The organism is Methylobacterium sp. Leaf99 (assembly GCF_001422375.1).
In the GTDB taxonomy this organism is placed as follows: Bacteria; Pseudomonadota; Alphaproteobacteria; order Rhizobiales; family Beijerinckiaceae; genus Methylobacterium.
Window position 1 is genome coordinate 530,074 of the sequence record NZ_LMMU01000007.1, and the last position, 56,720, is coordinate 586,793.

Sequence of the window (56,720 nt, forward strand, 5' to 3'; positions counted from 1 at the left end):
GAGCGCCTGAGCCCACCCCCCTCGCCAACACTCACGTCCGACCGCAAGCATACCGAAGAGATCCTTGCGCGGCACGTGGCGCCATCAGCAATCGAAATCGGCCGCTATGTTGTGTCTGATCTCCTACGCGCAATACGGCCGCTACGCAGCGCCCTGCTACGTCTCGAGTTTATCGACGATAGAGCCCTCATCATCACGGAGACGACGGCGGAGCACAGCACGGACTACGTCATGACGTCCAAGACGCAAGAAGACACTTACGGAATGCCGCAACGCCGATCCAAACGCTGGGACGCCCCGTCGCGGCTCCGCGCCTAAACGAACTCGCACCGCGGGACGGCGACGCCAAGACGACGTTGCCGTCCCGCCAGTCCCGGCCCGATCTAGTTCCAAAGCTTCTACCGACCCTATCACCACGTCGTCAACGTGCATTACAAATACCTTTATCTAATGCACGGCCAAGGGCTTCATTACGCACGCTCAGCAGCAGCAAGGATAACCGGGATACATCCCTATATCATTGGAATCATACGACAATTATAATAAAAAACCAGTCGGTGTCAGCTGGCAAACATGGTTTCGGGCCTGTGCCCGACAGGACGGCCGACCCGCCAAGCGGTGGCACCTCACCGCCCAATCGGTCCTCCAGAACCCATGAATATACTGACTACTTTTCAGCGGCGACGTCCGCCCGGAAGGGGTACGAACGGCGTAGGACCTTCAACTTATACAATGAAAAACTCGCTCAACGGTACGGCCAGCGCCTCGGCGACCTTGGCGAAAAGATCGACCGTCGGGTTCTCCGCGTGACGCTCCAAACCGCCAAGATATGCCCGATCAACGCCTGCGTCCGCAGCCAGCCACTCCTTGGAGAAGCGAGGCGTGTCAGGCGAGGCCTGGCTGGTGTTCCCTGTGGCTAAGCTCGCCGCGAACCTGGGACTTCGTTCCAGGACCACCTCGGTGATCGTCACGCAGGTCGCCCGCTACTGGAAGAGCCTGACCGAGCAGGCGCCGCGGCTGGCAACGGGCTACCCTTGAGCTATGCCGCGACCTCATCGGCCTCGACGCGCTACGCAACGCAGTGCGCGCCACTCGCGGTCTCGACGCTGCGCCACCGCGAGACCCACTCTTGGCCGAGACCGCATCTGGCGCGCGTACGCTGCGGGTCGACTCCGAACCGCGCCTCTTGGTGTTCGGCTTCGACGCCGATCAGCGCGGGGGTGCGATACGGGCTGTGACCGCCGAACTGCGCGGCCGGCACCCGCTACGTGTCTGCGCTGTCAGGAGGCTCGGCGGGCGGACAATGGATGCCTTCCGCCGCTCGACAGACTCGATCACCGACCCCAAGCCCGATGCAGCCTGACGTCCTACTTCGGACAGAGTGCGACCGCTTGGCGCGGCAGGAGTCTGCGTCAGGCGGTAAATTTTGGGGTCGGCAACGGGAATACCAATCTTAGGCTCCGCCGGAGCGTCCGCGAGACCCCTTCGTCATGTCCAGCCTATCCCGTCACGCCGACCCCATCCGCCGCACACCGCACCTACGCGGGCATTCCCAACCCGGCACGAACGCACTGCAGTTTGGCGTGCTACTTACGTTCGCCCTCGTCGCGGCATCCGCCCACGCCGAATCGACGTTCGAGGGGCGCTACCAGGGCCGCGGCGACGGTCGGCTCAACCTGCAGGTGTTCGACCTTGGCGACGGTCGCGGCGCGTACTTCGTCGTCGCCGACACCGCCATCCCTAACGAATGCACCGGCGAACTGCGTGGCCTGGCCATTACCAACGGCGTGGGAGCGCTGGTGCTGACCCGGAAGAAGAAGGGGTCGGAGGAAGCCTGCATTCTCACCCTGCGCTTTGGCCCGGTCCGCAAGCGCGTGCGGATCGAAGAGCATGGCTGCGACGGATTCCACGGAACGTCCTGCGCCTTTATCGGCGCGCTGACCCGCCGCTGACCGCAAGCCCATTGCCGGGCGCACCCAGTGTGCCCGGACAACGCGCCGCCCTTCCTCTGCGATCTCCCTGACGGATCACCCCCATAATGCGCGCGATGCTGCCACTTGCCCTGTTGCTGCTAGCCGCCTTCTCGGCCGGGGCGAACCCGCCGGTCAACGAGACCAAGTCCGGCGGCTGCCTCGAACTCAAGCTTGACGGCCAGTCCGCCCCCTTCAACCACGATTTCCGCTTGGTCGACAACGGCAAGCGCGAGATCAGCTTCGTCACTGGCTACTGCGACGGCAGGACTACCCCGAAGACAGTGCTGGCGCTGTTCACCGTCCAGACGCCCGACATGGATAATGCTTACGGCTACGCGTTGAGCTTAACGAACGTGACGCTGATGACCTATGACAGGCCAACCCACCAGCGAATGTGGATAGCTGCGGGCCTATACTTCCTAGTCAAGCCAGGCCCGGTAAGAGCCGGCGCGAAGGTGGTGCGGCAGGACATCGTCGCGATGTGCTCGGCGACTCTCGGCGACGCGGGCGCTCCCGTGCGGCGGATCGACTGGAAGTTCGTGTTCTGACCGGGACAGATATCATGAGCGCGATCAGCACCGGCATGGACATCACCGCTCCGTGTCCCGACACCCCTTCCCGCGAGCCGCCCGCCCCGTGCGTCGGCATCTTCTGGGGCGTGCTGGACAGCGGGCGCACGGTGCTGGTCACTGACCGCACGACCTTGGTGGAGGCGGAACCCTACGGCGACTGCCTCACCCACCCGCGCGGACACCACGAGGTCTGGGAAGCGTGGCGCAGGCTCGGCGCCACGGCGCTGCGCCGTCGCGGGTTGCCACCTGCCATCGCAGGCCACGAGTATGAGGCGTTCCCGCGCGGGCGGGTGGTCTACATGCGTGGGCCGGTGCTGTTCACCCTCTACGCTGACCGCCGCCTGCAGCGGCCAGACACGATCGCCCTCCTCGTCCGGCTGTTTGGACTGACAGGCGAGCACCATGCAGTGCGCTCGGACGCGCACTACCGCACGCTGGCCTGACCCGGAGGGAGCGCACCATGGGCGGAAGCTCGGCCGACCTCGAGGAGCTACTGGTCGACGTCATTGACCCAGGTAACCCGACCCCAAGTATGCTGCCGGCGATCTTCCGCAACATTGTCGGGCGGCTCGACGAAGCCGGGCTCGCCTACGCCATAGTCGACCGCATCGCCCTGACGCTGCACGAGCAGGCCCGCTTCGTCGGCGCGATCGAGATCGTCGCCGACTTCGGCGCGGACGAGGACGAGCGCGCCGCGGAGATCGTGCGGGCGACGCAGGCTGCGTTCGCCTCGTACATGGACCCGCACCTGTCTCGGCTGGCAATCAGCATAACACTGCGGTCCTGCTCCTGCGCGACCGAGACTCAACTGTTGGGCGAGGGGCTTACACTCCCGTGGTTCGGCGTGCCGGCGCGGCTGGCGAGCGCGGAGCACCTGCTCTGGCTGTGGTGCCATACCGAGGGCCCCGACCATGCCATGAATGCTGCCGCGCTGATCGCGGGCGGCACGGTCGACCTCCACCGTGTGCAGCGCCTGCTACGCGAGACGGACGACATTGAGGAGAGTAGCCAGCGGCGGCTGCGACTTGCGATCGGCAATGCGGTTTTGTCGACGGTGTCTTCGTTCAGCCAATTCATGGACGAACGGCGCGCCCGGCTTGACCCAAACTGCGTGCCGGTCTGACGCATGCTGCAGGGTGGCTCCTCAGAGGTGTGAGCCCGGTCCGACCGAGCGGGAACACGACGATCGGTACGAAGGTTATTCGGCTCCGCAACTCCGCACCATGCGGCCCGGCAGCTACATCCTTCGGAAACACATCCCCCCGGGGGCGGGTACGACGAAGAGGCCCTGCTCCCAGCGGCATGATAGCAGCCAAACGCAGTCCCCGGCGCCACCCGCATCCCACTGTCGCAGACTTAGCCCAACCCTACTGCTCTGCCTCCCGCGATAACCGAACCTGGTCACACCACCCGACCAAGCGCATCGACCTTTCGACGCCGATCCGCCACAGGCCAAGTGTTTGAAACTTGATGCCTCTCGCTGGCCCGGTGACAGCGACATGCCGGCTTTTGCGACGCCTACGACCTGTAGCTCGCTCCCACGAGAAAGCCGTACGATGTTCCCTGGAGTTGGGCGACGATGATGCGAACTCCTGACCCTTAGCTGAAGTCCGGAAGGTCCGCTTCGCGGGGCGATCAGAGCGGAGCAATGCAGCGGCTGCGAGGGCCTGGTCGTGTCCCAGGCGGTGGTGTAGCTGAGGGGTGGTCATCGGCGGTTGCCGGGTAGGGTTGGGTTGCGACAGTCAACCCCGAACCTGAGAGACCCCCGATGACCGACGAGATCATGGCCCTGCGCGGGCTGATGGAGAAGAGCGCCGACGCCGATTTGCTGCGCGAGATGATCGGCTTTGCGGCCGAGCGATTGATGGAACTGGAGGTCGGCGGCCTGACCGGCGCGGCTCATGGCGAGAAGAGCGCCGAGCGGCTGGTCCAGCGCAACGGCTACCGTGACCGAGACTGGCAGACGCGGGCCGGCACGGTCGAGTTGCGCATCCCGAAGCTACGCAAGGGCAGCTACTTCCCGGGCTTCCTGGAGCCACGCCGCATGGCCGAGAAGGCGCTCACGGCAGTGATCCAGGAGGCCTACATCCAGGGTATCTCGACCCGCTCGGTCGATAACCTCGTGCAAGCCATGGGCGGCACGGGCGTGTCGAAGAGCCAAGTCTCGCGGCTCTGCCAGGAAATCGACGAGCGAGTCGGCGCGTTCCTCGACCGTCCCATCGAGGGCGAGTGGCCGTATCTTTGGATCGACGCGACCTACGTGAAGATCAGGAGCGAGGGCCGCATCGTCTCGGTCGCCGTCATTGTGGCGGTCGGCGTCAACAGCGACGGCCGGCGCGAGGTGTTGGGCATGGACGTCGGGCCCTCCGAGGCCGAGACGTTCTGGACGGCGTTCCTGCGCAAGCTCGCCCGGCGTGGTTTGCGAGGGGTCAAGCTCGTGATCTCGGATGCGCACGCGGGCATCAAGGCCTCCGTGGCCAAGGTCATGAACGCGACCTGGCAACGCTGCCGCGTCCACTTCATGAGGAACGTGCTCGCCCATGCCGGCCGCAGCGGGCGGCGCGTCGTCTCCGCCTTCATCGCCACCGCTTTCGCCCAGGATGATGCCGAGGCGGCCCGTCAGCAGTGGCGGCGGGTGGCCGACCAACTCCGCCCCAGAGTGCCCAAGCTCGCCGCTCTGATGGACGCCGCCGAGCCCGACGTGCTGGCCTACATGGGCTTTCCGGCAGCACACCGGGTCAAGCTGCACTCGACCAATCCGCTGGAGCGCCTCAATGGCGAGATCAAGCGCCGGACCGAGGTGGTCGGCATCTTCCCCAACGAGGCTGCCGTCACCCGTCTCGTCGGTGCGATCCTGCTCGAACAGAATGACGAATGGGCCGTCCAGCGCTCCCGCTACATGACGCTGGAAAGCATCGCCCCAATCGGCGATGATCCCCTCGTCAGCCTGCCCACCTTGGCAGCCTGATCCGCCCGGCCCAAGCCGGCGATCGTGGTGGCTCTCAGCGAGCTACACCACGCCTAGGGACGCGACCCGAGGGCCTCATAGGCGATCGTCGCAACCTCCCTTGCAAGGCCGATGCGCAGCAGGTCTTGAGCCCCGTAGGGCTAGTGGAAGCGTCTGGTGCAAGGATCTGTGTAACTTTTCAGGGTCCTTTCTCGCCGCCCGCGAAAACGCCTGGCACGCCCTCTTGATCGGCAAAGGCCTGCAACTTCATAAGGCGAGTCACAGCTCGCCTAAATCATCGGACCCGCCGAATGTTGCGGGGGCTTTTTTCCTGGCGTGACGCGCCTCGACCACGGTACGGGAGTGGCCATCGTCGGGGTCCAGCTCGTCATGCTGGTCCCATTGAATGGGAGGTGCACGCGAAAGCGCCAACTCGACTCGCCGGCCGCTTTCGCGGATGACGATGGGCGGTCCACTTGCCGCAACGGGGACAATCACTCGATTGAATTCGCGGGCGCGCAAGCGAATCATGGGTCAGCGAATGCAGCCGAACTGAAGCGCTTCAGCATTCGAGGCCTTATGCCCGAAATAATCCAGCAAAAATGAGTCCTTCGCCGATAGGAACTCATTGTTCCCCGATTTGTACTTTTGTCCAAATAGCTCGAAGCAACCATGTTTCCCGGGGCCGATTGACCTGCTTGAATGGTGCAAGGGAAAGTTGATCCGCAGCCGTGAGTAGAGACGAGTTCTCCGAAAAGACCAAGCTCCAGGTCGCAAAGGCGACTGGCTTTCTTTGTTCATTTCCGGGGTGCCGGGTCATCACCGTAGGCGCGACCGAAGACGGTCAAGGTATCATCAATATCGGCACGGCTGCTCACATCTGCGCTGCCGCCAGCGGAGGTCCTCGTTACGACGTTAAAATGTCGCCGGACGAGCGCTCAGCTGCCAGCAATGCGATCTGGCTTTGCCGTGACCACGGCAAGGCGATCGACTCCGACGTGAAGGCTTTCCCCACCGGCCTGTTGCGGGAATGGAAGCGGCAAGCGGAACAGGAAGCCTGGCGTCAGGTCACCCGCTCTGGGGCTGCGCAATCGCCGAGGCCGCCAGCAGCACCCTTGTTTTCGCGGATAAGAACCGCTGCCGCAGAGAACCTCAAGAACTATTGCGCGACCGACAAATGGCCCGCTACTCGGGTTGCTCTGATGGTCAAGGTGGAGGGCCTCCCTGAGCCGCTAACGACAACGGCGCTCGCAGATGCCGGTACCGCTCTTCAGGACTTGGTTCTCGTCGCTCCGCCCGGCATGGGCAAGACAACAACGATCTTTCAAATTGCCGAAGGGGTGCTTGCAAACGGGAACGGCATTCCGCTGATTGTCCACCTCGGCGACTGGGCTACCGGGAATGCAACGGTGCTGGGGTCGATCCTCCGGCGAGCTGCATTTCGCGGCATTTCCGAGGATGAGATTCGGGAGGTCGCTCGTCAGCCCGGCGTTGTCCTTCTTCTCGACGGTTGGAACGAGTTGGACCTTGGGGCTTCAGCACGCGTACGCGTTGAGATTGAAAACCTTAAAGCCGAATTGCCCCAGCTTGGCCTCATTGTTTCGACCCGCAGGCAGGCCCTCGACGTTCCCTTTCGAGGGGCCCACCTCGAATTACAGCCACTCAATGAAGAACAGCAAATGCAGATCGCCACGGATATGCGCGGCGAGGCAGGTGCCGAGCTTGTGGACCATGCGTGGCGCACTCCGGGGGTGCGCGAGCTTGTTTCTATACCCCTCTATCTGACTGCCCTTCTCTCTCTCCCTGAGGGTGTGCCATTCCCGACGACGAAGGAGGAAGTGCTACGCCATTTCGTGGGAGCCCATGAAAAAGTTCCCAGAAACGCTGAGGCCTTGCGAGGCGTCGCAGACGGGTTGCAACGCAAGTACCTCGACGGACTCGCCGTATTCGCTATAAGAACAGCCAATACGACCATAACCGAGGGCAACGCTCAGGTTTCCGTTTCGGGTACGGCCACCCTGCTTGTGGAGAACGGCCTCATCACGATCAGGCCTAAACCGAACGCCATTCTGGATGTTCTTGTGGGCAACCACCTGCTCACGCGGGAGCGGGACGCCGGGTTCTCGTTCCAGCACCAGCAGTTGCAGGAGTGGTACGCCTCCCACAGCGTGGAGGGCCGGGTCTTGGCTGAGCTTGACGACCCGAAAGCGCGCGAGACGCTCAAGGCCGAAATCTTCGACATGCCTGTTTGGGAAGAATCCATCCTATTCGCGGTGGAGCGTCTTGCACGCGGAAGCGCCCTCCAGAACGTGGCCTGCGGCAAGGCTATTCTGGCCGCCTTCGAGGCCGATCCTATGCTCGCCGCGGAGATGATTGCCCACGCGACGGACGAGGTATGGGTGCAGATCGGTCCGACCATTCAAGTCCTGGTGGGCCAATGGCACGCGACCGGAAAGGTCGACCGGGCTTTTCGGTTCATGCTGACCTCGGGCCGTTCCGAATTCCTGCCATGGATCTGGCCGCTCGTTACGGACCGCAACCACCAGGTCAGCCTGAAGGCCCTGCGCAGTTGCGAGAGGTTCCGACCCTCGATCCTCGGCAACGACGTCGAAGCAAAAATCAGGGCGCTCGACCACGATCCCCGCAAGGTGCTGCTGCACGAGATGGCGTCGCACGGGGGTTTGGACGGGCTCGATCTTGCTTCCGCCATCGCGAAGGGCGATCCCGACCCCGATGTGCAGGCTACCGTCATCGAAGCGATGGCATTCCGCCGCGCTGATCGCCATGTCGCGGAGGTCCTGAGTGACGCGAGCGAGGCTACATTCGACTTGGTGGCCGGTAGGGGACTGATCGACGAGGTTCAGGATCTCGCGGTTCGTCAAGGTGTCGCAGCTGCGCGCCAGCGCATTGCCCCTAACGAGTCGCCCTATGATTGCCTTAGCCGCTTCGCTCACGGGCCGGTTGATGCCGCCCGAGCGAATGAGCTGACCCGAATCATTAGCACCATCGAGATCGACGGTCGGCACAACTCGGCGGTTTCGCTGATCTACAAGGCGCGCGAGCGATATCCGGACGCCGTTGCGGCTGGCCTGCTCGCCAGGACTCGCGCCGGGCTTCCAATCTTCTTCGGTACGGACGACCTGCTCGCCGCATCCGGCCTCGTTCTCGACGACGACGCGCTCGTCGAGATTGTGCTCATGAATCCCGAAGGTCGCGATGGTCGCTCGGAGGCGGCCGCTTCCGTACTTGGTCCGGTTTCTGCTGGGCGGCTGATCGAGGACTTCCTCGCGCTTGCGCCTCGGGAGCGCACCGACCGCACGGCCAGCGAAGCCTGCAGCAAGTTGCGCAGCCTTATTGCGCATGTTCCCGGCGCAAGCCTGGCCGCTGCTGCCGCGGCCCGTTCTTCAACCTTGAACAACAAGCAGATCGCGTTGGTGGCGGATGTTCTAGGTCGGGGCCGCGACGACGAAGACTCGGATCGGGGGCGGCCTTTCGACCCACAGGCCATTGCAACGGTTCAGGGCCTCGTGGAGGATTGGGGTAATCGCCTGCTCGCCGCAAGTGACGTTCGCCGGTGGGATAGGGCCGAGGTCGTCAGATTGGCGGGGCTCGTGCCCTCTCCTGCAATGCTGCCGCTGCTCGGCCGCATGCTTGACGACGAACTAGCGCAGTATCGAGAGTTCTGGAGGCAGGCCGAAGCTGAAGGGTGGCTGGGCAATGCTGCGGACGAAGCCCGCACGCTCTACACCCACCAGTTTCAGCGCGCTTTCATGGCGATCAGGTCGCCCGAGACCACCGCCATGATGCGAGAGTATCTCGCAGACGAGCATTTTGGCGAGTTCGCTGCAGGGGTGCTCGCGGGGCAGTGGCGCCAAGTGAACGAGCCGCAGCCGAAAAAGGCTACCTTCGGCAGGGACGAGTTTGCAGATGTGGCAGCGAAGCGGGCAACCAGGGCAGGCAATCCTAAGGGGACCTGTGACGCGGCGGAGACGATCTTCGTCGTTATCGATCAATTGCTGGCTGACGACGCTACCGAAGAACAAAGGAAACTAGCCCTTTTGCTCGGATCGGTGGCGTGCCGCCTTCCTCATGGGCGGCGGGACGGAACCATCTCAAAGCTCGTTGCTGTAGCACCGAGGCGCGCGCGGGCGGGGCTGCTGGCGGCCCTCGCGTCGTCGGGTGTGACATTGGACGCCAGGGTCGTCGCTGCAGGAATTAGGGAAACCATTGAGGCGGCACAACAGGAGCGATGGATACTCGATAACGACGCCTACGAACTCCGCGCCTGGACCCGGATCCTGCCCTTCATAAACCGTCTGTCCGAAGTGCCTGGCATCATACGTGAGCTGGCTCCTGTGCAGCGTAACCGCCAACTCTTGGAAGAGATCATCCGGGGGCTCGGCCTTGTCGGCTCGCGCGATGCCGAGGAGCTCCTTTTCGAACTCGCCGTGGAAGATCCCCACCTTTATGAGGACTATAACTGGCGTTCGACCGTAATGCGGTTTGGAACCCCTACATCGGCGCGGCGCCTGTTCGACCTTGCGGCAGGGGGGCTTTTGAGCGGCAGGTCCTCGGACAGTTGGCAGCTTTCGCGTGGTCTGAGCGAGCTGATGGCGGGCGATGCTGACATGCGTCGCCACGTCTACAACTGCCTCTTGAAAGGTGGCCCGGCCATGCCAGGATTTCTCGTTCTCACCGGTGCGGTGGCGGAGGACCCGGACGAGGAGGGTCTCCTGCTGCTCGTCCGCTTCGAGCAGGAAACGGACGGGTCGCTGGTCGGTTGGCGAACGATCGAGAGCGTCGTGACTGACCGGGTGCCTGCTAACGGCTACGGGCAGAATGTCTACAATATCGTTCCAAAACCCGTCGCCGAACTGCGCAGCAAGCTGCTCGCAATGACGACGGATGGTGGGCCGTCGGACCACGCAGCACGCCACCTGAACTACATCGACTCAGCTCGAGATGAGCACGGCAGACCCGAAACGGAGCCGCGGCATCCGGACCTTGCGTCGGTAAAGCCTTGGCCCATCATGAGGCCTGACCCGAATGCCAGAGCGGATTAAGCTATGCACGCCTCGCTATGAGGCGGCGTCCGCGTTGCGTCACAATCGGCGTCCTGAGTAGCCCGCCGATAGGGCTTCTCCGCTAGCTGATCGAGCGCCGCATCACGCCGAACCGTGTGTCCGCTTTGGAGCAGCGCGTAGGTACTGCCGAAAGGCCGAAGTGGGACGCTAATTGGAGCGTCCGCTTCCGGGCGCGGCCCCAATGTCGGCTGTTGGCGCATTTCGGAAGAAGAGTTCGAACGACGGCTCTTTGACGCACCAAATGGAGTGCACCCAAGCTGTCAGCCCCGCTATCTTCACGAAAACACCAGCCAGACTAGAGAAGACGCCGGCCAGCTGGCGGTGGTGGTGGACTACCTGTACCTGCTCCTTCTGCGCCAACACCCCCGCCAGGCAGCGAGGCGTAGGCAGCCAGCCCGGCGGTAGGCAGCGGTGCCGACCACTACCTGGACGTACGCCCCAGACAGCCACAGCGACGACGGCTACGATTGCGGCGACCAGCGACGTGACCCTTTAGTCCCACCCTGCGGATATCCCCAATGAGCTCACTCAACGAGCACGCCTACACCGACCTTCGTTGCTCCCACAAAGCTCCTTGCCATCGACCTATTCGGTTCAGTTGTGAAGCCTATCCGAGAACCCTGACCTGACCGCAACACCGCGGCCGCAAGTCAGGACCCTCCTCATGGCCGACAACGCCTTCGTCCCACTGCCAGCCGCCAGCGGCCCCAACCCTTCCTCCTCCAATCTCGACGTCTTCGATCCGAGCGGCCTCGGCCCGCTCCCCATCCTGCCGATCATTCCCGATGCCCAGCGCCGGGGCCACCACGTCTTCACTCCTGCAGATCACCGTTTCAAGGCCGCGGCCCGCTTCCTCCAGGCACTCTGGCGCGAGGATCACGACCTGCCGATCGGCCATCTTTCGACCAGCACCACGGGCAAGCGCCGCCGCCTTGGATCGCGAATCAATGCCGCAGCTGGTGACCACGGGGCCAACTTCCTTCATCCCGACATCGTGCCTGTCGTGGCCCGGGCTCTGGCTTACCGCGAACTCGGAGCCGTCTATGATGTGGAGCGCCTCAAAACCAACCTGCTCTCCTCGCAGCCACTGACGTTCAACCTTTTTGGCCTGCTGCAACGCGACTCAGCGCTCGCGGCACGCTTCATCGCGGACCTCCTCCCAGGCGTCATTGCGGAGGTCGAGGAAATCATCTTCGAGCACAGCCCCGGCCGTGGCGACCACCGCTTCACCGCCGACGGCACGGCCTTCGACCTAGCCATTCGCGGGCGCTCCAAAGCGGGCGAGCGGGTCTTCATTGGGATCGAGGTCAAATACAGCGAGAGCGGCTACGAGCCAGCGCCGCGGCTTGAAGACCGATATGCAACCATTGCCCCTGCCGCCGACCTCTTCATCGACGCCGCCGCCCCCAGCCTGACAACCAACCCCTGCCAGCAACTCTTCCGCCAGCACTGCCTCGCGGCAACGATCCTCGATCAAGGCCTCGCCGAATACGCTGTGCTCGCGTTCATTGCCCCCCAGCACAACCACTTGGCCCAGGCCGCAGCCACAACCTACGCCCGCCACCTTCACTCGGCTCTCACAGGACGCATCCCATTCGTCCCACTGACCCTCGAACGTGTCATCGCCGCCATTGCCACGGCCGGGCTGCCCGAACATGCCCAGGCTCTCCACCGACGCTACACCGACTTCTGGCGAGTAGACGGCGAACTCCAGTTGGACGCTGTGCCCGAATCAACGCTGTTCACTGCCGGCACCAGTTCATCCAGGCGTCAGCGCCGTACGGCGACAGCCGCCTGACGCCAGTCGCCGACAACCATTTACTGCATCCAAGCACCCTGCAGTGGACCCGGCCCTGGCACTCAACCGCCAGGGTCTCGGCCGCCTGCTGCCATCCCAACAAGTGAGCACGCACATGCCCACCTTTCGCCTACTCGACAGCGATCGCACCCAGCTGCTCGCCAACGGCCGTTCATCGCAAAACGACCCGGACTTCGACCCGGCGCCAGTCGTGAAGCTATTCATGCCGGATGGCCCCGGTACATGGCTTCTCACTGAGCTGGACCCGAACGAGCCAGACCGTGCCTTCGGCCTCTGCGACCTCGGCCATGGCTACCCGGAGCTCGGCTACGTCCTCATCAGCGACCTCGCGGTCATCCGCGGTCACCTTCGTTTGCCGATCGAGCGCGACGCCCATTTCGAGCACGACAAGCCCCTGTCCCACTACACACGGGAGGCTGCCGCCGTGGGCCGAATCACGGCTTAACCCTCAACCCTTCATGGCCAATGCGCATCCGGCCGATATCGTGCTCCGGCCCGCTTATTGCGCAGCGAAGCCGCCACCACCCAAACTCCAGTATCTCAAGATTCTCGCGAAATCGCTCATGTTTAAGTCTTTGAAAATATGAGGCCCTCGACCCAATCCTTCTGCCCACATCCGCCCTTCATCGCCACCAGCGAGCTGTAGCTCAGCCCCACCGATATGCCGGCGTCATGATGCCAATTCGGCGGTTAAACTCTCTGGTTGCATTGCTTGGATGACGGAAATTAAAAGTTGGGCGTCAGTCAAAAGCGGACGTTCCGACTCCGACCCATAGCAGACGAGCAGCCCGTTTGCCGGTAGGACAGTCTGCATGACCGAGCATACAACCTTCCAGGTGCAGCGTGCCGACCACGTCGGCTTCGTGGTCGCCTCCCTCGATGAGGCGCTTCGGTTCTGGGTTGATGGGCTTGGCGCGCGGCTCGTGCGCACGGGCGAGATGGGAGGCGAGTTCCTCGGCCAAGTGACGGGCGCGCATGGGGCGCAGGTGCACATGGCGATCGTGTCGCTTGCAGATCAGACGATCGAACTCCTTGAGTATCAGGGCGTGGATCGGCCGAGCGCACCGGCCAAGCCGTTCGACCCGGGCTTCGCGCATCTCGCCCTCGTGGTCGATGACATCGACGAGCTTTTGGCGCGGATCGCCGCCTACGGCTGGAAGGCACAAGGCACGCCGCAGCCGATCGCGGGTGGCGCGCGGGCCGGAACGCGGGTGATCTACGTCGTGGGCCCGGACGGCGCGACGATCGAGTTCATGCAGCCGCCAACCGCTGTTCGCGACCGCTGATCCTTCTGATCGAGTGTCCGCTTTCCACCTGACCTGGTCGTTGAGCGGACGGGCGGGTCACGACCCAACCCGGTCTCTACTCCTTCGTCGGGACTAGTCGGAAAGCGGTCGGTCGTTGTGCTGTGCGTTCTGGTTTGTAGCCGAGCTGCTTGGGGAGCGCGAAAGTAGGGTTCGATGATTGCCGGAGGCAAACCTCCGGCAATCCGTCACTCATTATCGAACACCGCGCGTCATATCGATGTTCGAGGGCAAGCTCATCGTTTCATCGGCCGCACGCGGAGACGTGGCTCTTGGCCTGCCGCGGAAGGCAGAGGCAATCAGCACGTAGAACAGCGGGGTGACGAACACGGCCAGCACCGTCGCCGTGATCATGCCGCCAAGCACGCCGGTGCCGATGGCCCGCTGGCTGTTCATGCTCGCGCCCGTGGCGACGGCCAGCGGTACCACGCCGAGGATGAAAGCGAACGACGTCATGACGATGGGCCGGAAACGCAGCTCACAGGCTTCGAGGGCCGCCTCGCGCACGGGCCGCCCCTGTGCCACGAGTTCCTTGGCCACCTCGATGATCAGAATCGCGTTCTTCGCCGTCAGGCCGATCACCGTGATCAAGCCGACCTTGAAGTAGACGTCGTTCGGCATGTCACGAAGCAGCATTGCGAAGACCGCACCGACCACGCCGGTCGGCACCACAAGCAAGACGGCGAGCGGGATCGACCAGCTCTCGTAGAGCGCGGCGAGGCAGAGGAAGACACAGAATAACGCCAGGGCGAGCAGGTACACGGCCTGAGAGCCAGAGAGCTTCTCCTGCAGGGATTGCCCGGTCCAGGCATAGTCGAAGCCCGCGGGCAGTTGCCCGGCAAGGCGCTCCATCTCGGCCATGGCGTCGCCGCTGGCGAAGCCGGGGGCGGCGCTGCCCGAGATCTTGATACTCGGATAGCCGTTGAACCCGACCACCTGTGCGGGACCCATGGTCCACGCGATGCTGGCAAAGGATTGCAGCGGCACCATCTGGCCCTTCGCATTGCGGACATGCAGGTCGAGCAGATCCTCGGCCTTCATCCGGCGCCCGGCTTCCGCCTGCACTATCACCCGCTGCATGCGGGCCTGATTCGGGAAGTCGTTGACGTAGGCCGAGCCGAGGCTCGTCGAAAGCGCGTCGTTGATGTCGGCGAAGGTGACGCCAAGCGCGCTCGCCTTCTGCCGGTCGAGGGAGAGCTCGATCTGCGGCGCCGTGGGTAGGCCCTCGACGTAGACGCCCGCAAGGACCGGGCTCTGGCTCGCCGCCTTCAGCAGCTGGTCGCGTGCAGCCGCTAGCGCGGCATAGCCCTGCTGCGCCTTGTCCTGCAGGCGGAAGGCGAAGCCGCTCGAATTGCCGAGTGCCTCGATAGCCGGCGGTGACAGCGCCATGGCGATGGCGTCGGGCAGGCCGCCGAGCACCGCGTTGGCGCGGGCGCTGATCGCCCCGGCCCCGTCCTTCGGTCCACGCTCCTTCCAGTCCTTCAACGTGACAAAGGTGATGGCCGCGTTCTGGCCCTGGCCCGAAAAGCCAAAACCCAGCAGCGTGACGCGCGCCGCTACGGCCGGTTCGGCTTCGAAGTGTTCCTCGATGCGCTCAGCCACGTCGAGCGTGCGGCCGGTGGCCGATTCCGGCGGGGTCTGCGCGTCGACGATGACGTAGCCTTGGTCCTCGATGGGTAGGAAGCTCGACGGCATGCGCACGTATCCCCAGCCGAGCGCCGCGACGAGTGCGGCGTAGACGAGGAGCGAGCGCACCGGCCGCCGCAGCATCCCGGCGACGCCCGCCCGGTAGGCCAGCGTGCCGGAGTGGAAGCGGCGATTGAACCAGCCGAAGAACCCACCCTTATTAGCATGGCCATGGCCGGCCTCGACGGGCTTCAACAGGGTCGCGCAGAGGGCGGGCGTGAGCGACAGGGCCAGGAAAGCCGAGAAGGCAATGGAGGTTGCCATGCTGACCGCGAACTGCCGATAGATCACCCCGACCGAGCCGGGAAAGAAGGCGAGCGGCACGAACACGGCAATCAGCACGGAGGTGATGCCGATGATCGCGCCGGTGATCTGCCCCATGGCCTTGCGGGTGGCCTCCCTCGGGGAGAGGCCTTCCTCGCTCATGATGCGCTCGACATTCTCGACAACCACGATGGCGTCGTCGACCAGGATGCCGATGGCCAGGACCATGCCGAACATCGTCAGGACGTTGATGGAGAAGCCGGCCGCCAGCAGCGCGCCGCAGGTGCCCAAGAGTGCCACCGGAACCACGATGGTCGGGATGACGGTGTAGCGCACGTTCTGCAGGAACAGGAACATCACCGCGAAGACGAGCGCCATCGCTTCAGCAAGGGTCATCAGCACCTTCCTGATCGACACTTCGACGAAGGGCGTGGTGTCGTAGGGTACCGTGACGCTGACATTCGCGGGCAGCGTGCGCTGGAGCTGGGCGATCTTGTCTTTTACCCCGGTCGCGGCGGCGAGCGCGTTGCCGCCGGGTGCGAGCTGGATGCCGATGCCGGCGGCCGGGCGACCGTCGAGGCGGGTCTGCATCGTGTAGGACTGGCCCGCGAGCTCGACCTCGGCCACGTCGCGCAGGCGCACCAGCGAGCCATCCGGGTTGGCGCGCAGGACGATCTCCTCGAACTCGGCGACCGTCGTCAGCTGCCCCTTCACCAGCACGCTGGCGGCGATGCGCTGACCTTGTTTGGCAGGCTGGGCGCCGACGAGACCGGAGGCCACCTGGGCGTTCTGTGCGCCCACCGCCGTCGTCACATCGCCGGGCGTCATGTTGAAGCCGACGAGCTTCATCGGGTCGATCCAGATGCGCAGCGCCTTCTCGGACGAGAACAGGATGGCGCGGCCGACGCCCGGCACGCGACGCAATTCGCCCAGGATGCGCCGGGCGGCGAGGTCGCCGAGATCACTCTCGCTCAGGGAACCGTCGCGCGAGCTCACGACGACGAACTGGAGGAAGCTAGTGCTGGCCTCCTCGACGATGACGCCCTGCTGCGTCACGGCCCGCGGCAGGCGCGCCTCGATCCGCTTGATCCGGTTCTGGACCGCGACCGTGGACTTCGAGGGATCGGAGCCCGGCGCGAAGGAAGCCATGATCTGCGCCTGGCCCGAGGTGTCGCTGGTAGACTCAAAATACATCAGCCCCGGGATGCCGTTGAGCTCCTCCTCAATGATGCGGGTCACGCCGTCGTAGAGACGCTCGGGCGGGGCACCCGGGTAGACGGCGGTCACCTGGATCGTAACGGGGGCCACGTCCGGGTACTGCGAGACGGGCAGGAAGGCGATGGAGATCGCGCCCACCAGCATGATGAAGATGGAGATCGCCCAGGCGAAGATCGGGCGTTCGATGAAGAAGCGGGTCATGGGAATGCGCCTGCGCGAGCGGAATACCGGGACGGCACCGCGGCTGTTGGGACGGGGATCAGGACTTGCGGGATGCCTCGGTTGACCAGGCACCCTTCCAGGGGACCGGGTTCACCGGCATCCCGGGCTGGATCTTCTGGAAGCCCTCGACGACGACGACCTCGTCGGCCTTCAGCCCCTCCTCCACGATCCATCCCGCACCCGTCAGGGCGCCGGTGCGGAGCGGCCGCAGCGCGGTCTTTCCGTCCACGACGACATAGGCCTGCGCCCCCCCGGCGCTGCTGCGCTGGATGGCCTGGGCGGGGACGACGACCGCGCCGGGAATCGTTCCCTGCCGAACCTGGATGCGGACATAGGTGCCCGGCAACAGGGCGACACGGGCGTTCGGGAAGGTGGCACGCAGACTGACCTGACCGGTGCCCGGGTCGACGCTGACGTCGGTGAACAGGAGCTGGCCGGCATCGGGGTGCAGGGACCCGTTGGGAAGAACGAGCCGCACCTCCGCCGCTTCCTTCCCGGCTGCCTGTTCAACGAGCAGGCTCGGGTCCGAGGCGGCCGCGTTGAAGTCGGCGTAGATGGGATCGACCTGTTGGATGAGCGCGAGCTTGGTCGCTTCCGCCTGGCCCACCAGTGCCCCCTCGGTCACCAGGGCCCGCCCGATGCGGCCGCCGATGGGGGCACGCACGGTGGCGTAGTCCAGGTCGATCCTGGCGCGCGCAAGCTGGGCCTTCGCGCTCGCGACGTCCGCCTCGGCTTGGCGCAAGGTTGCGATGGCGATGTCGTGTTGGGCGGTGCTGGCGGCCTGCTTCTCCAGAAGGGTCTCGGTGCGCTCCGACTGGCGCAACGCCTGGGTCCGCGTCGCCTCCGCGCGCGCCACGCCTGCCGTCCTGGCATCGACCTCGGCCTTGTAGACGGCCGGGTCGATGCGGAAGAGGACATCCCCCTTCCTGACAAGGCTGCCTTCCTCGAAGGCGCGCTCCTGGATAATCCCGGAGACCTGGGCCCTCACCTCGGCCACCCGCGTCGATGCTAAGCGCCCCGGCAGGTCGAGGGTGCGCGGCACCGTGGCCGCCGCCGCCACGACGGTCGAGACATCCATGGGCGACATCTCGGCGGCAGGTGCGGCCGGATTGCTCGCCTCCGGCTTGCAGCCGGTTAGGGTCATCGCCATGAGGAAAGGCAAGACGAGCCGGACGATGACCGGACGCCGATGATCAGGCCGTCTCATATTGTGGCATACCTCAGGTAGGAACGGGTCGTGGATGGCGTCGGATCGCGCTCGGACTGGTCTTGCGGTTCCGCGACTTCCTGGTTGGCATCGCACACCGCCGCGTTTAAATCCATACGTATGGAATGAAAAAGGGAATGGCTGAATGGGTCGCGCAAGGACCATCGACCGCGACCGGGTATTGGATGTCGCGGAGCAGATCGTCAGCCGGGACGGGGCCACGGCCTTGACCTTCGACGCCGTGGCGAAAGCCTCGGGCATCACCAAGGGGGGGGTACAGTACTGCTTCGGCACCAAGGACGATCTGATCGCCGCTATGGTGGAGCGCTGGTTGGCAAGATTTGACGCCGAGGTCGCACGGAGCACCCCGCCGGATGCTGACAACGTCGCGCGCGCGCGCGGTTACGTCGTGGCATCCAAGCGGATCGATGAAGCTACCCAGACCAAGATGGCCGGGATGCTCGTGACGCTGCTGCAGTCGCCCGGGTACCTGCACCGCGCCCGCACTTGGTACGCGGAATGGATTGGTATGTTCGACCCTGGCTCGGCGTCCGAGAGCCGCGCGAGGACGGCCTTTCTCGCTGCAGAGGGCGCCTTCTACCTACGCAGCCTCAACCTCATCGAATTGGACCAAGCTGGGTGGGATGACGTCTTCGACGACATACTCAAGCTCGTCTGAGCGGCATTTTCGAAGCTCGACGCGCCAGACTTTCCTTGCCGAACACACCTTCGCGACGGTCCAGCTCAAATTGCGAACGGAAAGGGGGCTGGAATGCGGAGTCCTGTCGTACCGTATGGTCTACTTCGATCGGAGCATCGCCCAAGAACGGACAGACAAAAATCGACCCAACTGCGCCCAAAAAGCCATCTCGTCGGGTGCTTTGAAGCAGACCTAACCCGTGCCTTCGTCGCGGTCTGCTTGCCCAAGCAATATCCGCTGCAACTGGCCGACCGCTGTCTCGATCTGCGTTTCGTTGAGCGATGAGTATCCAAAGACCAACATGTCATCTCGTGCCCCGGGGTCAAAATAATAGGCGGCTCCGCTTGAAAGGGCATAGACCCCGATGCCCTGCTCGCGTGCGAGGTGCTGAATCTGCCGTGCGGGCGGATAACCGGACGGGAGGCGCCAGACCAGATGCAAGCCACTCTCGCCGCCGAGTACGACGGCCCCGTCGAACGTCCTGCGCAGTGCTCCAATCAGAGAGTCACGGCGCGCCTTGTAGACCTGCCTCAGGCGGCGCAGGTGCCGGTCGAAGTGCCCCTCATCGATGAAGGCGGCGAGCGCGGCCTGTTCCAGCCAGGCCTGACCGTTGCTCATACGTGCCTTCAGCATCCGCGCCTCGTCCCAGAACATGCGCGGAACCGTGGCGAAGCCGATGCGAAGGCCTGCGCCAACGGACTTCGAGAACGTCCCGACGTAGAAGACGCGCCGGCCTCCGTCGAGACCGGCCAGGGCCGTCAGCGGCGGCCCGTCGTACCGGAAGTCGCTGTCGTAATCGTCCTCGACGATGTAGCTGTCGGTCTCCTCCGCCCATCGCAGCAGGGCCAGGCGCCGCGCCAGCGGCATAGTGGCCCCGGTGGGGAACTGGTGCGAGGGCGTGACGTAGAGCAGGCTGCCCTTGGCCGGCGGCAGGAGGTCGGTTCGCAGACCCTCGCCGTCGACCGGCACCGGATGGATCTCCATGTCGGCGTTCCTGAAGATCAGCGAGGCTCCGAGGTAGCAGGGGTTCTCGATGCAGAGCTGCCGGGTATGTCCCTTAAGCAGGTTGAACACGAGGTTGAGGGCATCCTGCCCGCCCGTGGTCACGATGACCTGATCCTCGGTCACCGCCACCGCTCTGGCCCGACGTAGGTGCGTGCTGATCGCCGTGCGCAACTCCGGGAGGCCGGCCGGATCGCAGTAATCGGTTAGGTATGTCGTCTCCCGCGCCAGGAGCCGCATCACGATCCGGCGCCAGATGGCCAGCGGGAACCCGGCCGGATCGGACCGCCCGACCCAGAAGTCGAGTTCGGGCCGGTCGCCGCCACCGCCCGGCGAGCCGGCGAAGCAAAGCAGCGGCTCGCTCGACGCGTCCAGCACCGGGCCGTTCGTGAGCGACCGACTGCCCTGTTGTATCAACAAAAGGCTGTCAGGGGGGATCGGCTCGACGAACAATCCGGCCGTGCCGCGGGCCCTGACGTAACCCTCAGCGGCAAGGCGTTCGTAGGCCAGCATCACGGTGTTGCGGGACACTCGAAGCCGCTCGGCCAGCAGGCGGCTCGGAGGCAGAGCCATGCCGGCCTTGATCTGCCCATCGAGGATGATCTCCCGAACCTGGTCGAACACCTGCGCCTGAAGAGGTTTATCGGACCGGGCGTCCAGTGTGAGCGTCAGTTCCACACGTTCCCTCCTGCTGGGCGTCGGCCCTTCGACGCGGCGTACCCCATCCAAGCGGCGTCGTGCTCGGTTTCAGGAACTCCCGGAAACCCGCGACAAAACGGTTGGTACCATGACGAGGCATTCTTTTGGCCCTTCCACCGGACCAAAATTTGGAATTGTTAGCACTAGAGTGCATTCTGATGACGCACCGGGCCGGCCCGCCAGAAAAATAAGGCGAGACGCTCGGCCGTGGAGGAAACATGAACGAGATCGTCAAGCCGGACTCCCTGCTCGTCGCCCAGGCCGAGAGCCTGACCGAGACCTTCTTCGGCGGGTGTCCGCACGATTGCCCCGACACCTGCTCGATGATCTTCGAGGTCAAGGACGGGGAGCTGCTCGGCGTGCGCGGCAACCCGGATCACCCGATGACCCGGGGCGGCCTCTGCGTGAAGCTGAAGGACTACGAGAAGCGCCACTACCACCCTGACCGCCTGCTCTACCCGATGAAGCGGGTCGGGCCGAAGGGCTCCAAACAGTTCGAGCGCATCACCTGGGACGAGGCGCTGGACACCATCGTCACCCGCTGGAAGGCGATCATCGACAGTCACGGCCCGCAGGCCATCGCGCCCTACAGCTACCTCGGCAACCAGGGCCTCGTGCACGGGCTGAACGGCGGCGACGCCTTCTTCAACCGCATGGGCGCCACGGTCATGGAGCGGACCTTCTGCGGCGAGGGCTCCTGCACCGCGTGGCTGCTGACGGTCGGCCCGACGGCCGGGCTCGACCCTGACAGCTACATCCACTCCAAGTACATCGTGATCTGGGCGTGCAACTCGGTCAGCACCAACCTGCACCACTGGGCCATCGTCAAGGACGCCCAGAAGAAGGGCGCCAAGGTCGTCGTCATCGACACCTACGCCTCGCGCACGGCGAAGGCCGCCGACTGGCACATCGCGCCGAAGCCCGGCACCGACGGCGCGCTCGCCATGGCGCTGATCAACTCGATCATCGAACAGGGGCTCGTCGATCAGGACTACGTCGACAACCACACGGTCGGCTTCGAGGAGCTGAAGGAGCGGGCGAGCACCCGCACGCCGGAATGGGCCGCCGCGATCACCGGCGTTTCCGCCGACGACATCCGCACGCTCGCCCGCGAGATGGCGACCGAGCAGCCGGTGGGCATCCGCATGGGAGTGGCGCTGGAGCGGCACTACGGCGGCGGCCAGACCATCAGGGCAGTGTCGTCCATCCCGGCGCTGACCGGCGCCTGGCGCCACGTCGGCGGCGGCGTCACCCAGTTCGGCGTCTGGGAGCACCCCTACAAGTTCGACGTGATGTGCCGGCCCGACCTGATCCCGGAGGGCACCCGCGTCGTCTCGAACCTCCAGATCGGGCGCGCGCTTACCGGCGAGCTGAAGCTCGACCCGCCGATCCTGTCGATGATGTGCTGGAACTCGAACCCCGTCACGCAGGCGCCCGAGACCGACAAGATCGTGGAAGGGCTGATGCGCGAGGACCTGTTCATGGTCTCGGCCGAGCACTTCATCTCCGACACGGCGTCCTACGCCGACATCCTGCTCCCGGCCACGATGGGCGCGGAGATGGAGGACATGATCCTGTCCTGGGGCCACCTTTATCTCACCTACAACACCAAGTGCGCCGACGCGCCCGGCGAGGCGATCCCGAACAACGAGATCTTCCGCCTGCTCGCCGCCCGGCTCGGCTTCGAGGAAGAGAACTTCAAGTGGACCGACACGGAGTGCCTGGAGCACTACGTCGATTGGAACGCCCCGGCCTGCGAGGGCATCGACCTCCAGTACATGCGCGAGCACGGCTTCGCCCGCCTGAAGGTCGGCACGCCGGACGACCGGGCGCCCCACCGCGAGGGCAACTTCCCGACGTCGACCGGCAAGTGCATGTTCATGGTCGAGGGTGCCACGAACTTCGTCGCGCCACCGTTCCGGCAGATGTACGAGGGCTTCCAGCCCGGCGAGGCGCTTGATCCGCTACCCGACTACCTGGGCCCGCGGGAATCCCACGCCAACGACCCGGAACTCGCCAAGCGCTTCCCGCTCAACATCGTCTCGCCGAAGAGCCACTACTTCCTGAACTCCTGCTACGCGAACATGGAAGACAAGCAGAAGGGTCAAGGCGAGCAGTTCGTGATGATCAGCCAACACGACGCCGACGCCCGCGGCATCCGGGATGGTGACCGCGTGCAGGTCGCCAATGACCGCGGCGCCTTCAAGGGCGTAGCGCGCATCACCGAGGACGTGAAGGCCGGCATCGTGGTGGCGACGCTGGGCTACTGGCGTCAGCTCAACGAGGGTACGGTCAACAGCATCTCGTCGGGCGCCTTCACCGACATGGGCCACGCTCCGTCGTTCTCGGACAACCTTGTCGAGGTTGCTCGGGCGAACTGAGGTCAACGATTGGCTGAGCAACAAACAGGCGTCCTACGGGACGCTTGTCCCTGGTCACCGGGTTCTTTGGTCAGCCTGCGCCGAGAACGCATTGTGAGAGCCCCCGGGTCTTCGTCGAAAGCACAGCCAGGTGTCCGCTTCTTCCACCCTTACGCCCGAAAGCGGACCGGCAAAAATCCACCCAAGGCGGAAAGGCGGGGTTGGTCAGAGAACGTCTATATCCAAGACATTATCTTGACGGGGCAAACGACTGCACCGGACGCGCTGCGGTCATAGAGACTTCATGGCCTCCTCGACGTTGCCGCCGAGGAGGCCGGGCTTCATATTTCAGTCCCTTCCGCCAAAGCGAGCGCGTCTTCAACGTCCACGCCGAGATAGCGTACCGTACTCTCAATTTTGGTATGCCCGAGCAGGATTTGCACCGCGCGTAGGTTGCCGGTTCGCTTGTAGATCAACGCCGCCTTTGTTCGGCGCAGAGAGTGCGTACCGTAGTCTTCGCGCCGTAGCCCGATGCCCGTGACCCATTCATCCACCAGTCGGGCGTACTGCCGGGTGCTTATGTGAGCCTCGTGGTCGATCCGGCTCGGGAAGGTGTAATCGTCGAGCCCGCCCCCTCGGCACCCCAGCCAAGTTAGAATGCTGGTACGTGCTGGTTCCAGCAATTCGAATTGAACAGGCCGCCCAGTTTTTCGCTGAACGACGATGACGCGCGCGCGTACATGCCCGCCGCTCACGAGCTCACCGATCTTCAATTTGACGATATCGCAACCGCGCAGCTTGCTGTCGATGGCGAGGTCGAACATAGCGCGGTCGCGTACACGCCGCTCTCCGTCGAGCCAGAAGCGAATGGCCCAAACCTGCTGTGGTTTGAGAGGGCGTTTGGCGCCCAGCTTCCGTCCTGCATTCCACGGTCGGCGATTCTTGAAGGTTGGGTCGTACTCTGAATGTCCCATTTCTCATCTCCCAACCGGCAGATGCCGGCCGGGAGAGAAAGGGCGCTGCGAACGTGGCCAGCGCAGTATTGGCTCGACGTTTTAAATGTGCGTCTCGGAGCTGCCAGGTTGAGAAGCCGCCCCACCGCGTCCGACCCAACCTGGCCATCCATCGCGCCCTTCGAATTATCCAAAAGAAGACGTTCGATGCACAGGCGAAAGCAAGGTCTCGAAACCGCTCAAAGGACCTCCACGAGCAGCTTCAGGCACGCAGTGCCCCTGGTGTTAGGCCGTCCTCCCGACGCATCACGGATGTCAGGTGACTCTGGCTAGAGAACCCGCATGTCAAAGCGATCTCTGCCAGAGTCATGGGTCCACCGAGGATGAGTGTACGCGCATGATCGAGACGCATGCGGGTAAGGTACTGATGAGGGCTCGTGCCAGTGCGCTGCCGGAAGGTGCGGAGCAATTGGCTGGACGAGAGACCGACAACGCTCGCGATGTCGTCAAGCTTCACGGTACCGGCAAAATTCGCAGACATGTAATCCCGCAGCCGCCTGAACTGTCGGTCGGACAAACCGGCACCGACCTGTTTTACGCTGCGGGCGCCATATTGCTTGAGCAAGTGGAACCCCAAAAGGTTCAACAGCGAGTCCAATTGCAGGTCTGGCATGCCCGTATCGGCGTCGCATCGGAGCTCGTCACGGAGCATTTCGCCTAGAATGGCCACACGGCGATCCAGGACCGGTAATGCGTCTGACATGACGGTTGCTGATGGCAAGTCGAAGCTGTCTTGCGCCACCTTATCGAGCCAGCGTTCCGACAGGGCGAAAGCCGCGACCTCCTTGTGCTCGTGCCATCGCGCCCAGTAATCCGCACCAGCAGGCACGATCTCGCACATCCCGCTGGTGGCGGACGCAGTGCGTATCCTCGTCCCACCTAACCGCGTCTCGCGATTTGCGAATGGCGCGAACGAGAACAATACCAAATGATGGGGAATGGTTTGGCTGATCTCCCCGGCATCTCGCTTATTCCACGCCGCCGTGCCGAAATCCGTTCGGACGAGCCGCCCCCAGTTCGGCACGGGATCTTCGGCGGTGGCGACGTCGGGAAAGCCAGGCTGGTCGAGTTGATCCATGATCGCTTTCCGTCCGGAATGCGCGGCTTCTACTACGAACGCGCAATTTCTGAAAGCCAAGCTTGGGAGCTTCGGCTAGTTTTCTTCTGCTCAACAAAGAGGGAAGACTATGACAAATACAAATTCAGGCGGGGATCTCAGTGGTAAGATCGGATTAGTTACTGGCGCAACGCGTAACCAAGGCAGGGCCTATGCTGTGATGCTAGCGCAGAATGGCTGTCGCGGCGTGGCGGTTCACTATCATGGCGAGCGTTCGCGCGGCGAGGCTGAGGAGACCGCCGCCGAGATCGAGCACCTTGGCAGCACCCCTCTCCTGGTCAGTGCGAACCTTGCTCGGGTCAGCGAAGTGACAGAACTCTTCGATGCTATCGACCGTCAGTTCGGACAACTGGACATTGTGGTGAACACCGTCGGCAAGGTGGTGAAAAAGCCCTTCGTGGAGATCACTGAGGACGATTTCGACCAAAGCTTCGCGGTCAATACCAAGGCTGCCTTCTTCTGCATGCAGGAGGCCGCGAAACGCATCTCGGATCACGGTCGGATCATTAACATAGGGACGACGCTACAGGCCGCCACCACCGGACTGTACTCGATCTACGCAGGGTCGAAGGCGCCCCTCGAACATTTCACCCGTGCCCTGGCCAAGGAAATCGGCGCTCGGGGTGTCACGGTCAATACAGTCGCGCCGGGTCCCTTGAACACGTCCTTTTTCTACCCGGCCGAAACCGAGCATTCCACTGAATTCCTGAAGGGTATGAGCGTCCAGAATCGCCTGGGCGAGATCGATGAGATCACGCCCCTCATCGCTTTCTTGGCCGGTCCGAGCAGCGGTTGGGTTACGGCACAGACCCTGTTCATCAACGGCGGATTCATCGCACGCTGAGACCGGCGGCGGGTATTCTGAACCCCTGCAAGAGACATATGGATGTCATGTAGCTGTCGCCCCGCTGCAGCGGAGCGGCAACCAAAGCCTCATGACCCATCGAGATGTCCGTCATTCCGTCCCCATTCAGATCGACGGTACGAGAAAATTGTAAAGCTTGCTCGGGGAGCGTCTGTGGATTAAGAAATCCCAAAATAATCGCGAATTTAGCTTTTCTGTAATTTGGGTTGTGATCGATCCAGAGGGAGCATCTGCTGTGCAGTCTGAAGTTTCCTCCCCGATGAGATTCGCAGGTGTGCAGGGAAGGGTATTCGAATTTATTCGAGGTTCCGCCTCGTTGAGTTACGTTCTTATATCCGCAATCGTTATATTTCTACTCGACACATGGAGTCCATTACATTTCGCCGTTGCTGTTCTATATAGCGTCGTCGTGGTTCTGGCGACCCTTTGGTTTAAGCGCCTTGGTACGATCAGAACTGCGGCGTTCTGTGCGTTTCTAACGGGCCTGAGCTACATCATCACTCACGGAGCAGATCTGGATAGTGCTGCCTCGGCCCGGACATTGATCAGCCTCGCCGCCATTGCGATCACGACAAAACTGGCTCTGCTAAACATCGCCACTCGTGAGCGGCTAATCATGGTCGGTAAGGAAAAAGACAACTTAGCTCGATTTTTTCCGCCTGCCATCGTCGAGCAAATCGCTACGAACGACATCGCGCTATCGACGACACGCTACGAGCCTGCCGCGGTTCTGTTCGTCGATATGATCGGGTTCACGAAATTCTGCAGCGTTCTGCAGCCGCAGGACGTGATCGCCATGCTTCGTGAATTACTATGCACCTTGAGCGCCAGTGTGTTCGAGCACCAGGGCACCGTGGACAAGTTCACGGGCGACGGTTTGATCGCGGTATTTGGCCTGCCCGTAGTGAACGACCTGAGTGCCACGAACGCCGTACGATGTGCGCTGACCATGCAGGCGAGGCTCCAGGCATGGAACGATGAACGTGCGGCGTCGGGACTGGAAGCGGTCGCCGTTGCCATCGGCATCCATTACGGCGCTGTCGTGCTCGGCGATGTCGGATGCGAGAGCCGGCTCGAATTGACGGTCCTGGGCGATACCGTGAATGTTGCGAGCCGCGTCGAGCATCACTGCCGTGAAGCTAAGGCCTCGATCCTGATCACGGACGCTGTTGTCAGGCGCATGCAGAGCGAGGGAAGTGAGGGGGCGGTAAGAAGGTTCACCGACCGAGGGTTTCACACGATCCGGGGACATTCGGATGCCATACGACTATTCGCAATTCCGAGAGATGCAGCACTAAACGTCAATCAGCTTCTAGCAGGGTGATGATCTCTGAGTTTTTTGGATGGTTCGCCGCCGATACGGCGCATCCATTCGTGTCCGGACTCTGGTTCTTCGCGCACAAAAGCTGACCGACCGCTTACCACCCGACCCGGTCGTCGAACGGACGGGCGGGTCCCGACCCATGCCAGACGCCCGGACCATCCACATCGCGTCCCAGAAGCGGTCGTTCGTCGGGCGTCCGGCACATTCGCTCGAAGCACACTTCCACGGTGTGCGCCATCTCACTGCGTCTTCGATGGCAGGTGCCTTAGCCACCCTGGATGAGCATCAGCATCCACGACGTCAGCGTCCCGATCTTCGTTAACGCGCTACGCAACATGAGCGCGTGGCTCGACAAGGCGGCATCGGAAAAGCCGGAAGCCGAGTTGTTCGTCCAGCGGCTGGCACCCGACATGAAGCCTCTGCCTGCCCAGTATCAAATGGCGTCCGACAGCGCGAAGAACGCGGTGGCACGGCTCGCCGGGATCGAAGCGCCCTCGATGCCAGACGTCGAGGCCAACTTCGCCGAACTCAAGGAGCGGTGTGCCAGGACGATTGCCTTTGTCGAGGGCATCGATCCGGCCGCGTTGGCCTCAGGCGCGGAGCGCGAGGTGGAACTGAAGTTCCCGAACGGCATGGGATACCGCTTCAACGGGCAGGCCTATCTTACCGGCTTCGCGCTTCCGAACTTCTTCTTCCATGTGACCACAGCCTACGGCATCCTCCGCAGCGCTGGCGTGAGCCTCGGCAAACCGGATTTTCTCCAGCATCTCGGGCCGCCGAACATCCACTCCGCGAACTAGTCGTCCAAGATTCCCAGGCCCGAATCCGATCTGCGGGATGGGGTGAACGTGCGCATGACGAATATGCCTCGGCTGCCTTCAGGTCGTCGAGTGAGCCTTGGCGCCGCCGGCGCGTTCACTCCCGTGTCCTCACCCGAACGGGAGTCCCGATGTCGAGCCTATCCGAGCGAAAGGCTCGCCTGATTCTCCATGGCGATCAGCCCTACAATGCCGAACCGCCTCTTGGCCGACTGCGTGCTTCCTACCGGACGCCGGCGGAGGACTTCTATGTCCGCTCGCACGGCGATCTACCGGACCTCGACCCGGACACCTGGCGCCTGACCGTCGAGGGCGGAGCCGGTGTCACGCTGGAGCTGTCGCAGCGCGACCTCCGTACCCGCTTCCCGGAAGCCACGGTCACGGCAACGATGCAATGTGCCGGCAATCGGCGCGCCGACATGCGAGCGGTTGCCCCGGTCTCCGGCGACCCATGGGATGCCGGTGCCATCGGGACGGCCGAATGGACCGGGGTCCGCCTCGGCGACATCCTGCGCGAGGCGGGTGTCGCGGATGGCGCGGATCTCCATGTGGCCTTTGAGAGCCACGACATGGTGGAAGGTCACCCGTACGGAGCCTCGATCCCACTGGGCAAGGCCATGGCGCCCGAGACCTTGCTTGCCTACGCCATGAACGGTGAAGCCTTGCTGCCCGAGCACGGCTTCCCGGTCCGTGCGGTCGTGCCGGGATATGCCGGCGTGCGCAGCCCCAAATGGCTCCGGCGCCTCGCCGTGCAGGACCATCCGTCCGACAACTCGATCCAGGCCGACGATTACAAGCTGTACCCGTCCGACGTGACCGCGGAGACGGCGGACCCGACCAAGGGACACACCATCGACACGATGCCGCTCAACGCCGCGATCTGCGAGCCGGAACGCGGAGCCGCACTCACGGCCGGACGGAACATGGTTCGCGGTTACGCGGTGAGCGGCGACAGGGGCATCGTCCGCGTCGATGTCTCCGGGAACGGAGGCCGGTCCTGGCTGCAGGCAGATCTGGAGCACGAGCCGGATGCGCCGTTCGCCTGGACGTTCTGGAGCGTGGACCTCGACCTGCCCCCAGGCGAGCACGAGCTTGCTGTCCGCGCCTGGGACGCGGCCAGCCAGACGCAGCCGGCGCTACCGGACGATACATGGAACCACAAAGGCTACCTCTGCACCTGCTGGCACCGGGTGCGGGTGCGTGTGACCGGGTAGACCCTTGGTCGCTTGATCACCGTTTCAAATGGTCGAAGGGGCTCGTCAGCTATCCCCGCTCTGATGCCTCCGCCGGATGGGGCGATGCCCAGCAACGGCGGAGTTCGAGGGCAAAGACGATTGTCAGGACTTGAGATGCCGAAACATGTTGGCGCGCGCCTCGTCGTCCATCTCGGGCTTGAAGGGGAAGCGGTCCTTGAGGCCGGCAGCACGCGCGGCGGCTGGGCGGGTAGCAATCTCGTCGTGGTGGCGCTTGAGGTGGGGCAGCTCCGCCCAGGCCGTCTCGCCGAGGACGAAGGGGATCATGCGGGCCCATCCCCAGGCGCTCATGTCCGCGATGGTGTAGGCGTCGCCCACGAGGTAGCGGCGCTGGGCGAGGTGTGCGTTCAGGATATCGTAGTGACGGCGCGCCTCGAAGCTGTAGCGCGCCTGGGCATAGGGCACCTGTTCCGGGGTGAAGTGCCGGAAATGGACCGCCTGGCCGGAGAACGGCCCGACGCCCGTCGCGACGAACATCAGCCAGGACAGGAGTTGAGCCCGGTCGCCACCCGAAGGCGGCAGGAATCGTCCGGTCTTCTCGGCGAGGTAGAGCAGGATGGCATTGCTGTCGAAGATCACATCCGCGTCGTCGACGAGGACCGGCACCTTGCCGTTCGGATTGAGGGCCAGGAAATCAGGCGCGAACTGGTCACCCTTGCGGGTGTCGATCGGGACGGGCTCGTAGGGCAGTCCGAGCTCCTCCAGCAGCAACGCGACCTTCGTCGGGTTCGGAGAGCCGTTGAAGAAGAATTTCAGCATTTCAAAACCTCATGCCGTTCCGTGCCGGTGGCCGCCAAACCGCTCGGCAACTCCCGTTTAGCGGCGGTCCACATGACACCGATCGGCGGATATCGGGCGATTCACGTTCAGACTCACTACAGCCCGGAAAACCAGTTGTAGCCCTGATCTTCCCAGTATCCACCCGGGTAATCGTTCGTCACCGTGATGGCCATGATGTGCTTGGGGTTCTTGAACCCGAGCTTCGTCGGAATGCGCAGCTTGACCGGAAAGCCGTATTTCGGCGGCAGGGGTGCGCCGGCGTAGTCCAGGGCCAGGATCGTCTGGGGGTGAAGCGCGCTCGGCATGTCGATGCTCGTCCAATAATCGTCCCCGCAGGCGAAGCGGACGTAACGTGCGGTCGTGTCGGCCCCGATCCGTTCGAGGAAGGTCCGGAACGGGACCCCCGACCATTGCCCGATGGCGCTCCAGCCCTCGACGCAGACGTGGCGGGTGATCTGCGCTTCCTGCGGCAGGGTCCTCAGGCGGTCGAGGGTCCACGGCGCCTTGTCGGCGACGAGACCGGCGAGTTCGAGCTTCCAGGTCGACCCGTCGATCACCCGGATCTTGCTCGCCAGATAATAGGCATTGAAGGGGAAGTCCGGGGTGATCTCCGAGACAGCGAAGGTCGGGGCCAGGCGCGTGCCCCCGAAGAGGGCACCCTGGACGCGATCGTTCAGCCGCGAGATCCCACCAAGGATGCTCTCCACCTGCGGGTTGTCCGAGATGTCGCAACCGCCGAGCGCGAGGCTCCCCGCCGCGACGAGGCCGCCGCGCAGGAACAGGCGTCGGTCGGCGCGGACGAGGGGCGTCCCAGGGACCGTGAGATCCGGACGCGGGCGGCGGAGAAGGCGATCGAGGGGCGTCATAGCTTCACCACGCGGTTGCGGCCGAAATGGATCTCCCGGCCAATGATCATCGCCGGCAGGGTCCTGGGAACCAGGAGCACCAGGGCGAGATGCACTGCCACGAAGCCGGCGATGCCGGCCATGGCGAGGAAATGGACGATCCGCGCCGTGTCGTAGCCGCCCATCAGCGCCGTCAGGGGCGCGAACTGGACCGGCTTCCAGATCGCGAGACCGGAGAGCACGATGACGATTCCGATGAGCAGGACCGCGACGTAGAGGAGACGCTGAACGGCGTTGTAGACGCCCGGGTCGTGGGGAAGCCTGAACCTCAGGGCGGCGACGAAATCATGCCCGATCTCGCGCGGCCGCAGGGGCGTGAGGCGCCGGCGCAGGTGGCCCGAGATCAGTCCATAGGTCAGGTAGACGAGGCCGTTGGCGACGAGGAGCCACATCCCCGCGAAGTGCCATTGCAGGGCCCCGCCGAGCCAGCCACCCAGGGTGACCGATTTCGGGAACGCCCAATCGCCGAAGATCGGCGAGGCGTTGTAGATGCGCCATCCGCTGGTGATCATGATCAGCATGGCCAAGGCGTTCACCCAATGGGTGATCCGAACGACCAGGGGGTGGATCGGGCGCTCGGCCTGCGGCGAAGAGGGATACATCGGGACCGTCCTGAAGAGGTGGTGGCTGTCGGACCGTCGAGCCCGAGGCGTGGGATCGCGTCAGGCGGGGTCGTGTCCGACGAGGGCCGGAGCCGGCGCGGCGAATTCGGGAAAGAAGCGTTTCAGGTTGCGCACCTTCGCGGCGTCGTTGGCGACGATGTACGGGTGTCCGGGATGCAGGACCATGAAGTCCTGGTGGTAGGCCTCGGCCGGGTAGAACGGAGCACCGAGTTCGATCCGGGTGGCGACCGGCGCACCGTAGCCTCCGGAGGCGTCGAGTTGCGCGATGTAGGCGCGGGCCACGGCGCCCTGCTCGGCATTGCCCGGGAACAGGGCCGAGCGGTATTGCGGGCCATGATCCGGCCCCTGCCGATCTACCAGCGTCGGATCGAGGGCGACGGAGAAGAAGACCCGGAGCAACGTGTCGTAGGAGACCACGCGTGGATCGTAGGTCACCCGGACCGCCTCGGCGTGTCGCGTACGCCCGCTGGAGACGGCCTGGTAGTTCGCGCTTGCTCCGTCTCCGCCGGCATAGCCCGAAACCGCCTGGGTGACGCCGCGGACGTTCTGGAACACCCCCTGCACGCCCCAGAAGCATCCACCGGCGAACACCGCGCTCTGAAGCCGGGCGGGTTCACGCGCCGGTGTCGCGGCGGCCGGCAGGCGCCGGCTCGCTTCCTCGGCGCCGGCCCGTTCGATCGTCATGGAGAGGACGAGGCCGAACAGGGCCAGGACACCGCCGCCGAAAGCCCCCGTCAGGCGCGAGCGATACGGGGGAACGGTCGCGGGCTTAACGATCTGGGACATGGGGGTGGTCCTTTGGGGTGGTCCTTTGCGGGACGGTAAAGACGCGATCGGTCAGGCGGGCTCGAAGCGCAGCGCGACGCCGTTCATGCAGTAGCGAAGTCCCGTGGGGGCGGGTCCGTCGGCGAAGATGTGGCCGAGATGCCCGCCGCAGCGCCGGCAATGCACCTCCGTCCGGCTCATCCCCAGGCTGGAATCCGTCGTCGTGCCCACGGCCTCCGCGAGGGGGGCGGTGAAGCTCGGCCAGCCGGTTCCGCTCTCGAACTTTGCGCTGGAGGCGAATAGCGGCTGGTCGCACCCGGCGCAGGCGAAACGACCGGCGCGCTTCTCGGCGTTGAGTGGGCTCGAGCCGGCGCGCTCGGTGCCGTGCCGGCGCAGGACCGCGTAGCCGTCGGACCCGAGCTGCGCCCGCCAAGCGGCCTCGCTCTTCGCGACGGCGAAGGTTTCGGCCGCGGCGGGGCCGCCGACCAGGGCCCCTCCGGCGGCGCGAAGGAATGTCAGGATGCCGAGTGCCGAGACGCCGGCGGTGAGGATCTGTCTGCGGTCCATGGTGCCGAGTTCCTTGATGCCGGGCTCCTTGCCGGAGGCTCTAGTCAGTCATTCGCCTTGCGGATCGAGCCGGTTACAGGCCGGCCTCGCGGTCCGGCATTTCTGTCGAGGAGGCGGCCGCCGAAAAGACTGTTCAGGCCGACGACGATGAGGACGGCGACGAGGTGGACCAGCAGGTCCGTCGCGGTGGCGTCGTGCGGATGGAACGGCACCAGCAAGGCCGCCGCCGCCGCGGCTGCGGCAAGTCCCCCGAGGGCCGCCGTGAGATTGGGGCGAAGCGGGCAGGCCCGCCGCAGCATCAGCACCAGCAGGACGGACAGCGGCAGCGAGACTCCCATCAGGAACACGAAGCAGCCCCGCATCTCCTCCGGCTCGGCGAGGTTGGCGGCCGGCGCGAGCCAACCACGAAGGCAGCCGAGGCCACTGGCGCCGAGCCAGAGGACGAGCGGGGGGAGCGGCAGCCATGACCAGGCCGCGCTTCGGCCGGGCACGCTGCTCTGGAAGGCCGCCAGCGCAGCTGCGATGGCCGTGAGGATCGCCCCGAGGGCCGCCCAGTGCAGGTCCGGCACACCGAGACGCGCCCGCAATCCCGAGACGTCGGACATCGGCACGAGGAGGAGGCCCACCGTGAGCACCGCGCCGGACCAGACCAGGGTCCGGCGCCCCGGGCCCGGGAGCCGGCGGACCGGCGTCAGCGACCGGGCCAGATCCTCGACGAGATCGTGGATGGAAAGGTCTCGGCTGGCCGGGTCTTGGGTGACCGGGTCTTGGGTGACCGGATCAGACATCCGTGTCTTCCTTGCGGGATGAGAGCGATACGCGGAGGGCCTTGAGACCACGGTGGAAGTTGACTTTGAGCGCCCCCTTGGTCCGCCTGGTGAGCGTCGAGGTCTCGTCGAGGGACAATTCGCGCAGGGCGATGTGCTCGATCGCCTCCCGCTGTCCTTCGGGGAGATGCGCGACGGCCGCAGCGAGGATCGCTGCACGCTCGCGACGCTCCAGATCGTCACCCGGCCCAGGGCCGTCGTCGGCACGCGCCTCATAGCCGAGCGGCTCGTGGACTTCCTGCGGACGACGCCCCTTGCGGCGCAACGCGTCGATGGCCCGCCGCTGCGTGATGGCGCGCAACCACGGCAGGAACGGCCGGGCCGGATCGTAGGTCGCCCGCGCGCGATGAAGGGTGAGCAGGGTGTCCTGCACCACGTCGTCGAGCGCCGCTCCCTGAACCCCCTTGGCCCGTGCCATCGCGGAGATCACCGGCAGGCAATCGCGCAGGAGTGCCCGGTAAGCGGCGGCATCGCCGACCTGCGCCGCCTGCATCGCGGCGGACAGGGCTGCCTCGCCGGACAAGGCCGCTGATCGAACGGGCATGGGATCGGGGATTCCGGACGCTGCGGGGAGAGCCGGGAAGAACCCGGCATGAGGAACGGGCGGCCCGAATGGCCGACCCGCACCGTCCGCATGAGGCCGAACTTACTTCTTCATCGAGTCCTTGGCCATGCCGTCCTTACCCATCGAATCCTTGGCCATGCCGTCCTTGGCCATGGAATCCTTGGCCATGGAATCCTTGCTCATCCCGTCCTTCTTCATTCCGTCCTTGGCCATGGAGTCTTTCGACATGCTGTCCTTGGCCATCCCGTCCTTGGCCATGGAATCGACGGCATAAGCCGGAGCACCGGAGACGGCGGTGGCGAGGACGAGAGCGGCGGCGACGCGGAAGAGAGTGCTCATGTGAGGCGATCCTTCTGGGGTGTACCGAAAATCTTGGCGGTACTGGATTGTCTTTCGAAGGGGTGCCGACGACGGTTACAGGTCAGGGCGAAAAATCCGTCGTGATCTTGTCTGGGCTCTCGCGCTCCGCTCGCTCGATGGCGTCCCGTAGCGTTGCCGGCGCCAGAAGTTCCGGCAGGGCCTCGCCGCGCGGCAGGCCGGGCCCGTAGACGGCCACAAGCGGGATCCCGAAGCGTCCGAAGCGGCGCAGGAAGGCGAGGATGGCCGGGTCTGCCTGGGTCCAGTCCGCCCGCATCGCGACCGCATCGGGCGCCGACAGGCGCGCAAGGGTCTCCGCGCGATCGAGGGTGGTGACGTCGTTGATCCGGCAGGTCAGGCACCAGGACGCCGTCACGTCGACGACGACGACCTTGCCCTCCGCCACCAGGGCGGGGATCGCCTCGGGGGCGAAGGCGCGCCAGGGTCCGTCCCCCACCTGAGCCACCGGGGTCATTCCAGAGCTGCGCGGCCACACCGTCACCGAGACGAGCGCGAGGACGAGGGCCGCGGTGACCAGGCTTCGGCGACGATCGGGAACGCGCGGCCGTCGGCTCAGGGCGAGCCAGCCGAGCAGAAGGGCCAGGATGCCCACCAACCCCATCGCCCGAGGGATGCCGGCCACCTCGGCGAAGACCGTCAGGAGCCATACGGTCGTTCCGAGGAGAAGAAGGCCGAACCCGCTTCGAAGCCGGATCATCCAGGGGCCGGGTCGCGGCAGCAGGCGCGTCCATCCCGGTCTCAGCGCAAGAAGCACGAAGGGGAGCGCCATTCCGAGGCCGAGCGCCGCGAAGACCGTCAGGATCTCGAAACGTCCCCGGGTCAGCGCGAAGCCCACCGCGCTTCCGACGAACGGTGCGGAGCAGGGCGTGGCCAGCAGGGTGGCGAAGGCGCCGGTGAGGAAGGCCTCCGACAGGTGCCCGGACCCGCGCAGGGATCCGAGGGCGGCCAGCGGGCGGGGCAGTCCGAGGGTCACCCACGAGAACAGGCTCGCGGCGAACAGCGCCGTGAGCAGGGCCATGCCGGCGAGAAACCACGGTGCCTGGAACTGGATGCCCCAGCCGACGCTGGCCCCCGAGGCCTTCACGGCGATCAGAGCCAGGGCGATGGCGAGGAAGGACGCGAGGATGCCCGCCGCCGTCGCGAGCAGTTCGGCCCGGACGCTCCCCCGCTGCGCTCCGGCTGCCCGCGTCAACGCGAAGGCCTTCAGGGACAGGACCGGCAGGACGCAGGGCATCGCATTGAGGACGAGACCGCCGAGCAGGGCCGTCGCCAGGATGGCGAGCCACGCACCCCAGCCGGTGCCGGTCGTGGCCGGGAGCGTGACTTCGGCGCTGCGCAGGCCATCGACCAGGGTGATGCGCAGCGCGCTATCCGCAGCGTCCGGGGGCAGGCTCAGGGCGAGCCGGGCCGCACGGCCACCGTCGGCCAGGGCGATTTCCGGAGGGGCGGTCACGACGCCCGTCAGACCCTCGACGAACAGATCCGGCGCGACGAAGGCTCGGCGTTCGCTGGTCACCCGCAGGACCAGGCGCCGGTCGTTCGGCGGTCCCTCCCGGGCCTGCCCGACGAGGGCGAAGCCCGCAGCCTCGGGCGGCCCGGGAACGCGCGCGCGGGCGGCATCGATCAGTCCCGCCTCCGCCGAGGGGCGATCCGGTCCCGCCGGCAGCGCGAGTTCGAGGGTCGCGCGATAGGGCACGCAGACCTCACCGCAGACCGCGTGCACGAGGCGCAGGCGCAGATGCGCGGCCCCGTCGCCACGCCGTGTGAAGCGAAGGGGCAGGACGACGCCGGCTTCGTACACGAACGTCTGGAGGTCGCCGACGGTGAGGCGTCGCGGTGCGGGCCAGGCGATGGATTCGAGCACGAGCCCGTCCGATCCGCTCCAGTCGAAGGTCGGGGCCAAGCCGGCATCGCCCGGGCTGCGCCACGCCCCGTGCCAGCCCTCACCGAACCGAAACTCGAGGCCCGCTTCGACGGGCGATCCGTTGTCCGCGGCGTCCGTGGCCGTCACGAGCCGCACCGCCGCTCGGTCGTCGCCGATCCACGCGGTGGATGCCGCCTGCGCGGGGAAAGCTCCGAGAAGGAAGAGCGGCGCGAGGCAGGCGAGCAGACTGCGCCGGACGGGAGCGATCGGGACCATCCTCAGGCACTTGCGCGAAGCAGGCGCCGGCCGAACCCGGCCCCGGCTCCGGAGAGCAGCGCCACCGCGAGCGCGTGCAGGGCGAGGTCATTCAGCGCCATGGCGAAGGGGTGGAACAGGCCCAGGATCGACGCCGCGGCGGAGGCCGCCGCCAGACCCGCGAGGCCGCCGCTTAAGGATGGATGGAGGGCGTAGCCGCCCTTCAGGATCGCGGCGAGAAGCAGCGCGAAGGGAACGCCGAGCCCCAGGATGAATCCGACGCAGGCGCAGGCTTCCGACAGGGCGATCGGCGCTCCATGCTCCGCGCCTGCGCCGGAGACACTCGCCCCGATCCAGAGCGCAAGGCTCGGCGCGGGTAAAAGGGCCCAGCGCGGATCACGGTCGGGCAGCGTCGCGAGGATCGCCGCCGCCGCCGCGGTGACGGCGGTGGCAATCGATCCGACGGCTGCCAGGACGAGGTCTGGCTCGCCAGCGTGGCGTGAAAGTGCCCCCTTCAGGTCGGCGACCGCCGCGAGGCCGGCGCCGGGGAGAGCGACGACCAGCAGCCAGCCGAGCATCCGCCGGAGCGGTGAGCGCAGGCGCCGGGCGGGAACGAGGCCCCGGGCCAGCGCGTCGATCAGGCGGGTATGACGCAAGGCGCCAGGACTTGGCTCGTCGTTCCAGAGGGGCATGTCTCAAGCCCCTGGCGAGAGGCGTGCGGCTCCGAGGATGCGGCCGTCCGATTGCTGCACGATCACGGCGGCATCCTGCCCGGCCGGCAACGCCTCGCTGAACTGCAGGGGCTCGCCCGACCAGGTGCCGAGGGTGCGCAGCGAGCGCACGACATTGGCCTGCACCAGGGTCCGTCCGCTATTCTCGCCCCGGGCCACGGGGGTGCGCAGGGACCGGTCGAAGCCGACGAGGATCACCCGGGCGCTGCCCTTGCCGGACCCGACCGTCACGGCGATGCGGCCGTTTCGGCGCGCGATCGCGACCTCGGTTCCGGTGCTCACCTCGGCCCGGGCCGCCGCGACGGCCGAGGCGGCCTCCGCACGGCGCGATCCCACCACGCTCCTGCGGCCGTCGATCACGAGCTGCGGCGTGAAATTTCCCTCGCCGAGATGCCCCGCATAGGTCGCCTGCCGCTCGGTCGCGCCCGCGAAGGAGGCGGTGTCCTTCCAGCCGAGATCGTCCCAGTAGGTGACGTGGAATCCCAGTGCCAGAAGGTCGTCGCGACCGGCCAACTCACCGAGCAGCGCTTCCGCCGGCGGGCAGGACGAGCACCCTTGCGACGTGAACAGTTCCACCACCACGGGCCGGGCGAGCACAGGCCCGGACACGAGCATGACCGACGTCAGGGCGAGGAGAAGAGACGTGAGGCGGGACGACATGGCGTACTCCGTGACGCGGCGGGATACCCGTCATTCGTCGCGGGCGACGCCCGGTTACAGTCTATCGGTGGGTCTGTACGGGTCGCAGGGCCCGGTTCGCCGAAGTCCTGATGTCAAAGAACCGTAACGCTGTTCTCGACGACGCATTCGAGCGAAGCTGACCGAATCGTGTCCGGGCGGCGGATCTCCGTCTGCCGCGCGCGACACGCGGGTGGGACTTCCGATTTCCATGTAACCGTGACGGGCCGGTCGGCGAAACCTCGTCAGGGACGCACGCTCGCCCTGCGAAGGTCTCGCCCTGCGAAGGTCTCCGGGGGGGGCGATCACCATCGGAGGAGAAGGGATGCTCGGCGATGCCTGCGCAGCAAGTCCGCCCCGACGGCGTATCCGCTTCGGCCATGCCCCGTGGTCTGCCGATGGAGCCTGAGGAAACCTTCGCCCCGCTCCCGTTCCGCTACGCCGCCGTTCCGCGCCTGACGCGGTTCTCGGACGTGCTCGATGAAGCCTTCTACTTCCCGGTGCCGGACACGTGGTGGATCGCCCTCTGCGACGTGGTGATGTCCACCCGCGCGATCGAGGAGGGGCGCTACCGGTCCGTGAACATCGCCGGGGCCGCCCTGATCGCGGGCGTGCGCAACGCCCTGCCGGAGGCCGACACGCCGTTCGTCTTCGGGGGCGACGGTGCGACCCTGCTGGTCTCACCCGAGCATCGCCAGACGGTCGAGGCGGTTCTGGCCGCGACGGTGACCTGGGTCGGCGAGACGCTCGACCTCACCTTGCGGGCCGGGCTGATGCCGGTCTCGGCGGTGCGGGCCGCCGGACACGACCTCCGGATCGCGCGCTACGCCGCCTCTCCCAGAGTCGATTACGCGATGTTCTCCGGCGGCGGCCTCGCTTACGCGGAGGCTGCGCTGAAGGGTGGGCTCCACGCGATCCCGGCGGCCGCAAGTGGCGCGAAGCCGGACCTCACCGGTCTGTCCTGCCGGTTCGAGGCGGTGCCGGCCCAGGGTGGCCTGGTTCTCTCCCTCATCGTCCTGCCCGAGGCGGGCGCCGACCGGAACGCCGTGCTCGCGAGCCTCGGCGAAGTTCTGGCCGTAGTCGAGGCAAGCCCCGGCATGGGGCGCCCGTTGCCGGATTCCGGTCCCGCGATGCGGCCGCCCTGGTCGGGCCTTCGGGAGGACGCGCGCGGACAAGATCCGTTGGCGGGGTCGCGCTGGCTTCGCCTGGCGAGCCTGTTCCTGTCGCGCAGCGCGACCTTCGCGTTGTTCCGCCTCGGCGTGCCCTTCGGCCGCTTCTCGCCGCGCCACTATCGACGGCGGCTGGCCGCCAATGCCGACTTCCGGAAATACGAGGACGGGCTCCGCCTGACCGTGACCTGTCCGGTCGCGACGGCGGATCGGATCGAGGCGCGGCTCGCCACCGCACAGACGGCAGGGCTGGTGCGGTACGGCCTGCACCGCCAGGAGGCCGCGGTGGGGACCTGCATCACGCCCTCCGTGCTGCGCGACGACCATGTCCATTTCGTCGATGGCGCCGACGGCGGATATGCCCGGGCCGCCACCATGCTCAAGCGGCAGCCATGACGGCACCGGACATCCCGTTCCTGGCCGGCCTGGACCCGGAGGCCGCCGCCGCGGTGCGGGCGCGTATGGTCCCGGTGGCGGTGGCGGGCGGAAGCACGCTGTTCGCGCAAGGCGAGGCCGGGGACGCGCTCTACACCCTGGTGTCCGGGGCCATCGGGATCTCGACCGACGGTGCCATCGGGCCGTCCCGCCGGATCGCCCGGTTGAACCCGCCCGAGAGCTTCGGCGAGATGGCCCTGCTCTCGCCGGCCCCCCGATCCGCCACCGCCACGGCCCTGCGGGATTCCAATCTGCTGCGGCTGGCCCGCGCGGATTTCGAGGCGGTGGTCGCGCATCATCCCCGGATGCTGCTCTACTTCGCGCGGCTTCTTACCGAGCGCATCCGTGCCGGCCAGGAGGGCGAGACGGTGCGGCACAGGCCACGCAGTTTCGCCGTGCTCGCCGTCACCGAAGGGCTCGATGCGGCGGCTTTCGGGAACGCCCTGGCGGCGGCCTTCGACGCCACCCTGCCGGGCCGCACCGGCTGCCTGACACGCTGGCCGGAGGGCGCGGACGAGACCTGGTTCCACGACTACGAGACCCGCCACGCCCGCACGATCTTCGTGGCCCACGAGGTCGGTTGCCCGTGGTGCCGGCTCTGCCTGCGCCACGCGGACCACGTCCTGCTGCTCGCCGAGCCCGGCCGGCCGCCCCGCGACGGGGCCGCCGCCTGGCTCGGGAGCCTGCGGTCGGACTGGATCCGGATGGATCTCGCCGTCCCGCAGGACGCGGATGCGGTTCTGCCCCGCCCTGTCCATCCCGATGTCGCGGCCTTGCCCGCCGCCCTGCGCATTCCGGTGCGGGCCGGCAACGTGAGCGATCTCGAGCGGCTCGCGCGCCTCGCGAGCGGTTCGGCCCGGGGCCTCGTCCTCGGCGGCGGCGGCGCGCGCGGCCTTGCCCATCTCGGGGTGCTGCAGGCCCTGGAGGATGCCGGCTGCGCCCCCGACTTCGTCGGCGGAACCAGCATGGGCGCGGTGGTCGCGGCCAGCCTCGCCATGGGTCTCGGCATCGACCGCATCCGCGCACGGACGGTCGCGTTCTTCGTCGGCAACAATCCCCTCAACGACTACACGCTGCCCTACCACGCGCTGACCCGCGGGGCGAAGGTCGACGCGGGTCTCGCCGCATGGTTCGGCGGCGCCCGGATCGAGGATCTCTGGCTCCCCTTCCTCTGCGTCTCCTCCAACCTGACGACCGGCACCGCGATGGTCCACCGCAGCGGCGACCTGCCTGGCGCCTTACGAGCCAGCATTGCGATTCCGGGCCTGCTCCCCCCGGTCTGCACCGAGGACGGCGTCCTGGTGGACGGGGGCATGATGAACAACCTGCCGGCCGACGTGCTGGCCGGCCTGGAGCGGGGACCGGTGCTCGCCGTCGATGTCGGCAGCGACCGCGCCTTCGGCGACATGCCGGCGCGCTCCTGGCGCGGACGCCTGATCCGGCGGATGCTGGGGGTCCCCGATGCCATGCCGGGCATCGCGCCCCTGCTGCTGCGGGCGGCGACCGTGTCGGGCGATGCGCAATCGATGATGGCGGTCGGCCACGCCGCCGCCCTGCTCAAGCCGCCGCTCGCCGGCATCGACTTGCGGGCCTGGTCGAGCTTCGAGGCCATCGCGGGGATTGGGTACCGCCATACGCAGGAGGCGCTCGCGCAAGGCCGCCTGCGCGCCTGGACCGAGGGCAGCGGATGATCGCGTCCATGAGTCGAGGAGGTAAACCCGGTGCGCCAGCGCACCCGTCCGGGCGCCCGCCCGTAACCCGGATGTGCGCCGCAGCGATGGTCTCGGTATCGCAACCGACGCATCGAGGACGCGCCACCATGAAGGTGCTGATCGCCGCCACGGCCTTGACCGGGCACATCAATCCGCTTCTCAGCCTGGGCCGGCGTCTCGCCGCCCGGGGAGACGGCGTCGTCATGACCACCGCCGAGCGATACCGCGAAAAGGTCGAGGCGGCGGGCCTGCGCTTCTCGCCTTGCGACGACGGCGATGCCGCCGCGTATCGCGAGACCGACCTGCCGGCCGGCCCCGAGCGCTATCGGCGCGAGTTCGTGCGCCGTTTCATCGATCCGATCCCGGTCCAGGCGGAGGTCCTGCATCGCCTCGTCGAGGCGGAGCGGCCCGACGTGATCGTCGCCGGCAGCCTGTTCCTCGGCGTGCTGCCGCTGCTGCTGGGGACCAGGCCGCGTCCTCCCGTCGTCGTCTTGAACGTCAGCTTCCTGTTCCTCGACCGGCCGGACCACGCGCCGGTCGGCCTCGGCCTGCCGCCGGCCCGAACGGACGCCGAGCGCGCCCATTACGCGGTCCTGAAGGCCGGGATGGATGCCGCCTTCGTCGATCCGGTGCGCGCCTACGCGGACGCACAGCTGGCCCAACTCGGCCTGCCGCCCCTTCCGGCTTCGCTGCCGCACTCCATCGCCGTGCTCCCGGACCTGTTCCTCCAGCCGACGGTGCCCGAGTTCGAGTATGATTTCGGGACGCTGCCGCCCAACCTGCGCTTCACCGGCCTGCTGCCGGCACCGAGCGCCGAGGTCGCGCTCCCCGATTGGTGGCAGGCGCGCGACCGGGCCAAGCCCGTCGTCCTGGTCACGCAGGGCACCCTGGCGAATGCCGATTTTGGCGAACTGATCGAGCCGACCCTCGCGGCCCTGGCGGACCGCGACGACCTGCTGGTGGTGGCGACCACGGGCGGGCGCCCCGTCGAGGCCCTGCGTGGCCCTCTTCCGGCGAATGCCCGGGTGGCGCCGTTCCTGCCCGTCGACGCGATGCTGCCGGAGGTGTCCCTGCTCGTCACGAATGGCGGATATGGCAGCGTCTCGCAGGCCCTCGCGGCCGGCGTGCCGATCGTCTCGGCCGGGCTGACCGAGGACAAGGCGGAGATCGGCGCGCGCATCGGCTGGTCGGGCGCTGGGCTCGATCTCGCGACCAACGCGCCGTCGATCCCGGCGCTGCGCGAGGCGATCGAGACGGTGCTGGTCCAATCCCGCTACCGCGCACGGGCCGCATCCCTGGCGCGCGCCTTCGCGGGGCTGGACGCCGGGTCAGCGATGCTCGCTGGCATCGACGACGTGGTTCGCACCCGCTGGATCCTCCGGGGGATCGCCGCATGAGCGCCATCCCGATCTTCGGCCCTGCCCCCGTCGGAGCCCTGGCTGGAACGACGGCGAACCGGCACCGCGACGGCGGGCGAACGCCCCGGCCGATCGTGTTCGCCGCCACCCTCGTCCTCGCTGCCCTGACCGGCCTGCCCCCAACATCGGTCGCCACCCTGATCCCGCAGGACGACGATCCGTCCGATTCGTTCCTCGGCCTCTGAGCGCCAGCGAGGTATCGCCATGACCGACCCCACCGAGTCCTCCCCAGGAGAAGCCGCGCCGCTTCGCGTCGTGGTCGACCTCAACCGGTGCCAGGGCTACGCGCAGTGCTGCTACGCGGCGCCCGGTGCCTTCGAGGTCCGAGGCCACGAGATCCTGTTCTACGATCCGGCTCCGCCCCGCGCGAGGCGGGGAGAGATCGAGCGGGCCGTCCAGGCCTGCCCCGTCCGCGCCATCAGCCTTCAGGTCGAATTCGGAGACGCATCGTGAGCACTGGGGAGACGGCCGGCATCGTCGTCGTCGGCGCGTCGCTCGCCGGCCTCCGGGGCGCGGAGGCCCTGCGCCGCAACGGCTATGCCGGCCGGCTCACGATCGTGGGCGACGAACCGTATCGCCCCTACGACCGGCCGCCCCTGTCGAAGCACGTCCTGTCGGGCGAATTGGCGCCGGATGCCACCGCGCTGCCGGAACTCGTCGCCCTCGATGCCCACTGGCGTCTGGGCCATGCGGCGGTCGCCCTCGACCGGGTTGCGCGCTCGATCGCCCTCGCGGACGGGACGGGGCTCGCCTACGAGCGCTTGCTCGTCGCCACCGGCGCGCAGGCGCGCCCCTGGCCCGCCGCTTCGGGCGGTGGGCTCGCCGGGATCTTCACCCTGCGCGGCCGGGACGACGCCGCCCGCCTGCGACGCGCATTGTCCGAAGGGCCCCGGCGCGTCCTCATCGTCGGCGCCGGCCTGATCGGCTGCGAGGCGGCCTCCTGCTGCCGCGATCTCGGACTGCCCGTCACCTTGGTCGACCCCAATCCGACGCCGCTCGCCCGTTCGCTCGGCACCTGGGTCGGCGGCGTCATCGCCGATTGCCTGCGGGATGCCGGCGTGACCTTTCAAGCCGGCGCACAGGTGCTTCGCTTCGCGGGCGACGCCTCGGGCCGGGTCGTTCGCGCCCATCTGGCGGATGGGCGCGCGGTCGAGGCCGACCTCGTCATCGTGGCGCTTGGCGCCACGCGCGCCACGGACTGGCTCTCGGGGGCAGGCCTGATGGCCGATGCCGGCGGCGTGACCTGCGACAGCGCCTGCCGGGTGCTCGGCGCCGATGGGACGCCGTGTCCGGACATCTCCGCCGCCGGGGACGTCGCGCGCTGGCCGAACCCCCTCTACGGCGGCCGGCTGATGTCGGTGGAGCATTGGGGCAACGCCGTCGCGCAGGCCGCGCACGCCGCACGCAACATGCTGGCGCCGGCCGAGGACCAGCAGCCCTACCACCACCTGCCGGCCTTCTGGTCGAGCCAGTTCGGGATCAACCTCAAGGCCGTCGGCCTGAGCGAGGGCGCCGACGCGGTTGCGATCGTGCAGGGCTCGCGGGCGTCACGGCGCTTCCTCGCCGTCTATGGCCGCGCCGGACGCAGCATCGCGGCGGTGTCGTTCGATCAGGCCCGCTGGCTCCCCGCCTACGCCGAGGCGATCGCGGCCGGACAGGCATTTCCGCCGATCCGTGAGGCGACCGACCAGGGCGGGTTCCTCTCCCAATCACCGGGCTTCCCGCCGCCCCGTGCCACGTCCACGCGCATCGAGGCCCGTCATGGCTGAGGACACGCTGTTTTCCGAGGTCCTGGACCCCGCCAACCGGGCCGATCCCTATCCGATCTACGCGCGACTTCGCGAGAACCCGGTCTCGCGCCAGCGCGACGGCAGCATCGTGGTGAGCGGCCACGCGGCGATCCGCAGCCTGATCTTCGATCCCCGCCTCAGCTCCGAGGATCTGCCGCCCTCCCACCGCCCGCGCACGGGCAACCCGCTCAAAGACTGGCTCCTCAACCCGATCAAGGACCGGATCGCCACGGCCCACCGCCCCCTGATCTTCCGCGACCCGCCCGATCACGACACCCTGCGCCACGTCGTGATGCGCGAATTCTCGGCGGCGCGGGTGCAGGCGCTGCGGCAGCGCGTCGTGCGGGACGTGGACGCCCTCATCGACGTCTGCCGGGGGCGCGACGAGGTCTGCCTCGTGGAGGACCTGTCCTATCCGCTCCCGGTCTCGGTGATCTGCGACATGCTCGGCGTGCCGGAGGCGGACGAGCCGCAGTTTCAGGCCTGGGCGACGCAACTCGCCACCGCCCTCGAGCCCGATGCCCGCCACGACGAGGCCAGCCGGCACCGGACGGTGGCGGCCTTCGATGCGATCTCCGGCTACATGCGCGCCCTGATCCGCGCCAAGCGCCGACGCCCCACCGCCGACATGCTCAGCGCCCTGGCCGCACCGGGGCCCGACGGGAAGGCCGTGATGGGCGATTTCGACCTGATCTCGACGGCGATCCTGCTGCTGGTGGCGGGCCACGAGACCACGGTGAACCTCATCACCAACGGCATGCTGACCCTGCTGCGCCATCCGCAAGAGTTGGAGCGCCTGCGCGCCGATCCGGAGCGGGCGCCGCGCGTGGTCGAGGAGTTGCTCCGCTACGAGCCGCCCGTGCATTTCCGCACCCGCAAGGCTCTCGGGACCATCGAGATCGCAGGCAGAACCATTCCGAAGGGCACGCCGGTCATCCTGCTCTTCGCCGCCGCGAATCGCGACCCGGCCCGCTTCAGGGATCCGGACCGTTTCGACCCGGATCGGGAGGACAACCAGCATTTCGGCTTCGGCGGCGGATTGCACTACTGCATGGGCGCCCCGCTCGCGCGGATCGAGGCCGAGATCGCCCTGGTCGCCCTCTGCCGCCGCCTCGTCGCCCCCCGACTCATGGCCGACCCGCCGCCCTACAGGCCCGGAGCCTCCCTGCGTGGTCCCGAGAGGCTCGGCATTCGGATCTCGGGCATCGTGTCGGGGAACGCCTGACGCCGGAACGCGGTGGAACCGTGGAGAACGCGATGTTTCGCCGGCACGCCACCGCCCTTACCCTCTCAGGGCGGGCATGATGTCGGTACGGGATCACACGAACCGGCCGTCGATCAGGTTCCGCATCGTCGTGGGCCACGAACTCCAAGTATCGGTACTTGGAGACCCGCCATGCTCACCATCCTTCGCCCCGTCGTCGTCGCGCTCACCCTGACGAGCTCAGCGCCCTTCGCCGTGGCCCGCACACCGGAGGCGGCCGTTCCATCGGCGGGCACCTTCCTTCCCACGGCAACGACCCTGCTCCGACACGTGGCTGCCAATGGAACCACCAAGCCGCTGGGCGCGCCCGTGGATCAGCGCCTTGGTACCTCGCTGCACTTAGCGACGGCCGACATGCGTCTGAGCCGCGCCATCCGCGCAGCGATTTGTACAGGCTGTTGAAACGCCCCCATGCAGGAGACGATAAGGCCTCGTTCTTCCTTTCCTGAGCGTACAACAGGTGACACCGTCCGCTTCGGTACATCCTGTACCCGAAAGCGGCCAGACAGTTCTCCACCCAACCCGGACGCCTGGATTGCCATGAGCGCTCCCCATAAGCGGCCATTCGTTGGCCATCCGGCAACTTCGGCTGAGGGTGAAGAGCTGAAGTGGCTTGTTGCCGCAAGCCAGGGCTGCTGAAGCTAAGGAGAAAGTTGCTGAGACGCTGGTGGTTGCAAAGCCAAAGCGTACATGACGACAGCGCAAGGCTGTTGTTGCTGAATGATGCTTAAGGGCGGTAGTCGACATGCTACCGCCCATAAGCCCTGATCTAATGCCCCTGGTGGGGGACCGGCTGCTGTGCCTGCTGCGCGTTGCGCTTTGCCAGGGCGCGACCGGCAACACAGCCACCGACGGCACCGACGACCCCGTGCCCAGCGTAGTGACCTGCAATCCCGCCGACGATGGCGCCCTTGATGCACCCCTTAGCTTCGGCCTGACCGGCCATTGCAATGGAAAGGACGGCGAGCGTCCCGATGGCTGCAATCCGCATGGTGACCTCCGAACTACTCCCCGCAGCGCGGGGCTGTATGCAGCAGAGATGTATCTTTGGTCTGGCCGGCAGAAGACGTCTAATCCTGCCCACAGATCAAAAAATCGGGATCGGCATTCAGATCATAGCGTGAGGCCCCTGAAGCATGGACCGTGACCTCTCGATCACGGCTGCCCCGCCGCCCGATCCGATCACGGGCCGGCGGTGAGAATCGTCCATCTCACGTTGAGCCGGCACGCAACTTGGTTAGTAAGTAGCATGATATCGGTCAGTTATTAGAGGGTTAAATTGCGAAAATATAAAGCGCTTTCGAGCTATGAAACACGGTAAAATTTGATTTACTATGGGCTTGAAAGCATGAAATTTAGCTCGGGCTGGGGACGTAATAGGGGCCGAATAAGAGATACCAATGCCAGCCACCCCAAATGCCGAACGATCAAACGCGCTCGCTCGCATGCCTCTTCGCGACTTCATCTCACGGTGGAGATGGATTGTCGGCGAGCCCCCCGCTGCAATGCTAGAGAGCAGGTCGGACATGATTTGCATCCTCGTTGCGAGTATTCCGATTGCCCCTCCGACGCATATCGAAACGAGAAATCAGCCGTAGGCGCCGAGGAACAGGTAGCCCATGACCCTCGGCCCAGATGAGGTTTTTATGGCCTGTCCGTCCGTCGCGGCGAGCGTGTTGGCCCACATTACCCTGACTTGCTCGCTGTCCAGCGGCCGCTGCAGGAGATCGGACCAGCGAGGTCCCATCGTCCCGAGCCGTCGGATGACCTGAGTCGCCCCTCGACGGCGATGCGGGCCAGTCCGCTTTTGATGGAGCCAACGAGGCGTCCGTTTTTGCCGACGCGTCCGGAGGCGTCGGCCTCGCTGCCGCTCGCGTCGTCGACGATGCCGCCACGGATGACGATGGGGTACCGATACGGTCCGGAGCAGCCGCCATCGTCGACCGTCGCGGAGACGGACCATCGCCCGTCGAATTTGCCCTGGGCGACGACCGGGACGGGCGTGGCGCATGCGATGGCCAGGGTCAGCGCGGAGATTTTCCAGTGGGGTGGCATCGGCTCCTCTTCACAGCCCGCCCGTCGGGGGCGGCACGGTGTCGTCTTCGTTATGGGCAAGGTAGCGGACCATGAGTTCGCCCGTGGCCCGGGCGGCATAGTCCGCCGGCGGCTCGCCGGCATGGGGCGAGACGAGATCCGTCACGCATAGGCCGTCCAGGATCAGCATGAGCTCCGAACGTGCCATGCCGCACTCGATGGCTTCCTGGATGGCCTGCGTCTCGTAGGCCTGCACGACCATGCTCAGGCGCGTATCCCCGGGTCCGTGGGCGCCCCCGGCAGGTGATCGGGGCCGACGCCTGGCTCCACCGGCTCGTCGATCGGCGCGTCCTCGTAGGGGGCGGACGGCTCGTCCGGCCCCAGCGGTCGCTCGCCGGGGAACGGCCACGGCGGCATCTCCGCGGGGATGTCGCCCCCGGGAATGGGGTCGGGCATGCTGGGATTGGCCATCGTGGAATCCTCCATAGCCATTCGTGATGGATGGCCTACGGGCCGGACGTGCGCCCGGAGCGGCACGACGCCCGGCCCTGCGGCCATGCCGGACCTGATCGGGGGGACTCATGGGGTCCGGCATAACTCGGGTTTCGCTCGCCGGTGGCATCGAGGCGTTCGGCGATGACCATCAGATATGCTCGACCGGAGACCGCTCAATAATGCAGATGCATCAATTCGATGGCTGACGACGTGGTAAAACACCGGGCGCGACGCGTTATCGTCGTCGCGCACAAAGGCAATCGACCTTTCAGGGAGACATCACGGCCGGAACCGGCATCGGACATCCGGCCAGATCCTGGAAGAGGCCGCCATAGCCGAGCGCGACGGCCTTCCGGAACGCCAGGCGCTGGTCCGGGGCGCGTTCCCGCAGATGGCTGTCCCGGACGGCGCGAACCCGGGCGGCGAGGAGGGCGAGATCGAACGTGAGGGCGCCCTCCTCGGTCGGGTCGGTGGGTCTCTGCGCCGTCATGACAGGCCCAGGGCCATGGCGAGGCGTTCCCGCGCCCGGCTCACCCGGCTCTTCACGGTGCCGACCTGGCAGCCGAGGACGGCGGCCACCTCCTCGTGTTTGAGCCCGTCCACCGTCACCAGAAGCAGGGTCTCGCGCTGCTCCTCGGGAAGGTCGTTCAGGGCGGCCTGCAACTCGAACAGGGCCACGCGGTGCTCCTGGTCCGGAGCAGAGGACAGCGCACCTGCGAATGCCCCGTCGACGTCCTCGACCTCGCGTCGCAGGCGCTTGCGCTGGTTCAGGTGCGTATTGCGCAGGATCGTGAATAGCCACGCGACGAGGTTGGTGCCGTCCTGGAACTGGGACCGGCGCTCCCAGGCCCGCATCAGGGTCGCCTGAACCATGTCGTCGGCCTCCGCGGCATTCCCGGTGCGCATGCGGGCAAAGCGGCGCAAGCGTGGCACCAGGGCAATGAGTTCGTCGCCGAACGCCTTCGTGACCTGGCGCTCGGCCTCCGCGTCGAGCAGGGCGGCCCGAAGTCGAAGCAGGGCCCGGCCGAGGCGCGTATCAGCGTCGACCGTATCCATTCTGGGAATGAGCCCATCCAGTTGCCGTCCGATCAGGTCTTGGACATGACGGGGCAGTCCCTCGCCAGGCGAAGGTTCGTCGGAGATCATGCTTAAGTACATGTGAGGAGATTCAACCTTCTTCCGGTCGACGACCGGATATGCCCGCCCTCTACGGTAGGAAATACGTAGCCGGTTGTGGCTGATCGTTCACGTTCACGTCAATGATCGAGATATACCAGCCAACTGCCGGTTTTCACCGGAACCGTCCTCCCTAACCATCTGTTACGGCCGTGCTTGATTCAAGCAACAGGGAAGGCGGTCGAAGGTGACGGTAGGCGTCGACAGGCATGAGCTTCGGCAGATCATCGCCGGCCTCAGCGAGGGCGTGATCCTGGTCGAGCCCGACCAGACCATCGCCTACGCCAACGCGGCCGCCCTCGCGATGCACGGGGCGGAGACCGTCGGCGAACTCGGCGAAACGGTGGACGCCTATCGCGAGCGGTTCGCCCTGCGCTACCGCAACAACCACACCCCGAACCACTATCCGATGGAGCGGGTCGTCTCCGGCGAACGCTTTCACGATGTCATCGTCGACGTGAAGCGCACCGACCGGCCGGAGGTCGACTTCGTCCATTCCCTGCGCAGCCTCGTCGCCACCGACCGGGAGGGCAATCCGAGCTGTCTCGCCCTCATCCTCAAGGACGTCTCGGAGCAGTTCGAGGCCGAGGAGCGCTTCGAGACCACCTTCAACGCCAATCCGGCCCCGGCGGTGATCTGCCGGCTCTCGGACCTGCGCCACGTCAAGGTCAACCTCGGCTTCCTGGAGATGACCGGCTACACCCGCGACGCCGTGATCGGGCGCAGCGTCTACGAGGTCGACGTGCTGGCCGGCGCCCGTAGCCGCGACCTCGCGATCTCGCGCCTGAACAGCGGTGGCACCATCCCGCAGATGGAGGCCTGCCTCGACCTCCCCGATGGCGGATCGCGCTACGTCATCGTCGCCGGCCAGCCGATGGAGCTCGGCGACGAGCCGTGCATGCTGTTCACCTTCGCCGACCTGGACCTGAGGCGGAAGGCGGAAAAGGCCCTCCGCCAGAGCGAGGAGCGCTTTGCCAAGGCGTTCCGACTTACCCCCGTTCCGACCCTGTTGGCCCGCGCCGACGGCTTCGCCATCACCGGGGTCAACGAGGCCTTCACCCGGGTGTTCGGCTATGGCGCGGACAAGGTGTCCGGACGCTCGCCGGCGGATCTCGGACTCTGGGTCCACGAGGCCGCCCGCATCAAGTTCGAGTCGGCGGTGGCCCGTACCGGTTACGTCCTCGGGCTGGAGGTCTGCCTCAAGCACGAGGACGGCACCAACTTCGATTGCCTGGTCTCCGCCGAGCGGGTGGAGATCGGCGCCGAGACCTTCGCCCTCCTGGTCCTGCAGGACATCACCGAGCGCAAGCGCACGGAGCGCGAGCTGTTCGAGGCCGTCGAGGCGGTGATGGCCGACACCTCCTGGTTCAGTCGCGGCCTCATCGAGAAGCTCGCCAACCTGCGTCGGCCCGGTGCCGACCATAAGGACGGCATTGTCCCGAACGTCTCGGTGCGCGAGCGTCAGATCCTGGACCTGATCTGCCGGGGGCTCGGGGACGACGCCATCGCCAAACGGCTGAACCTGTCGAAGAACACGGTGCGCAACCACTCGGCGTCGCTCTATCGGAAGCTCGACGTGCACAAGCGCTCCGAGGCCATCGTCTGGGGCCGGGATAACAGGTTTCCGCTGTCTCAACCTGAAAAATAAAAACCCCTCAGCTGGTACATCTGCATCATTGCCTGCTGGAAATGGCGGGCCACTTGATGTGTATGTCAATCGCCCAGGCTTTGGAGCATCCCGTGACCGCGCAGAAGACGACCGACACCTCCGACAAGCTCAAGGGCTCGATCAAGGAGGCCATCGGCAAGTTGGTCGGCGATCCCAAAGTCGAGGCCGAGGGCAAATCTCAGCAGAAATTACCGAAGTCCGACGCGAAACCGAAGCAATCCTCTAAGCCGTAGTTAAGGTTTCGCGTCGCACCTCACGAACATCATCATCTCCGAACACGGGAACAACGACATGGTTGACACGGATCGCATCACCGGCGCCGCCAAGGAACTCGGCGGCAAGGTTCAGGGCACGGTAGGTGACCTCACCGGGTCGAAGCGCGACTCGGTCGAGGGCCGTGCCCGCGAGGCGCAGGGCGCCGCCGAGAACCTTTACGGCCAGGCCAAGGACACCGTGCGCAACGCCGCCGAGCACGTCGCCGACACCGCCCGCGACATCGGCGGCAAGGTCCGCGATACGGTCGGCAACCTGATTGGGTCCGACGACGTCGAGGACCGCGCACGTCGCGCCCAGGGTGCAGCAAGCGACACCTACGACCGCGGTGAGCGCTCCGTCCGCAGCGCCGGGCGCGAGGCCTACGACCGGGCCGATGACGCCTATGAGAACGGCGGCCGGTACCTGCGTGAGGGTGGTCGAGAGGTTACCAGCCAGATCGCGGAGCACCCCATCGCCGCTCTGCTCGTTGCCGGCCTCCTCGGCTACGGCCTCGGCCTGCTCATCCACGGCCGTGACTGACCCGCAACCCCTGATCTTGGTCCGACCGCGCCGGGACTGCGCGGTCGGACCCTGACGTTCCACCCCACCCACTGAACCCTCGAACGACCGAATTTCTCGGACGACCGACGACCCGGAGTACAAGTAACGTGTCCACTTCCCCCATCCTCGCGACCCAGAATACCGCGGCCTCTGCCGATACCCGCACCGTCCTGCTGAACCAGGTTTCCTGGGGCGCCATCTTCGCAGGTGCCACGACGGCGCTGGTGACCCAGGTCATCCTGAATATGGTCGGCGTCGGCGTCGGCCTGTCCAGCGTCGGAGCGAACGCCGCCGACAATCCGGCCGCCTCGACCCTGTCGCTCAGCGCCGGCATCTGGTTCGTGGGCTCCGGCATCGTCGCAGCTCTGGCGGGTGGCTTCATCGCCGGTCGCCTCTCGGGCAAGCCCATCACCGGCGCGGCTGGCCTGCACGGCCTCGTCTCCTGGGCGGTCACCACCCTGGTTGTGCTATACCTGCTGACCTCGGCGGCCGGCGGTCTCATCGGTGGCGCCTTCTCCGGGGTTACCAGCACGCTCGGCGGCGCCGGCTCGCTCGTCGGCGGCACCGTGCAGACGGCAGCCCAGGCCGCGGCCCCGTCGCTGTCGAAGATCTCGAACCCCTTCGACGGCATCGAGCAGTCGGTCCGCAACCAGGCCGCCGGCCAGGACCCGCAGGCCGCCAAGGACGCCGCCGTCGCCGCGATCCGCGCCCTGTTCACGGGTGACCCGGCTCAGAAGGCCCAGGCCGAGAACCGCGCCGCCGACGCCCTTGCCAAGGCCCAGGGCATCCCGGTCGACCAGGCCAAGACGCAGATCCAGGACTACAAGAAGCAGTACGAAGAGACCGTCGCCACCGCCAAGGTGAAGGCCGAGCAGGCGGCCGTCGTCGCCAAGTCCGCCGCCACCCAGGGTGCGTTCTACGGTGCGCTCGCCCTGATCCTCGGCGCGCTCGCGGGCTTCTTCGGTGGCCGCCTCGGCGCTCCGAAGCTCCACACCCTCGCCGACGCCTACGACACTCGCCGCGTCTGAGCCCGTCCCCGGCCGGTCCTCGCGACCGGCCGGTCCTCAATGTCCGACATCCCGCCCCTCGAACCGAAAGAATCATCCCGTGAGCAGCACCACCGACAAGCTGAAGGGCCTCGCCAACGAGGCCGCTGGCAACGTCAAGCAGGCCACCGGCAAGGTCACTGGCAACGACGGTCTCGTCGTCGAGGGCAAGGCGCAGGAACTCAAGGGCGAGGCTCAGCGCACCGTCGGCGAAGCCAAGGACGGCGTGTCGTCGCTGGTCGACAAGGTCACCGGCGAGCGCTGATCCCATAAGGGCGGTGGGTGACCCGGTTGGGTTCCTGCGCCCCATCATTCGAACCCAGGAGTATCCCATGAACGGTGACCAGTTCCGCGGCGCGTCCCGCCACCTCAAGGGTCGCGCGCAGACCGCCGTCGGCGGCCTGACCGGCAATCCGGCTCGCCAGGTCCGCGGTGCCGTCAACCAGGTGGCCGGTGGGGCTCAGTACGCCTACGGCCGCGCCCGTGACCGCGCCGAGGATCTCATCGACGACGGGCGCGACATCGCCCACGAGGTCCGGGATCGCGCGGGCAACCTGATCGAGGACGGGCGTCACCTCGTCGACGAGGCGCGCGACCGCGCGGGAAACCTAATTGCGGACGGTCGCGACTTCGCCCGTCATGCCCGTAAGCGCGGCACGACCTATGGCCGCCAGGCCGCCCGCTACGCCGACGACAACCGCACCTCGACCCTGCTCAGCCTCGCCGCCGTCGCTTTTGCGGTGGGCTGGCTGTCCCGCTCCAAGCGCTGACCCATCACACCGGAGATCACACCATGATCCGCAAGCTACTCACAGCCTTCCTCCTCCCGAAGGTCATCGCCTACGTCAGTCGCCGCTTTTCCGGACGCTCCGGTACCCCGCCGAACCGCCGGGGCTACTGACCTTCCCCTGCCGTCCGAAACCGACTCAGGAAACCTATCCACGATGAAGCTGACCCTTGCCCTCGCCGCCACCGTTGCAGCCACCCTCGTCGGCCTGCCGGCCCATGCCGCACCGGCCTCCGCAGCGCCTATCGAAGCGCTCGTCCGCGGAGACCTGCCGACCGATTACGTGCAGTACCGGCGCTTCGGTCACCGTCACGGCTGGCGCGGTGGACGCGGATACGGGCGGGGCTATGGCTACCGTCGCGGCTACGGGTATCGCCGCGGGCCCGGCGTCGGCGCGGCGGTCGGCGCGGGCGTGGCCGGCCTCGCGGCGGGCGCCATCATCGGCGGCGCCATCGCCAACTCGCAGGCGCAGGCCGCGCCGGCGGTCGTGCAGGGCGGTCCGGGCCCGGAAGCCGTCGCAGCCTGCGCCCGTCGCTTCCGGTCCTACGACGCGTCGAGCGGGACCTACCTCGGCAACGACGGCGACCGCCATTCTTGCCCATGATCCAACGGAGCACCGGTCCCGCCATGGCGGCGGGCTCGGTTCCATGACGGCATAGCTCCCGGACGCCTCGCGGATCCGCGGATGTCTCGTGTTGCCGACACTCTGCAGACATCCCCGACCTCGATCCGAAGGGTCACCACCCATGCATCCGTATCTCGCCGAGTTCATCGGCACCTTCGTCCTTGTCTTCTGCGGCTGCGGTAGCGCGGTCCTGGCCGGAGACCACATCGGCTTCGCCGGGGTGGCCCTGTCGTTCGGCTTCGTGCTCGTGGCAATGGTCTACACCCTTGGACCAATTTCCGGCTGCCACCTGAACCCGGCCGTGACGGTCGGCCTGACGATCAGCGGAAAGTTCGATGCAGCCCGTCTGCCGGCCTACGTGGTCGCCCAGATACTCGGCGCCATCGCGGCATCGCTCGTCCTCTACCTGATTGCCACGGGACGTCCCGGTTTCGACGCCATCGCGACCGGTTTCGCCTCGAACGGCTACGACCTGCGCTCTCCCGGGCATTACAATCTCGTGGCGGCCTTCATGGCCGAGTTCATCCTGACGGGTCTCCTGATCCTGACCATCCTGGGCTCCACCGACCTCAAGGCCCCGGTTGGTTTCGCGGGCGTCGCCATCGGCATCGTGCTCGTAGTGATCCACCTCGTCTCGATCCCGGTAACGAACACCTCGGTGAACCCGGCTCGCAGCATCGGACCGGCCCTGTTCGCGGGTTGGGCGGCGATCAGCCAACTCTGGCTGTTCATCGTTGCGCCCCTGCTCGGCAGCGTCGCCGCGGCTCTCATCTACAATAAGATCCGTGCCCTTGATCCCGTTATGCAGATGCCCCAGCGGCAGGGCCTGCAGGCGCTTGAGGGCGAGACCGAGCAGCGCATGGAACGGGCCGGCATCAAGCCGACCGTTTTCTAAGTCCGGTTGACCATGACGTCCCTGGCCCTCCGCCGCGAGTTCGTGTTTCTCATCCTCGCGGTGCTGCTCGGGCTCGGGGCGGCGGCGGCCTACTGGGTGTCCCGCGCCACGGTGCTGACCATCGCCGTGGCGCCTAGCGACGGGACCGAGCCGGCCGTGATCCAGGCCTACGCAGACGCCCTGGCCAAGCGTCACAAAGAGATCCGCCTCAAGATTTTGCCTTTCGATGACGTACGCGACAGCGCAGCGGCGCTGCAGGACGGACGGGCCGACCTCGCCGTCGTGCGTCCGGACGTCGACCTGCCCGACAACGGCCTGACCCTCGCTATCCTGCGCGACCAGGCGATGATCATCGCATCCCCCGAGGCGTCCGGGCTGACGAGCTTCCCGGACCTCGACCGCAAGCGCCTGGCCATCCTCGCCCACCGCGACGCCGATCAGGCCCTGATCAAGGCGATGGTTGAGCATTACGGCCTAACCCTCCTCGACAAGGACCCCGAGGGACCATTGCCACCCCGTCACGTCGCCCTGGTCGAGATGCCCGAGGCCGACCTGGCAGCAGCCTTCGCGAAGAAGCGCGTCGACGCGGTCATTTCCGTGATCTCGCCAACATCGCTAGCCGCCCAACGCATCATCGGCATCGTGCAGGGTGCGAGCAAGAATCGAAAAGTGGCCTTCGTGGCGGTCGCGAACGCCGACGCCATCGTCGCCCGGCTGCCGCGTCTCCAGGCGGTGAGCATGCCGGCAGAGACCTTCGGCGGCAGCCCCAAGGTGCCGGCGGAGGACGTGGCCACCGTAGGTGCCTCCTATCGGCTGATGGCGCGGGCGAACCTGTCCCGCCCGGTGGCGGCCGACGTGACCCAGCACCTGTTCGAGTTGCGCAGCGGCATGGCGAACGTGACCCCGGCGGCGGACTACATGCAGGCGCCGAGTTACGACAGCACCGCGGCCGCAACGAGCGCGCGGCTACCGATCCATCCCGGTGCCGTCGACTACTTCGAGCG

General features: G+C 66.3%; 57 protein-coding genes (2 of these 57 only partly in view). 34 read left to right on the forward strand and 23 right to left on the reverse strand.

What is annotated here, in order from left to right; genetic code table 11:
- Nucleotides 1-318: the 3' end of a hypothetical protein gene (locus tag ASF28_RS22580; protein WP_157085585.1), read on the forward strand. The gene continues 1,074 nt to the left of window position 1, outside the view; the window shows 318 of its 1,392 coding nt (coding positions 1,075-1,392); its start codon lies beyond the left edge, outside the window; it ends in the stop codon at nt 316-318.
- Between the two features lie 407 nt (nt 319-725).
- Here the strand turns inward: ASF28_RS22580 and ASF28_RS23380 are convergent, their stop codons facing one another.
- Nucleotides 726-971 carry a helix-turn-helix domain-containing protein gene (locus tag ASF28_RS23380; RefSeq protein ID WP_082476550.1) on the reverse strand — a complete coding sequence of 82 codons (246 nt, stop codon included), beginning with the start codon at nt 969-971 and terminating at the stop codon, nt 726-728.
- A gap of 158 nt (nt 972-1,129) precedes the next feature.
- Here ASF28_RS23380 and ASF28_RS22590 point away from each other — a divergent pair, with 158 nt between their 5' ends.
- The 10 genes from ASF28_RS22590 to ASF28_RS13400 all read left to right on the forward strand — a co-directional run bounded on the left by ASF28_RS22590 (nt 1,130) and on the right by ASF28_RS13400 (nt 13,681).
- On the forward strand, nt 1,130-1,363 hold the full coding sequence (locus ASF28_RS22590) for a hypothetical protein (protein ID WP_157085586.1): 234 nt from the start codon (nt 1,130-1,132) through the stop codon (nt 1,361-1,363).
- Nucleotides 1,364-1,490: 127 nt separating this feature from the next.
- Nucleotides 1,491-1,952, forward strand: coding sequence for a hypothetical protein (locus ASF28_RS13360; RefSeq protein ID WP_157085587.1), 462 nt, complete (start codon nt 1,491-1,493; stop codon nt 1,950-1,952).
- 86 nt (nt 1,953-2,038) lie between these two features.
- A complete protein-coding gene (locus ASF28_RS13365) occupies nt 2,039-2,521 on the forward strand; it encodes a hypothetical protein (RefSeq protein ID WP_056093200.1) in 483 nt (160 codons plus the stop codon).
- A 14-nt stretch (nt 2,522-2,535) separates the two neighbouring features.
- Entirely contained in the window at nt 2,536-2,988 is a 453-nt protein-coding gene (locus ASF28_RS13370) for a hypothetical protein (RefSeq protein WP_244475007.1), read from the forward strand.
- 17 nt (nt 2,989-3,005) lie between these two features.
- Nucleotides 3,006-3,668: a hypothetical protein gene (locus ASF28_RS13375; protein WP_056093202.1), complete on the forward strand. Its 663-nt coding sequence runs from the start codon at nt 3,006-3,008 to the stop codon at nt 3,666-3,668.
- A gap of 645 nt (nt 3,669-4,313) precedes the next feature.
- Nucleotides 4,314-5,513, forward strand: coding sequence for an IS256 family transposase (locus ASF28_RS13380; protein WP_056093205.1), 1,200 nt, complete (start codon nt 4,314-4,316; stop codon nt 5,511-5,513).
- 710 nt (nt 5,514-6,223) lie between these two features.
- Entirely contained in the window at nt 6,224-10,555 is a 4,332-nt protein-coding gene (locus ASF28_RS13385) for an NACHT domain-containing protein (RefSeq protein ID WP_082476551.1), read from the forward strand.
- Nucleotides 10,556-11,240: 685 nt separating this feature from the next.
- Nucleotides 11,241-12,374, forward strand: coding sequence for a PGN_0703 family putative restriction endonuclease (locus tag ASF28_RS13390; RefSeq protein WP_056093208.1), 1,134 nt, complete (start codon nt 11,241-11,243; stop codon nt 12,372-12,374).
- Nucleotides 12,375-12,489: 115 nt separating this feature from the next.
- Complete coding sequence (locus ASF28_RS13395) at nt 12,490-12,840, forward strand: DUF2958 domain-containing protein (RefSeq protein ID WP_056094197.1); 351 nt, start codon at nt 12,490-12,492, stop codon at nt 12,838-12,840.
- Nucleotides 12,841-13,207: 367 nt separating this feature from the next.
- On the forward strand, nt 13,208-13,681 hold the full coding sequence (locus tag ASF28_RS13400) for a VOC family protein (RefSeq protein ID WP_056093212.1): 474 nt from the start codon (nt 13,208-13,210) through the stop codon (nt 13,679-13,681).
- 213 nt (nt 13,682-13,894) lie between these two features.
- On the opposite strand, the gene ASF28_RS13405 is transcribed toward ASF28_RS13400, so the two are convergent.
- Nucleotides 13,895-17,068 carry an efflux RND transporter permease subunit gene (locus ASF28_RS13405; RefSeq protein ID WP_056093215.1) on the reverse strand — a complete coding sequence of 1,058 codons (3,174 nt, stop codon included), beginning with the start codon at nt 17,066-17,068 and terminating at the stop codon, nt 13,895-13,897.
- Nucleotides 17,069-17,126: 58 nt separating this feature from the next.
- Complete coding sequence (locus tag ASF28_RS13410) at nt 17,127-18,296, reverse strand: efflux RND transporter periplasmic adaptor subunit (RefSeq protein WP_056093217.1); 1,170 nt, start codon at nt 18,294-18,296, stop codon at nt 17,127-17,129.
- 145 nt (nt 18,297-18,441) lie between these two features.
- Here ASF28_RS13410 and ASF28_RS13415 point away from each other — a divergent pair, with 145 nt between their 5' ends.
- Entirely contained in the window at nt 18,442-18,975 is a 534-nt protein-coding gene (locus tag ASF28_RS13415) for a TetR/AcrR family transcriptional regulator (RefSeq protein WP_056093220.1), read from the forward strand.
- A gap of 213 nt (nt 18,976-19,188) precedes the next feature.
- Here the strand turns inward: ASF28_RS13415 and pdxR are convergent, their stop codons facing one another.
- A complete protein-coding gene (pdxR, locus tag ASF28_RS13420) occupies nt 19,189-20,676 on the reverse strand; it encodes a MocR-like pyridoxine biosynthesis transcription factor PdxR (protein WP_056093223.1) in 1,488 nt (495 codons plus the stop codon).
- A gap of 239 nt (nt 20,677-20,915) precedes the next feature.
- Between pdxR and ASF28_RS13425 the strand changes: the two genes are divergently transcribed.
- Nucleotides 20,916-23,078 (forward strand): molybdopterin-containing oxidoreductase family protein, encoded by a 2,163-nt coding sequence (locus ASF28_RS13425; RefSeq protein ID WP_056093225.1) that lies wholly within the window; start codon nt 20,916-20,918, stop codon nt 23,076-23,078.
- Nucleotides 23,079-23,398: 320 nt separating this feature from the next.
- Here ASF28_RS13425 and ASF28_RS13430 read toward each other — a convergent pair whose 3' ends face one another.
- Nucleotides 23,399-24,031 (reverse strand): tyrosine-type recombinase/integrase, encoded by a 633-nt coding sequence (locus ASF28_RS13430; RefSeq protein WP_056093228.1) that lies wholly within the window; start codon nt 24,029-24,031, stop codon nt 23,399-23,401.
- 241 nt (nt 24,032-24,272) lie between these two features.
- A complete protein-coding gene (locus ASF28_RS13435; protein WP_056093231.1) occupies nt 24,273-25,148 on the reverse strand; it encodes a helix-turn-helix domain-containing protein in 876 nt (291 codons plus the stop codon).
- Nucleotides 25,149-25,257: 109 nt separating this feature from the next.
- On the opposite strand from ASF28_RS13435, the gene ASF28_RS13440 reads away from it, so the two are divergent.
- From ASF28_RS13440 to ASF28_RS13455, 4 genes are all read left to right on the forward strand, one after another.
- The gene (locus ASF28_RS13440; RefSeq protein WP_056093234.1) at nt 25,258-26,031 is read left to right on the forward strand and encodes an SDR family oxidoreductase; all 774 of its coding nucleotides are present in this window, start codon (nt 25,258-25,260) and stop codon (nt 26,029-26,031) included.
- A gap of 157 nt (nt 26,032-26,188) precedes the next feature.
- Nucleotides 26,189-27,376 carry an adenylate/guanylate cyclase domain-containing protein gene (locus tag ASF28_RS13445; protein WP_157085588.1) on the forward strand — a complete coding sequence of 396 codons (1,188 nt, stop codon included), beginning with the start codon at nt 26,189-26,191 and terminating at the stop codon, nt 27,374-27,376.
- A 278-nt stretch (nt 27,377-27,654) separates the two neighbouring features.
- Nucleotides 27,655-28,176, forward strand: coding sequence for a DUF1993 domain-containing protein (locus ASF28_RS13450; RefSeq protein ID WP_056093240.1), 522 nt, complete (start codon nt 27,655-27,657; stop codon nt 28,174-28,176).
- Nucleotides 28,177-28,325: 149 nt separating this feature from the next.
- Nucleotides 28,326-29,408, forward strand: a complete 1,083-nt coding sequence (locus ASF28_RS13455; RefSeq protein WP_056093243.1) for a molybdopterin-dependent oxidoreductase — start codon at nt 28,326-28,328, stop codon at nt 29,406-29,408.
- A gap of 123 nt (nt 29,409-29,531) precedes the next feature.
- On the opposite strand, the gene ASF28_RS13460 is transcribed toward ASF28_RS13455, so the two are convergent.
- From ASF28_RS13460 to ASF28_RS13510, 11 genes are all read right to left on the reverse strand, one after another.
- Nucleotides 29,532-30,206, reverse strand: coding sequence for a glutathione S-transferase family protein (locus ASF28_RS13460; RefSeq protein WP_056093246.1), 675 nt, complete (start codon nt 30,204-30,206; stop codon nt 29,532-29,534).
- A 116-nt stretch (nt 30,207-30,322) separates the two neighbouring features.
- Entirely contained in the window at nt 30,323-31,093 is a 771-nt protein-coding gene (locus tag ASF28_RS13465) for a molybdopterin-dependent oxidoreductase (protein WP_056093249.1), read from the reverse strand.
- Nucleotides 31,090-31,734 (reverse strand): cytochrome b/b6 domain-containing protein, encoded by a 645-nt coding sequence (locus ASF28_RS13470; RefSeq protein WP_056093252.1) that lies wholly within the window; start codon nt 31,732-31,734, stop codon nt 31,090-31,092. Before ASF28_RS13470 ends, ASF28_RS13465 begins: the two co-directional genes overlap by 4 nt.
- Before the next feature lie 60 nt (nt 31,735-31,794).
- Nucleotides 31,795-32,541 carry a peptide-methionine (S)-S-oxide reductase MsrA gene (gene msrA, locus ASF28_RS13475; RefSeq protein ID WP_056093254.1) on the reverse strand — a complete coding sequence of 249 codons (747 nt, stop codon included), beginning with the start codon at nt 32,539-32,541 and terminating at the stop codon, nt 31,795-31,797.
- Between the two features lie 51 nt (nt 32,542-32,592).
- Nucleotides 32,593-33,087 (reverse strand): peptide-methionine (R)-S-oxide reductase MsrB, encoded by a 495-nt coding sequence (msrB, locus tag ASF28_RS13480; protein ID WP_056093257.1) that lies wholly within the window; start codon nt 33,085-33,087, stop codon nt 32,593-32,595.
- Nucleotides 33,088-33,131: 44 nt separating this feature from the next.
- Complete coding sequence (locus ASF28_RS13485; protein WP_244475008.1) at nt 33,132-33,875, reverse strand: NrsF family protein; 744 nt, start codon at nt 33,873-33,875, stop codon at nt 33,132-33,134.
- A complete protein-coding gene (locus ASF28_RS13490) occupies nt 33,868-34,458 on the reverse strand; it encodes a sigma-70 family RNA polymerase sigma factor (RefSeq protein WP_056093260.1) in 591 nt (196 codons plus the stop codon). The genes ASF28_RS13485 and ASF28_RS13490 overlap by 8 nt, the downstream gene beginning before the upstream one ends.
- Before the next feature lie 102 nt (nt 34,459-34,560).
- Nucleotides 34,561-34,818 (reverse strand): pentapeptide MXKDX repeat protein, encoded by a 258-nt coding sequence (locus ASF28_RS13495; protein WP_055950135.1) that lies wholly within the window; start codon nt 34,816-34,818, stop codon nt 34,561-34,563.
- 82 nt (nt 34,819-34,900) lie between these two features.
- The gene (locus tag ASF28_RS13500) at nt 34,901-36,877 is read right to left on the reverse strand and encodes a protein-disulfide reductase DsbD family protein (RefSeq protein ID WP_162240003.1); all 1,977 of its coding nucleotides are present in this window, start codon (nt 36,875-36,877) and stop codon (nt 34,901-34,903) included.
- A gap of 122 nt (nt 36,878-36,999) precedes the next feature.
- Entirely contained in the window at nt 37,000-37,632 is a 633-nt protein-coding gene (locus ASF28_RS13505; RefSeq protein WP_056093266.1) for an NrsF family protein, read from the reverse strand.
- Nucleotides 37,633-37,671: 39 nt separating this feature from the next.
- Nucleotides 37,672-38,367, reverse strand: a complete 696-nt coding sequence (locus ASF28_RS13510; protein WP_056093269.1) for a DUF1223 domain-containing protein — start codon at nt 38,365-38,367, stop codon at nt 37,672-37,674.
- 416 nt (nt 38,368-38,783) lie between these two features.
- On the opposite strand from ASF28_RS13510, the gene ASF28_RS13515 reads away from it, so the two are divergent.
- The 8 genes from ASF28_RS13515 (at nt 38,784) to ASF28_RS13550 (ending at nt 46,575) form a co-directional block, all read left to right on the forward strand.
- Nucleotides 38,784-39,950: a DUF3095 domain-containing protein gene (locus tag ASF28_RS13515; RefSeq protein WP_056094203.1), complete on the forward strand. Its 1,167-nt coding sequence runs from the start codon at nt 38,784-38,786 to the stop codon at nt 39,948-39,950.
- Entirely contained in the window at nt 39,947-41,680 is a 1,734-nt protein-coding gene (locus ASF28_RS13520) for a patatin-like phospholipase family protein (RefSeq protein ID WP_056093272.1), read from the forward strand. Before ASF28_RS13515 ends, ASF28_RS13520 begins: the two co-directional genes overlap by 4 nt.
- 128 nt (nt 41,681-41,808) lie before the next feature.
- Nucleotides 41,809-43,098 (forward strand): glycosyltransferase, encoded by a 1,290-nt coding sequence (locus tag ASF28_RS13525; protein ID WP_056093275.1) that lies wholly within the window; start codon nt 41,809-41,811, stop codon nt 43,096-43,098.
- On the forward strand, nt 43,095-43,304 hold the full coding sequence (locus tag ASF28_RS22595; RefSeq protein ID WP_056093277.1) for a hypothetical protein: 210 nt from the start codon (nt 43,095-43,097) through the stop codon (nt 43,302-43,304). The genes ASF28_RS13525 and ASF28_RS22595 overlap by 4 nt, the downstream gene beginning before the upstream one ends.
- Before the next feature lie 19 nt (nt 43,305-43,323).
- A complete protein-coding gene (locus ASF28_RS13535) occupies nt 43,324-43,572 on the forward strand; it encodes a ferredoxin (protein ID WP_056093280.1) in 249 nt (82 codons plus the stop codon).
- The gene (locus ASF28_RS13540) at nt 43,569-44,888 is read left to right on the forward strand and encodes an NAD(P)/FAD-dependent oxidoreductase (protein ID WP_056093283.1); all 1,320 of its coding nucleotides are present in this window, start codon (nt 43,569-43,571) and stop codon (nt 44,886-44,888) included. Before ASF28_RS13535 ends, ASF28_RS13540 begins: the two co-directional genes overlap by 4 nt.
- Entirely contained in the window at nt 44,881-46,134 is a 1,254-nt protein-coding gene (locus ASF28_RS13545; RefSeq protein WP_056093286.1) for a cytochrome P450, read from the forward strand. Before ASF28_RS13540 ends, ASF28_RS13545 begins: the two co-directional genes overlap by 8 nt.
- Nucleotides 46,135-46,305: 171 nt before the next feature.
- Nucleotides 46,306-46,575, forward strand: a complete 270-nt coding sequence (locus ASF28_RS13550; RefSeq protein WP_056093290.1) for a hypothetical protein — start codon at nt 46,306-46,308, stop codon at nt 46,573-46,575.
- A gap of 367 nt (nt 46,576-46,942) precedes the next feature.
- On the opposite strand, the gene ASF28_RS21855 is transcribed toward ASF28_RS13550, so the two are convergent.
- The 6 genes from ASF28_RS21855 to ASF28_RS13575 form a co-directional block, all read right to left on the reverse strand.
- Nucleotides 46,943-47,164 carry a hypothetical protein gene (locus ASF28_RS21855; RefSeq protein WP_082476555.1) on the reverse strand — a complete coding sequence of 74 codons (222 nt, stop codon included), beginning with the start codon at nt 47,162-47,164 and terminating at the stop codon, nt 46,943-46,945.
- A 695-nt stretch (nt 47,165-47,859) separates the two neighbouring features.
- Nucleotides 47,860-48,228 (reverse strand): hypothetical protein, encoded by a 369-nt coding sequence (locus ASF28_RS13555; protein ID WP_056093293.1) that lies wholly within the window; start codon nt 48,226-48,228, stop codon nt 47,860-47,862.
- Nucleotides 48,229-48,238: 10 nt separating this feature from the next.
- Nucleotides 48,239-48,469 (reverse strand): hypothetical protein, encoded by a 231-nt coding sequence (locus tag ASF28_RS13560; RefSeq protein ID WP_056093296.1) that lies wholly within the window; start codon nt 48,467-48,469, stop codon nt 48,239-48,241.
- 2 nt (nt 48,470-48,471) lie between these two features.
- Entirely contained in the window at nt 48,472-48,678 is a 207-nt protein-coding gene (locus tag ASF28_RS13565; RefSeq protein ID WP_056094206.1) for a hypothetical protein, read from the reverse strand.
- A 292-nt stretch (nt 48,679-48,970) separates the two neighbouring features.
- Complete coding sequence (locus ASF28_RS13570) at nt 48,971-49,192, reverse strand: hypothetical protein (protein ID WP_056093299.1); 222 nt, start codon at nt 49,190-49,192, stop codon at nt 48,971-48,973.
- The gene (locus tag ASF28_RS13575) at nt 49,189-49,860 is read right to left on the reverse strand and encodes a sigma-70 family RNA polymerase sigma factor (RefSeq protein ID WP_443189737.1); all 672 of its coding nucleotides are present in this window, start codon (nt 49,858-49,860) and stop codon (nt 49,189-49,191) included. The genes ASF28_RS13570 and ASF28_RS13575 overlap by 4 nt, the downstream gene beginning before the upstream one ends.
- A gap of 205 nt (nt 49,861-50,065) precedes the next feature.
- On the opposite strand from ASF28_RS13575, the gene ASF28_RS13580 reads away from it, so the two are divergent.
- From ASF28_RS13580 to ASF28_RS13620, 9 genes are all read left to right on the forward strand, one after another.
- Nucleotides 50,066-51,526 (forward strand): helix-turn-helix transcriptional regulator, encoded by a 1,461-nt coding sequence (locus ASF28_RS13580; protein WP_056093302.1) that lies wholly within the window; start codon nt 50,066-50,068, stop codon nt 51,524-51,526.
- A gap of 92 nt (nt 51,527-51,618) precedes the next feature.
- Entirely contained in the window at nt 51,619-51,780 is a 162-nt protein-coding gene (locus tag ASF28_RS13585; protein ID WP_244475010.1) for a CsbD family protein, read from the forward strand.
- A gap of 58 nt (nt 51,781-51,838) precedes the next feature.
- On the forward strand, nt 51,839-52,342 hold the full coding sequence (locus tag ASF28_RS13590; protein ID WP_056093309.1) for a CsbD family protein: 504 nt from the start codon (nt 51,839-51,841) through the stop codon (nt 52,340-52,342).
- A gap of 128 nt (nt 52,343-52,470) precedes the next feature.
- On the forward strand, nt 52,471-53,391 hold the full coding sequence (locus tag ASF28_RS13595; RefSeq protein ID WP_056093311.1) for a hypothetical protein: 921 nt from the start codon (nt 52,471-52,473) through the stop codon (nt 53,389-53,391).
- A gap of 79 nt (nt 53,392-53,470) precedes the next feature.
- A complete protein-coding gene (locus ASF28_RS13600) occupies nt 53,471-53,674 on the forward strand; it encodes a CsbD family protein (RefSeq protein ID WP_056093314.1) in 204 nt (67 codons plus the stop codon).
- A gap of 67 nt (nt 53,675-53,741) precedes the next feature.
- Nucleotides 53,742-54,179 (forward strand): CsbD family protein, encoded by a 438-nt coding sequence (locus ASF28_RS13605; protein WP_056093317.1) that lies wholly within the window; start codon nt 53,742-53,744, stop codon nt 54,177-54,179.
- Nucleotides 54,180-54,353: 174 nt separating this feature from the next.
- A complete protein-coding gene (locus ASF28_RS13610) occupies nt 54,354-54,800 on the forward strand; it encodes a BA14K family protein (protein ID WP_056093319.1) in 447 nt (148 codons plus the stop codon).
- A 142-nt stretch (nt 54,801-54,942) separates the two neighbouring features.
- Complete coding sequence (aqpZ, locus tag ASF28_RS13615) at nt 54,943-55,716, forward strand: aquaporin Z (RefSeq protein ID WP_082476557.1); 774 nt, start codon at nt 54,943-54,945, stop codon at nt 55,714-55,716.
- 12 nt (nt 55,717-55,728) lie between these two features.
- Nucleotides 55,729-56,720, forward strand: partial view of a TAXI family TRAP transporter solute-binding subunit gene (locus tag ASF28_RS13620; RefSeq protein WP_056094211.1) — the 5' portion only. It continues 421 nt past the right edge of the window; 992 of the gene's 1,413 nt are visible here — the first part of the coding sequence; the start codon lies at nt 55,729-55,731; its stop codon lies off the right edge, out of view.

Coding starts and splice junctions, on each gene's coding strand:
- ASF28_RS13360 (WP_157085587.1), top strand. CDS start 1,491: ATGTCCAGCCTATCCCGTCACGCCGACCCCATCCGCCGCACACCGCAC.
- ASF28_RS13365 (WP_056093200.1), top strand. CDS start 2,039: ATGCGCGCGATGCTGCCACTTGCCCTGTTGCTGCTAGCCGCCTTCTCG.
- ASF28_RS13370 (WP_244475007.1), top strand. CDS start 2,536: ATGAGCGCGATCAGCACCGGCATGGACATCACCGCTCCGTGTCCCGAC.
- ASF28_RS13375 (WP_056093202.1), top strand. CDS start 3,006: ATGGGCGGAAGCTCGGCCGACCTCGAGGAGCTACTGGTCGACGTCATT.
- ASF28_RS13380 (WP_056093205.1), top strand. CDS start 4,314: ATGACCGACGAGATCATGGCCCTGCGCGGGCTGATGGAGAAGAGCGCC.
- ASF28_RS13390 (WP_056093208.1), top strand. CDS start 11,241: ATGGCCGACAACGCCTTCGTCCCACTGCCAGCCGCCAGCGGCCCCAAC.
- ASF28_RS13395 (WP_056094197.1), top strand. CDS start 12,490: ATGCCCACCTTTCGCCTACTCGACAGCGATCGCACCCAGCTGCTCGCC.
- ASF28_RS13400 (WP_056093212.1), top strand. CDS start 13,208: ATGACCGAGCATACAACCTTCCAGGTGCAGCGTGCCGACCACGTCGGC.
- ASF28_RS13405 (WP_056093215.1), bottom strand. CDS start 17,068: ATGACCCGCTTCTTCATCGAACGCCCGATCTTCGCCTGGGCGATCTCC.
- ASF28_RS13410 (WP_056093217.1), bottom strand. CDS start 18,296: ATGAGACGGCCTGATCATCGGCGTCCGGTCATCGTCCGGCTCGTCTTG.
- ASF28_RS13415 (WP_056093220.1), top strand. CDS start 18,442: ATGGGTCGCGCAAGGACCATCGACCGCGACCGGGTATTGGATGTCGCG.
- ASF28_RS13425 (WP_056093225.1), top strand. CDS start 20,916: ATGAACGAGATCGTCAAGCCGGACTCCCTGCTCGTCGCCCAGGCCGAG.
- ASF28_RS13430 (WP_056093228.1), bottom strand. CDS start 24,031: ATGGGACATTCAGAGTACGACCCAACCTTCAAGAATCGCCGACCGTGG.
- ASF28_RS13435 (WP_056093231.1), bottom strand. CDS start 25,148: ATGGATCAACTCGACCAGCCTGGCTTTCCCGACGTCGCCACCGCCGAA.
- ASF28_RS13440 (WP_056093234.1), top strand. CDS start 25,258: ATGACAAATACAAATTCAGGCGGGGATCTCAGTGGTAAGATCGGATTA.
- ASF28_RS13450 (WP_056093240.1), top strand. CDS start 27,655: ATGAGCATCAGCATCCACGACGTCAGCGTCCCGATCTTCGTTAACGCG.
- ASF28_RS13455 (WP_056093243.1), top strand. CDS start 28,326: ATGTCGAGCCTATCCGAGCGAAAGGCTCGCCTGATTCTCCATGGCGAT.
- ASF28_RS13460 (WP_056093246.1), bottom strand. CDS start 30,206: ATGCTGAAATTCTTCTTCAACGGCTCTCCGAACCCGACGAAGGTCGCG.
- ASF28_RS13465 (WP_056093249.1), bottom strand. CDS start 31,093: ATGACGCCCCTCGATCGCCTTCTCCGCCGCCCGCGTCCGGATCTCACG.
- ASF28_RS13470 (WP_056093252.1), bottom strand. CDS start 31,734: ATGTATCCCTCTTCGCCGCAGGCCGAGCGCCCGATCCACCCCCTGGTC.
- msrA (WP_056093254.1), bottom strand. CDS start 32,541: ATGTCCCAGATCGTTAAGCCCGCGACCGTTCCCCCGTATCGCTCGCGC.
- msrB (WP_056093257.1), bottom strand. CDS start 33,087: ATGGACCGCAGACAGATCCTCACCGCCGGCGTCTCGGCACTCGGCATC.
- ASF28_RS13485 (WP_244475008.1), bottom strand. CDS start 33,875: ATGTCTGATCCGGTCACCCAAGACCCGGTCACCCAAGACCCGGCCAGC.
- ASF28_RS13490 (WP_056093260.1), bottom strand. CDS start 34,458: ATGCCCGTTCGATCAGCGGCCTTGTCCGGCGAGGCAGCCCTGTCCGCC.
- ASF28_RS13495 (WP_055950135.1), bottom strand. CDS start 34,818: ATGAGCACTCTCTTCCGCGTCGCCGCCGCTCTCGTCCTCGCCACCGCC.
- ASF28_RS13510 (WP_056093269.1), bottom strand. CDS start 38,367: ATGTCGTCCCGCCTCACGTCTCTTCTCCTCGCCCTGACGTCGGTCATG.
- ASF28_RS13515 (WP_056094203.1), top strand. CDS start 38,784: ATGGAGCCTGAGGAAACCTTCGCCCCGCTCCCGTTCCGCTACGCCGCC.
- ASF28_RS13520 (WP_056093272.1), top strand. CDS start 39,947: ATGACGGCACCGGACATCCCGTTCCTGGCCGGCCTGGACCCGGAGGCC.
- ASF28_RS13525 (WP_056093275.1), top strand. CDS start 41,809: ATGAAGGTGCTGATCGCCGCCACGGCCTTGACCGGGCACATCAATCCG.
- ASF28_RS22595 (WP_056093277.1), top strand. CDS start 43,095: ATGAGCGCCATCCCGATCTTCGGCCCTGCCCCCGTCGGAGCCCTGGCT.
- ASF28_RS13535 (WP_056093280.1), top strand. CDS start 43,324: ATGACCGACCCCACCGAGTCCTCCCCAGGAGAAGCCGCGCCGCTTCGC.
- ASF28_RS13545 (WP_056093286.1), top strand. CDS start 44,881: ATGGCTGAGGACACGCTGTTTTCCGAGGTCCTGGACCCCGCCAACCGG.
- ASF28_RS13550 (WP_056093290.1), top strand. CDS start 46,306: ATGCTCACCATCCTTCGCCCCGTCGTCGTCGCGCTCACCCTGACGAGC.
- ASF28_RS21855 (WP_082476555.1), bottom strand. CDS start 47,164: ATGCGGATTGCAGCCATCGGGACGCTCGCCGTCCTTTCCATTGCAATG.
- ASF28_RS13555 (WP_056093293.1), bottom strand. CDS start 48,228: ATGCCACCCCACTGGAAAATCTCCGCGCTGACCCTGGCCATCGCATGC.
- ASF28_RS13560 (WP_056093296.1), bottom strand. CDS start 48,469: ATGGTCGTGCAGGCCTACGAGACGCAGGCCATCCAGGAAGCCATCGAG.
- ASF28_RS13565 (WP_056094206.1), bottom strand. CDS start 48,678: ATGGCCAATCCCAGCATGCCCGACCCCATTCCCGGGGGCGACATCCCC.
- ASF28_RS13570 (WP_056093299.1), bottom strand. CDS start 49,192: ATGACGGCGCAGAGACCCACCGACCCGACCGAGGAGGGCGCCCTCACG.
- ASF28_RS13575 (WP_443189737.1), bottom strand. CDS start 49,860: ATGTACTTAAGCATGATCTCCGACGAACCTTCGCCTGGCGAGGGACTG.
- ASF28_RS13590 (WP_056093309.1), top strand. CDS start 51,839: ATGGTTGACACGGATCGCATCACCGGCGCCGCCAAGGAACTCGGCGGC.
- ASF28_RS13605 (WP_056093317.1), top strand. CDS start 53,742: ATGAACGGTGACCAGTTCCGCGGCGCGTCCCGCCACCTCAAGGGTCGC.
- ASF28_RS13610 (WP_056093319.1), top strand. CDS start 54,354: ATGAAGCTGACCCTTGCCCTCGCCGCCACCGTTGCAGCCACCCTCGTC.
- aqpZ (WP_082476557.1), top strand. CDS start 54,943: ATGCATCCGTATCTCGCCGAGTTCATCGGCACCTTCGTCCTTGTCTTC.